This is a genomic window from Chitinophaga silvisoli (assembly GCF_003412465.1).
GTDB lineage: Bacteria > Bacteroidota > Bacteroidia > Chitinophagales > Chitinophagaceae > Chitinophaga > Chitinophaga silvisoli.
Map to the genome: position 1 here is coordinate 1 of NZ_QTJV01000020.1, position 57,671 is coordinate 57,671.

Below are 57,671 nucleotides of genomic sequence, written 5' to 3' on the forward strand. Positions count from 1 at the left end.
GATGTAGAATTCTTTCTGTTCAGGTTATCTAAAATCTATGCTTAACGAACAAATCCCCCAAGAATTCAACTTGATCCGCTTTTACTTTATTGATCAATTCGGCAAGTTTACGCCCTACTTTTTGGTTTTTGTTTTAATTTTTGGTACCAAAGTTATGCTGGCCATCTTCCATTTATTTTACTCATTGTTATTGTTTAAATTATCTTTTGAAGAGTAATGTTAATATATTCTCTTTCAAGAATTGCCCATCTTGGTGATATAATGATTGTTGTTTTCATTGATTATTTTATTGTTTGCCCATTGAAACTTATGAATTGTTGATTAGTTGTATACGGAGTACTTTGGCCATGGATTTGAGTTTGCTTTAACTCTTATATTAGCATCATCTTCTGCATTGTGGTGTGGTATAGCTTGAATCTTTTTACATTTGACAACATTTGACTAATTCCGGTTTCGCAATGTTGTCCTTTATAAATAGTTTTTGTCTGTTGAAGTCTTCGATTGGTACATTTGTGAAATGTAAAAATTACGTATACGTTTGCGTCGTGTTTTCGAATAGCAGATTGTATTTACCCGTTAGGTATTACTTCTGATATTTTGACCAGACCGGGTGTCCGAGAAATTTTTTATCCTTATCCAGGTTTATGTATTAGGTGTGGTAAGCCTAAAATATAAGCCACTTGGGCTTAATTGCCACATTTTTATTTTTAAACTTAGTTTTTACCAGGACAATATTGAATGTTAATGTATTATCAAATGTATAATGATATGGAAAGTACCTTCTCATTTTTTCTGATAGCGGATCTAACCCATGCACCTACTTATCTGTAGCTCAACAAAAAATTTTTGGATGAACAATGGTATCAGAAATTATCAGAAGAGGGCTGTTTCTATTCTTAGTGTTGAAACAGCCCTCTTCAAGTAATAATTTTGATATAATATTTTTCTTTTTCTTTTCAATGAGGCATAGACGATCTACATTTTCAATATAAAATAAGTACCTGATCAATTATAGTATCTCTCGTAAGACGAAAGATACATGGATAGAACCTTAGAAATAAAGTTACCACCTGGTAATGTGAAAGGACCAAAATACTTTGATAAGAGCACGTTATCGACCTTAAAATGACTAACAATAATCTTTTCTATATTAAGCCCCTTATTATCAACAATTATTTCATTTAACTCCCGTAATTCTAATTTAATTCCTTTACTTATACCTACAGATTTCCAATCACCAGCAATCCTTAAAAATCCATAAACATTCACTGTATGATTTTCATTTACTTCTACGATAAACTTATATGTTCGTAGCAATTCTCCTAATTTCGTTAATTCAATAACGTAATAATCATTAAAAAAATTAGGATAGGATAATGATACATTCTTCAAAAATGTGAAACGATCTGAAATTTCGTCAATGCTATCGACTGATAACATTTCCAGATAGTTTAAATAATTTATTGAATCCCGATAATATAATTTAGGATCATCTATTTCAGATTTTAATTGAGCAGCCATATCAGACAAGGTTCTTTTGTTCCATTTAATGTTTATCTCATCTAAGGATGATGATTGTCCATAAAGGGCCGTGCTAATTAATAAGGTGAATATCCATCTCATAAAGATTGCAGTTTAGGAATTTTTTTCATATCTACTGGTTTACGTTTACTTGTTATATCGATGTACGGCTGTGCCCTTGGAGGTACCCCATTCTCTTTTCTAATCATGGATTCCTTAGGTCTTACACTTAATTCTTCTTTTGGTATTGAGATATTTGTAGGGTTATCCGGATCAACTATTCCGTTCATATCCCTTGTGTCTACCAAACCTTTAGAAATTCGTTCAGCATGAAGTAACTCATGCATTAATCCTATATAGGGGGGACGCCCATATGATCCCGTTTCATCCTTGATCCTATCTCCTGGATCATCAGGATTATACCTGACTGTCGCATCTGTTCCCTTACCAGTTCCTCCATCCAAAGAAGATATTCCGTCTATACCTGCCCCACGGATAGTATTAACGGTCTCATTTCCTCCTATCTCACTTGTCTCTGTAATGGTAGTTGTACGGTCAGAACTAATAAGATAAGATATCAAATTATAAGATTCCGATTTGGTATAATGTTTTTCATATCCAATCGTCATACTTATGTGACCATTGATATCCATGGAGAGATTGGCTCCTGTTGTTTTCTGTAAATCATTAAGCACTCTTTGCTGAAACTCTTGGGTACCTTGAACCACAATATCATTAGGACTCATACCATCAGGATCAATAAACTTAACAGGATTATTAAACCCATAATTAAACGGAGACATTCGTCTCATTTCTTCAGCTTTTGGATCAACCACATGCCACCTTCCTATCTGGTTGTCATACATCCTAGCTCCATAATCATACCACTCTAATCCACCCCCATCTCTAAACTCCTTTGACTGAAGTTCTTTACCATTAAACTTCAACCTATTCTCCAAATAGTTCCCACCCTTCAACGCATTCGAACTAATCCCTGCCATCGTCAATCCGTAAGGATAATAATGCGACTCCTCCAATAATGGCCCACCATTATGCACAACCAATAAATTATCAAAATAAACGTTCTCTCCACTTTCATTACTCAGGTAAATATACAGAAACCCAGTTTTTTTAATAGAGAATTTATCTACTGATAATATCTGTAATTCATCCGGACTACCTTGTACCTGTTTCACCCCGCTATTCTCATCCACCATATTAAACATATCATCAAAAAGCACATAATTCAGATAGGCTTTAGGTTTATCGGATAAATTCTCATCCGCATCTTTGCTTTTTAGCTCATCATAATTAGCCGGAGAAAATGAGGCATTTAAAGAAGAACTGGCATTTACTACCCCATGTGCCCCATCAGAAATAGTAGAACCACTAAGTGCCTGTACCAACGCCGAAATAATACCTGCACTATTCGTACTTGAAGTATTGGTACCAATGCTTTTATAAAAGGCTTTTACTCCAAGTTGGATGGTATCACCTGCCATCACCCGCAAAACAATAGAAGGGCCTACCTTTTGACCACTTACCGCATTGAGTTTTGCAACAAACGCATTGGGATTAGTTGTAGGATCTGCCGGATAACCCACCGGAATACTATCACGGGTGTTTTCAATATTTGCGAATATCGCATTTTCATAGGCACTTTTCCCACTCTCCATGGTTGCCGCATAAACGCTGGTATCAGTTTGCATACCTAGTACAATACGGGTATTCCCTAAATGGTCTTTCTCAAAATAATCCCATGCATATTTTACAGCTTTCCCAGAATCATATATCGGCCGAATACGTCCCTCCTCATGAGAAAGGTATTGTAATGTATCCTGTTTGTACACCACTATTCCATCATAATCAGAAACCGTAGTATCAACAGGTGTAACAGAAATATCAATCACCGTTTTCTTCATTTTGATTCCCGTAGCATTATATTGATATGTAATAGTTCCTTTGTTCGTAAAGGTAATCTGCTCCGGTAAGTTCAAATAATTATAAGTTATAGAACTTATTCCTTTATTCAAATCCTGAATCAGATTCCCATTCCCATCATAGGCATAATCATTTTTCGTGCTGTCACCTCCATTGTTAAAATCTCCCAATTTGGCAGCGGAAGTGTTATAATTATCTTTGACAGCCAATAGTTTGTTACTATTACTCTGGTAGGAATACGTTAATTCATCAATTGTACTGCTGGATGTACCTATAAGGCCCTGCTCTTTTAATGTACTGATATTCCCGTTTGCATCATAGGTGATATTGTTAACAGTATAATCTGTTTTGTCCACAGCCCAGGCAGCACCTACTGTTTTTTGCTCATTAAATTGGGCTTTTGTAAGGCGATTAATAGGGTCATAGGTATATCCATAGGCACGCGGAATACCATTTGAACGGGATTTCCATTTAGTACCTGCGATATTACCATCGTACTGGTTTACGTCAAAGCCATTATCAAAATTTATTTCTTCCCCAAACCAGTTGCCTGTACTTGTAGAATTGACAAATGCTTTATTAATACCCTGTAACCATCCGCGAATATTATAACTGTATGAAAGTGAATCCAATTGCTTTTCAGTTCCTGTTACACCTAATCTTTTTCGTTGGAGTTGACCAAGTTCATTGTAAGTATTGACGAATAATGTATTATCTAATTTTGTACTGTCGTTCAGTCTCTTAACTGTATTGATCAGATGGCCTGCATAATCGTACTTCATCATACTTAGCAGCGTGGTTTGAGGAGTGGCCTTGCTCAAAGGATTTGTATGACTTAGATAGGTACTTAATATGACACCATTAAAGTTATACAAGGAACTTTGAATATCCTTACCGCCGAAATCATTATCGGAAAGTACCTGGATTGCACGCCCTTCATCATCATAATAAGTGGTTGTCATCAACCACTTATCAGTACCGATCACCCTGATTTTACTTCCTGTATGGAGGGTATGGGTATTTGAATTATAGGATGTAACGGCCTGACTATAAGGATTATCACCAGGTTGTAGTTTTAATAGATTGCTGTTTACAAAGCTAAGTACGCCATTATAATTGTAATTATCATAGTATGTATAGGTCAGTGGGGTAAGAGCTGATAAAGAGATCGCCGGAACCGGATTGCTCGCTACAGCATTAGTAATACCACCAGCATTGACTAGATAAGCGTCAACTTCAGCATTGTCAGGTGTAGTAAATTCCTGATCTAATGTAATGGAGTTGGTCGCCCGATATGGGTTGTTTATACTGTTATAAGTAGTCACTACCAGGTCTGCCGGTAAAGAAGATACATTGATGACAGAAGTGTCATCTAAATTAGTGGTGATACTACATTGCAAGTTATCTCTGGTAGAAGTTGTTGTATAGATGGCAGTTTCGTAAGCACGATTCATACCGTCGTAAAATGTTGTAAGCCACTCAGGAGTGGATTTTTGCCTTTGCATGGAATCTTGTGTGAAGACGAGCCTGTTTCGACTGTCATAAGCCATATATATAAGACCGGCGCCGGGAATTTTTTTTGAGATCATACGACCACGTCCATCAAACCGATATTGATAGCAGAGCTCATCAGCCACAGTTTGAGAGATCGTCCAGGTAGGCATAATGTTTTCAACTGCCAGTGGAGGAATGACGAAACGGAGATTATTCATGTCGTCATAAATATAATAAGTGCTTAGCCATCCAACATGAGCGGTAGCAGGATTGTCTGTCAACTGTATTTTTCTAAGGATAACATGACCATTTTTGTCTTTATATTCAATGGTTTGGTGACCAGCTTCGTTAACGACGATATTTTTTATTAACTGCCCAGCTGCATAAATATCTGAAGTTATAGGGATTAGCGCTGAACCTGTTCCATAAACCGTATTACCGGAACAGGTGACGCTGCTAATCGAAATTTTCCATATTCGGACGGAATCTGCAAGGGTATTATAACGGTATCGCATCTCTAATGGATGATTTCCTCCATTTTTAGCCCAGCTGTCACCAGGTGCCCATGTTTTGAGTACTCTATTTAAAGGGGACGCTTCATACTCCGTCTGACTATAATAAACATGTTCATCCGCAATACCCGGGTTTAAATCAATATCCTGGTAAAAAGATGCCTGTGCAGCAAACGGATCTGATTTAATTTTACCATTATTTGCGCTGTCCTGCTGTTGTACATAAGGCAGATATGTATATTGCTCCCTCCCTAGTGAATCATAAACGGTGGAGGTCACAAGGTCATTCCCTTTCGGACTAATTCTTCTTACAACAGTCTGCATTGGTCTACCCAATCCATCCAGGTACTGCGTAGTCAGTTTCACGTCACTTGTTGACCTACTGGTATCAAAGATCGCGTTTGGATCTGTCGTAATCATACTCGGTATCCATACACGTACAGAACTCGCCTTTAATGTTTTTAAAGCAACTGGTCGTGCTACTGGTATTGCAGCAGTACGTGAAGTACTTACCGGTACCTGCGCCATGCCGGGAACAATTGTTCCCAGCAGGAAGCTATATAATAAATATATAAATTTTGATTGTCGCATTGATTTAGTTTTTCCAGACAAGGATGAATGTGGTAGGTGAAATGCCGGTAAAAGTAGCTACTGTACTGGCTGTAAAAGTCTTTTCAACGCCATTAATACTAGCGGTACAAGATCCCGTTCCGGTTATCATTTGCATGGTGATAGTGTAAGTAACACCGGTCGCCACCGTTGTGTAATAAGGCCATACAGTCTTCGCGGTGGTAGCAACTGCTTTTGCACTGGTCGAATTGTTAGTGGCTACAATGCTTAATGTTCCAGGATCTGTAGCACCACGTTTCACCACAACCCCAAAATTTTTCCCGGATGGTATGCAGTAACCATACTGGTTAGCAGCAATCGGTCCCTGTTGATTAGCATAAGCCTGTGCCTGGGCGTTGGCATCAGCCTGGGAGATAGTGGAGGTGTATAAACCTGCGGCTAAAGTGTAAATATATCCTACACCCGTAGAATCGCCTGCACAGTTGGTTTTTGTATAAGACCCAGAGCTGGCAGCACTGCTATACACTGTAGGTGCTACAGTAGATAAAACTACATTGATAGTAGGTGAAACCGCTGTCCATGTTTGACTACCATTGGCTGTAATTGTCTTGGTCGTGTTATTGATAGTGACATATACCTGGGAAGTCGATGCTATAGTTACCGTATAAGTAGCACCTGTCGGTATCACTGCACATGCTTTCAGAACCTCATCTGTTAGTGGACTGAAGTTTTTCTGATAAACGACAATACCCGTAGTTGAATTGGTAACTGTAATACTAAATGGATTCAGATTTCCTGATCCTGATTTTTTGGAGAATAAGAGATTACAAGTCTGGCAAGTTCCATTTGTATTAGCATAGCTTTGTGCATTGGCATTAGCATATCGCAGCGCCATTGCGTTCGCGGTATCTTTGCTGATCATGGTAGAATCGTGTCTTGCCGCTACAACATAAGTTACATTTGTACCCACGTAGCCGGAATCACACGCTCTAGCTTTGGTCACCTGTTGTTGATCACTGAAATAGTAGCATATTCCTGATCTGTTTGCCTGAGCGGTTCCGCTATCCTTTAAAGCAGCCTTTGCTATTGCATTGGCACTATCCAGACTAACTAAAGAAGAGTAGGAGTTAGCCGGGATCGTAGCAGTTATCCATGAACCTTCTGACCTGGAATCCGTACAGTTAGTTTTTTGGAATCTACCGCTTTGTGCTGTATTATAATAAACACAATATCCTTTCAAATCTGCATAAGCCTGCCCTAATGACTGAAACTTTGCCAGCGCTTTTGCATTGGCATCATCCTGGCTTATATAAGAAGTATCCGTCCCTCCGGCCAGCCTATATTCAATAGGACTGGATATTCCACCATTGGTACATTTAGATGAATAAAAAGTATCTACCAGCTGTTCACTGATATAGTAACTGCAATCACCCATTTTATTGGCATAACTCTGTCCATTCGCCGTAATGTCAGCCAGTGCTTTTGCATTTGCATCAGCTACACTTATTCGGGAAGCATACCTGCCCGCTTCTACAGCATAGGTAACCACAGAAGTACTTCCGGATGAACAGGTCTTTGTAAAGTTCTTGCTTTGGTAATCATTATAATACACTGCACCATCACACTGATCAATTTCACCAGCATAGTTGTAACAATACATTTTTAGGATATTCCTATCCTTATTGCGAATCAATTTCAATCTGTTCAGGCCATCAAATTCATAGTAAAGTGTATGATTCCCTTCATCGGACTTGCTGGTCATACCAATAAGCGGATCGAAGGTATAAGTGCTCATCTGGGATGCTGATGGGCGTAATTTGATATCATCGAACCATACTTTCCCACTGCCATTATTAGTCAGACTGATTGTAATATATGGAGTACCTGCAGGAACAGTGTATTCTTTTTCAATGTATACCCATTTACCGGTTTCAGAACTGGAAATATTCGCCATATTAGTATAACCAGTACTGGTAGCACTACTTTTTGACAATAAATTAATCGTGGTGGAAGGCCCATTACTATAGATCCATCCTGAGAAACGGAATGTAGTGGCATCTAATAGAGATACATATAGCCAGTTTGGATTGATATACGTATTTGCGCCATTAATCAGCCCCGCATATTTACCGGTATGAAAAATAGCGGCATCGCGCGTAATACCTGTCCAGGTATTAATGTATTCAAAACCATCATACAATACCTGATTAAGGGCTGCACCGGCAGTCTGGGAAACCGGGTAAGTACCATCAGCGGTCCAGGTATAAGCAGACGTTATACCCCTATCGTCCCTGATCTGGCGTATGTTCCCATAAGGTCCATAACTTTGGTATGCAATGGTGTTGGCCGGCAGACTGTTATCGTTACCTAATTGCCAGCTGCTATCTATTTTGGGCGCTATCAGGCTATCGTTAGTTCCCCAGCTGTTGCCAAACAGGGTATGTTTATAACTCAGTAAGTTGCCATTGGTATAATTCCCCTGCCAGTAAGGTTGACGGATCATGTTCCTGTATACCATACTATTGAGAACGGAAGCATTGCCATCGCTGGAAGAATGTTCTCCGGGATAATATATCTTAGTTACTATAGTATCGGACTTGCTATTGAGTTTAGTAACAGTTTTTGGATAGTTCTTATCGTTATAGGTGTAATCAACTTTGTTTTCAAATATGGTTCCATTGTCATCATACTCACGAACAGTGGTAGATGCCAGGTTACGACCTCCGCTTTTTATGGGAATATAGTTGTATCCAAAACTATAAATACCAGACTCGTTACCACATAAGTCTATGTAATATATTTTGTCATACATAAGAATGCCTGTATCAACAGAAAGATTATTAATACCATAAGAATTATAAGTCCATTTAATCAGGTCAAAAGTACTATCAGCGGCGTTGAACCTGAATATTTTTTCATTTGCGAGCAGATCATCTGCTAAAGAGTTGTCAATCCTTTCTTTACCTGCGAAAGTTCCCGGGTTTCCAATAACAGTATAATCCGTTGGTAATATATATTGATACATTGTTTTACCATTGGGCTTATTATTATTGTATTCGTACCTGGTTACATAATTATACACAACATTTGCTCCCTGAAAGTTGACCGTGGGATAATATGACTGCCCTATAAAAGTGTACCTGTATCCTTCAACTGCAATACATTCTCCTGTTCCCCGAAATCTGTTTCTTTGTGTAATGACACCAATATAATTTTTGTTCTTAATTTCATCCGAAGCAGTAATTAAATAGCCGCCGTCATTTTCTGAAGCGCCATATTTATATACGTCTCTTTTCTGAAGCGTATTATCGTTGTTGTAAGATTCAATAGATTCAATCCTGATACCTCCACCTATTGAACTGGTTCCACGTTGGTTAAGAACCGACATACTTATATTCGCCATTATACTGGTAGTACTATAGTCATTGATATATAGATATAGCTGATAGGTATGGCTTGTATCACATAAATATGAGGCCGTATATGATTTGGCGCTTGTATCATATTCATCTGCCTGAGCTGGCCAGTTTAATATCGGTTGAGCAGTACTGGTAGTGACATCATATAAGTACACCAGTTGAGCATTGGTTTTCGAGTTTGGAGAGTGCCTGGATAATGTAATATTGATATCTATTGCATAATTCTTTTCAGTATTGTTGGGTGGTCTTACCTGAAAGTTTATACTAGTGTCCTTTATAATTTGTTGACTTGCACTCTTTCCTGCGAATGTTACATTTACCAGGTTAGTAGTGGCTGAATAAGTTGTAACATCATAAAATTTTGAGATCCCAAAGTTATATTTTGTATAACCTCCTGTAGGGTAAATGACTTTATTAAGCGTTCCCGCCAAAATTGCGGTTTCAGAAGGATTTCTGTCTGCCATCCCGAGGTTACCATAAGGTTGTAAATTTTCCACCTCAGGAAGCGCTGCAGGCAGTAAGGTACCTTGACTGGCCTTACCATTATAATACCCCCACCAATCTACTCCGTCAGAAGAAATATTGGGCAGTTTTGTACTATCATATTCAAAGCTATAACGTTCTGGTTGCTGCCCTGCCACGTCTTCTTTTGTAAAAGAAAGCAGTTTTAATCTATAATCTCCAAATGATGGGTAGCTATTACCCGTGAAGAAGTAATCATATGCCAGGGTTACTTTCTTTACACGCTGGTAAGTATCATTGTCCTTACTATATACTACTACACTGTCCAGTGCATTATTTCCATAATCTATCCGGACAGTATTGGCAAAGAATTTCACTTTTCCCTGGCGAAAGGTAATTTCAGATAATTTTGGTGTATAACTATATGAATAAGAATATGACTTTACCGGATCGTCCGGCATCCAATTGGCTTCATCGGCATCAGAAGTATTCATATGGTAGGATCTGGAATAAGAATGTACTTCGTCTGGTGATCTCTCGGCCGAAGTGCCGGTTGCATATGTAAAGGTCACAGTATCCTTCGCATCGTTAGATATGATACTTGTCAGGTTCCAGCCTACAATATGCTGTTTTGTTCCCTGATTATCATTGAATGAATATAGTTTTTGTTCAAAGAAATAACGGGTACCATCGTCATCAGTAACCTGGTAGTTATTACTACTGTTGCGTTGAATCCTGATCGCCTGATAGGGGGCTGTTACAAATTTCTTGTCCCTCCTTGAGTAAAAAAAACGACAGGACTTACCCGGAATGCTTAAATTGAAAAAATCAGGTTGCAGATCAAATGACGTACCCTCTTTTAAGGCTGCCATAGAAGTATAGTCACTCATTTTCTCAATGGTATCAATGTTATGAAAATGGTTGAACCAACCTCTTTCGGTTGTCTCATCTTCAATACCACGAATACTTCTTGAAATGCTTCCACCAGGCATACAGTTCCAGCCAAGGCCTACCCAGGTTGCCTTTTGTCCGACTTTTATACCGGAAGCGTGGTAGCTGAGAGCAATAGGCACCTTGATCTTTCCGGTGTTAATTTCATAAATCGGGTAGGCAATCTGTGGTACACCGGTGTACAGACTTACGGGTGTACTGGTGTATTTGAATAATTCTGCCTGATCAGCAGGGAGTGGAACAATTGGGTTGTCCTGTGCATCGGTTTGTAGCATAATAATGATACATAGACATAGGAACAAAAATACTTTTCTCATTTAATGTTGGTATTGTTATAGGGAATGGGTCAGGATGATAGATTGGCATCACAGAACCAATGGTTTACGAATCGATTGCTTTATATTTTCATGACAATACAGAAAGTGAAATGGTACCCGGGTAAAGGTTGGGTTTGGTTGGTAAAAGTATATTTAGTTAAAGGATAATGGTATAACACTGTTGTGCTATAAATGAATGATTAGTGTGTAAAGGCAAATATCACAAGGTGAAAGTTGGATATATTACCTGTGCGAAAGATCATTGTTCAAGTGCTCCTTATGTGGTGGAAGAGGGGAGAAGAAGGAATGCGCCATCAAGTGAGTTGAATCGGTTTAATGTAAATAGAAGAATGAAATATGGTCGACCGGTAACAGTGATCTTTAGCACCATATTTAAAAACTTATTTACAAAAGTGTTTTTTATATTCAAATTATTCTTACTTTTGCGCCCCGCACGGTTAGAAACAGTGCATTCAAACGGTGGTTGTAGCTCAGTTGGTTAGAGCACCAGATTGTGGTTCTGGGGGTCGTGGGTTCGAACCCCATCATCCACCCACTTTACAAAAGGACTTCCTGAAAAAGGAGTCCTTTTTTGTTTTTAAATAAATCTGTTCATCAATCCCTCCCTTCGAAAATTTCCGACATTTCGCAAAATCCCCTACCAATTACCCCCTAAACTCTTGATTCTGAATTTCATTCAAAACAGGCACCATATTCACCCTACTCCAGGCAAACAATTCCAATGAACACTTCCAAACTATTCTTCCTCCCGCATGCTCACCACACCATTTATAAAGACACCCATCATTTTTTCCAGGCCCTCACCACCTCCACAAACCACCACCTCACACCAGACGAAAAATACCAGATCATAGACAACCTCCAGCCCCACACCCTCCGCAAACGCCAGTATTTTGTACAGGAAGGCGACATATGCCGCCGGCTCGGTTTTATTATTCAAGGTGCCGTACGCACCTATGCCGTCAACCAGAAAGGCCAGGAAACCATCCTATATTTCAACACCGAAAACCACTGGTTAGGTGACCTGGAAAGCTTCCGTACAAGGCAGCCATCCAGGTATCATATCGAAGCACTGGAACATACCGAATTATTAACCGCCACCCACCAGCAAATCACCACTTTATCCATCGCTATCCCCGCATTCCGCCAGTTCCTCGAGCACGAATACTATTCGCGGCTGGCCTTCAACCAATGCCGGGTGCACATGGCCCTTAGTATGAATGCCGAAGAAAGATACCTCGACCTGCTAAAAAATCAACCTGAATATGCAACCCGCTTCTCCCAGAACACCCTTGCCAGCTACCTGGGTATCAAACCCGAAACCCTGAGCCGCATCAGGAAAAACTGGCAGGGACGATAATCACCATTTCGAAAATAACCTCTTATCTGATCGCCACACCCATTTCAAAAAGACCGATCACCTGCACATCATTGATCAATAAAAAACAAAAATGATGATCCGGGGAAATACTTACCACATTGCCTAATATACTGGCACCTTCTTCCAGGAGTTGTGCCATAGCAGCCTTCAGGTTACTAACCCTGTAACCAATCACAATATCCCCGTGTAAAAATAAATAAGGTGGATAGCTGGCACCTGGTCCGTACAGTTCAATTATAGCGCCATCCGGCAATTTGTAGGCAACAAGCCCTGTGTCAACCAGGAGCTTTTTTGCCTGCAACAAATTTTCAAACAATAATGGCAAACCAGCAAATGTATTCCAACTTACTTTTATTAAAATTGTTTTGATACCTAAATAATGCTTCATGAATCAAAGTTCCGATAGTAACAACAGGTAAGCATTGACATATCATAAATTCAGAATTGACCTCTACTCAGTATGGTTAAGAACCTGCAACTTGTTCTGTTGCTCAATGCCTGAAATACAGGTCCTTTGTAATACCCAGTTTTTTGATACGCGAGGTGAGCGTGCTGGGAGGAAGTCCCAGGATCTCCGCTGCACCGCCGGTGCCAGATACTTTACCATTACATTTCCTGAGCACAGCAATTATATGTGCTGCCTCTTTATGCGAAAGTGTTTGATCTGCACCGGCATCTGCCAGCATCTTATTTTTCAGTTCAGGCAAATCTGCTTTACTGATCACCGGTTTCCGGCACCTGATCACGATGCGTTCTATCAAATTTTCCAGCTCCCGGATATTTCCCGGCCATTGGTAAGTCTGCAGTGTACGAAGCGCTTCCGTACTCAAAGCAGGTGCCGGTAAGCGTCCCATTCGTGCAGCACTCTGTTCCAGGAATGCCTTGCTGAGAATAGGTATATCCTCTTTTCTGTCACGTAACGGCGGTAAGGTCACCGGGTATATATTCAGGCGGAAGAACAGGTCCAGCCGAAACCGACCTTCTGCTACTTCCTCTTCCAGGTGTTTGTTGGTCGCAGCAAGCACACGCACATCCACTTTCACAAGCTTATTGCCGCCCACATATTCCAGCTCTCTTTCCTGCAGCACGCGCAACAGCTTTGCCTGCAAGGGCAACGGCATCTCACCGATTTCATCCAGGAAAAGTGTGCCCCCATTAGCCAGTTCAAATTTGCCTGTTCGCTTATCAATAGCACCTGTAAAAGCACCCTTCTCATGACCGAACAATTCCGATTCAATCAACTCCGCCGGCAGTGTGGCACAGTTCACCACTACAAACGGATGATGTCGTCTTGAAGACAGCTGGTGAATACTTCTGGCCACCAGCTCTTTGCCGGTACCACTCTCGCCGAGAATAAGTACAGATACCGGTGTGTTGGCCACCGTCTCTATATCGTCAAGCACCCGTAACAGGGCAGGACTCTTACCCAGCATGCCTTCCAGGTGCTTCGGTGCCACTTGCTGTGATGGCATTGCCTGTTTTTTGTTGGTAGTAGCAAAGCTGCTGTCTGCTACCTGGATCTTATTGAATAATGCCGTCAGATCTTTTTGTGTGTCTGCAAGCAGTGACAGGTGTGATGATTTGTATATATCCGCTTGCTTATGATACAGCGCAAGCTGTACATGGATCTTGCCCGGTGAAAGACAAAAATGCAAACAGGAATTAATATCAAATCGCTGATGTAGCAAACGTTCCAGCCCTTCATTTTCGGTTAGGCGACTGAACGCAGTGTGGTTATAAATATCACCGGCTACCTTGCATGTCAACATAGATTGCCGCCGTAGCGACCTTCCTTTCCCAATCATCGAAGCCAGTTCCTCTTTGCCGATTAACTGGTATTCATGAAAGCCGGTCCTTACAAAACTTTTGCTTTTCGTCAGGTGCGTGCCGGGATACAGGAATTCATAGCACATAAAATCGAAGGGCACCAGTGATTGAAAAATACCTGGCATCAGTGCCAGCATTTGCTCCAGTGGAAGATCGCCACTTATAAGTTGTTGTAATTGTTGATGCACCGACAGCTTCCTTTGGGATGCCAGCTCCTGGTGCTGTACATGTTTGCTGCGGGCAATGTCCAGCATCATCAGCAGGTCTCTCTCCCTTACCGGCTTTACAAGAAAACCGTCTGGCTGGGTTTGTTTGGCTATTTCCAGGATATGCTGATCAGTACTGGCAGAAATGTATATAAAACCAACACCCTGCTCTGTCAGGAACCCTGCCAGATCAGTACCCATCGCATTGTCCTGTAGCAGGATGTCCAGCAGCACCCAGGATGGCCGATATTTTAACACAGCCTCCCTGGCATCTTCCAGTGTATCTGCAATTGCACAGACCTTATGACCTGCCTGTTCCAATAAAAGCCGCAGATCATTGGCCAGTATATATTCATCTTCTACAATTAACACATGCTCTTTCATACCCTGTTTTTCAGGTATTGAATTTTTCTAAATGAAAATCAAATACCATTTTTCCTTATGATAGTTCTCCCTGTAAAATATATATGACTTTGAAAAAGCTACCTTCCGTCTATAAAAATCAGCAGGCGGCGGATCTTACCGTTTTCCAGCACAAATACATCTTCACCGGTTTCCTGGGCCGGCATATCAGCAGTGCCATACTGCCAGAAAAGGCGCGCTACCTGGTGATGCCCTTCAATGGGTTGACGCAGTCTGAATTTCCTTTCGGGAAATTTGGCTTGCAGGTTGGTAATCAGGTACTGCAGTTCGCTATGGCCATGTGCTACAAAATGCGGATCTATAATTTCCACATCTTCTGCATAGACCTCCGCTATGAGGGCAGCTCTTTTGGCAGCATCTCTTTCACTCCAGATAGAGAAGTGCTTTTCTATAAGGTTTTGATCCTGTAATTCCATAGTATGTTTTTTACTGTACAAAGGTTTTAATTGCATCACAAAAGCCAATTGACAAATGGTAGAAAATTCCATTGATAAATGTCAAGACTTTTTTTTGGCATTTGTCATTTGGGCGGCGTACAGTGCAGGGTAGCTTTGTGGTATGAAAGCACTCAACATCTTCACCTCCATAGGGTTTCTTTTTACCTTCATGCTTGTGATTCCTGGTCACATTTTTGCGCAAGATCCCACGCTTCCGCCTACCAATCTTGGACTTGCCAATATCTTTGATGGCATTGCCGGCAAACCCGGATTCTTGTACCAAAGCTATGTGCAGGTCTTCCAGACCAGGGCTATTTATGACCAGCATGGAAATAAGGCAGCTACCTCGCTGAAAGTAAATTCAGTCGCCACGCTGCACCAGCTGATCTATCTTTCTAAAGTCAGGGTACTCAGTGGTAACATAGGTTTTACGGTCATTCTTCCTGTCGCCCAGGTAAGCGCTTCCAATACAGGTGGAGCAGCACCTTCGGCAAATCCCAGGGCCTGGGGAGATCCCATTTTGGGTACAGCAGTGCAGTGGTCAGATAAAAGACTTTTTGGTAAACCATTTTCTCACCGCACAGAACTGGATGTCAGTCTGCCGCTGGGAGCTTACAATACTGCTTATGCTATTAATCCTTCTGCACATCTTTTTTCCTTTGGGCTCTATCATACCTTTACGTTGATGCTGAATCAGCAGTTCAGTATCAGTGCACGTAACCAGGTCAATTATAATACCCATATTATCGGCACCAAAGCACAACCAGGCAGCTTCTACAATGGCAATCTTTCTGTAGATTATGCGATTCTTCCTTCACTCAGGATAGAAGTAGCCACCTATTTGCTGGCGCAATTCAACCAGGATCGTTTCGATGGTCATAGTGATTACTATGCTACGCAATACGGTATTACCAATACCAGGGAGCGTGTGCTGGGCTATGGACCGGGACTGGCCTATTTCCTTCCTCGCGGTGGATTGATTGAAGCAAAAGGATTTCTGGAGACAGCAGTACGAAACCGGCCTGCCGGATGGAGGCCTACCCTGCGCGTGGCAATTCCGCTTGGTAAGTAAGATGCATCTTCTTATAATGTTTGCCCCGCCCACTATGGCGGGGTTTTTTATTAGTAACAGTGAACGTTCTTATTATAGTCACACTATATAATAAGCAGCCCATTTGAAAAGTGAATAGTTACCTCACCTTTATGACGAAACCAAATGCCAGCAGCAAAATAGTATTGCTGATTTCTTTCTTGCTATTAAATTCCTATTTTTTACAGGCACAGCAGGCACCCACGGTTGCCATGCTGAACAGGCAACTACAACAATGCCATACTGATACTGGCAGAACTAATGTATTGCAGCAACTCGCAGCATTGTACATTAACAAGCCAGGGATTGATCCGGAAGACATCAGGTGGGCCACCGGCTATGCCAGCCAGGCACTCGCTATAAGTACTAAACAGCATTACCCGGATGGGCAGGCTGGCAGTCTTACGCTGCTGGCACAGATCGCCCGGGAAAAAGGAGATACTTCCAAAGCCAGGGAATACATTGACAAAGCATTGGCATTTGCATCCAACGCCGCACCCTGGCCTGCCATGGCAGCTGCATACCAGGAGAAAGCCATTCAGTTAGGAATTTACGAAGCACCACAGCTAAAGGTGCATTACTATAGCCTCTATCTTGAGCAGCTGAAACAACATGAACAACGCAGTTTAAAGCTGGCCGATGCACTGAAGTATTACGGCGATGTACTTATCGCAAACTGGGAGTTTGCCAGGGCACGCCATTATTTAAAACAATCTCTGGACATCTACCAGGCATTACATTATACAAAGTTGCAGGATCTTTACAGCCTGTTAGGCAGTGCAGAACACAACCTGGAGAATTTCCGGGAAGCACTGAAATACTTACTGCTCGCCCAGAAACAGGCGGAAGAAGATCATGATACGACAGCCGTTATGTATGGCATTTACAACCGGATGGGGAGTATCTACGCCCAGGTAGAACAGTTTAAAGAAGCCACGATCTATGAGGAAAAGGCTTACAAGGTGGCCGCCCGCCTGCATGACCAGGAAGCAATGGCATTGTTCGCCTGCAACCTGGCAGCCACTTACAATGAAATTCATGATTTTGGGAAAGCCCAGCGTATCATCAACAAAGGTTTTACACTTATTCCGGCTAACCGGCCCTCATTTACATGGCTGCTGCGGCGTCACCAGTTTGCCCTGTATACTATGAGTCATGACTATACCCGTGCGATGGCCTACCTGCCACAGGCAAACGCAATGATCGACAACCCCGTCATCGACGTGGCCATGCGCCAGGGTGTAGCCAGCAAAGCCTTCAAAATGTTTCTCGAAATCAAAAACTATACATTGGCAGAAAAATATCTTCACAAGATGGAGGCACTGGCAGCACTGGACAATACTGTACTCGTCAAGAAGTCTGTAGAGAAACATCGTTTTACGCTGGACTCCTTACGTGGCAATTGTATTGCCGCCATCAGGCACTACCAGCGATTTATGGCGCTGTCAGACTCTATGGAAATGGTGAAGCGCGACCGCCAGCTGGCACAGTTAAAAATAGAATATGAAACAGAACAAAAAGACCGTGACCTGGAGCTTAAAGAAAAACATATCTCCCTGCTCATCGCTGAAACAAGTGTACAAAAAGAATTAATAAAGCATGAAGCCACCAGGCGGCATTATTCCTATGCCATAGGAGCCTTGTTGCTGCTATTGTTAATGATCAGCAGCTGGGCATACAATATTAAGCGCCGTGCTAACCTGCAATTGAAACAACAACAGTTTGAAATCAACCAACAGAATATTACCCTGAAAGAACTGCTGGAGGACCGTGACTGCCTACTCAAAGAAGTACACCACCGGGTAAAGAACAACCTGCAGATCGTCATTAGTCTGTTGAATACACAGGCCCTCCACCTGGACAATGAAACCGCACGACAGGCGTTGCGGGAAAGCAGGAACCGTATGCAGGCTATTTCTATCATCCATCAGAAGCTGTACCAGTCTGATAGCTTCTCCGGCGTAAATATGCATTATTACCTGAATGAACTGCTGGAATATTTGCAGGATAGCTTTTCTATACACGACATGATCACAGTGGAAACAAACCCGGATTTCACTGAGCTGGACGTATCACAGGCAGTGCCCATTGGTCTTATCATTAATGAAGCTGTAACCAATGCAATCAAATATGCACTGCCATCAACCGCACAACCGCACATCCACATCTCACTGCGTTGTGAGGATGAACAGGTAGCAGTATCTATCGCTGACAATGGCCCGGGATTTCCGGCAGATTTCGATCCGGATACTTCCACCTCTTTTGGTCTTAACCTGATCATTGGCCTGGTACGACAACTGCGGGGCAAAGTTGAATTCGACAGCAGCGCCGGCCTGCACATCAAACTATCTTTCCAGCAAAGTCGTATACTGGTGTAATGACTTTTATCTTTTAATAAAGACGGATCTGTTGATATTTATCAATGCTATTTTTTAGCATAAGTCAACAGGCAGCCATCCACTGTGTTTTAGCTTTGTGTTATCAAACACAGTTCATATGAACATCATCGAATCGCTACAGTGGCGTTATGCAACAAAGAGAATGACGGGTCAGCAGGTTCCGGACGAAGTCATAAACACCATCCTGGAATCTATCAGGCTTGCACCCTCAGGCATCGGTCTTCAACCTTATGAAGTATTCGTTATCACATCACAGGCTCTGAAAGAAAAGATCTACCCCATCGCATTTAGCCAGGCACCGGTACTGGAATGTTCTCACCTGCTCGTTTTTGCTCCATGGGACAATTATACACCGGAGCGGATTAACCATGCATTCGATTACCTGAATACAGTCCGTGCACAGGCTTCATCCGTATCCGAACGCCAACGGCAATTTGCACTCAATTATTTCGCCGGCTTCTCACAGGAACAAAATTTTCATCATGCCGCCAAACAGGCACATATTGGATTAGGACTTGCCGTAGCCGCTGCTGCATTGCAACAAGTAGATGCAACACCTATGGAGGGTTTTGATGCCGCTCAATTGGATCAATTATTACAGCTCCCGCAAAAAGGGCTTAGAAGTTCTATGCTGATGGCAATAGGGTACAGGTCCGAAGCCAATGACTGGAACCTGCCACTGAAGAAAGTGAGGAAGCCAATGGAAGAACTGATCACCTATCTGTAAACAATTTCAAATAATAAATTTATGAAACACAATACATTTCTTACAGCAGCAACTTTTGTGCTGTTCACAATGCTCTCGACCAGCAATGTCCGTTCGCAGAACAAGGTGCACCTATTGGGCGTTGACCATTTCGGTATCAATGTGCCCGATCTGCAGCAGGCGGTTAATTTCTTTACAGATGTACTGGACTTTAACGTAGTGACACAGATAGGCCCTGTACCCCTGGATAGTAACTGGAAAAAGGCCAATCATATGAACCTGGCTACCGGCCCGGTCACTATAAAGATGACCAGGGCAGGGGATGGAGCCAACATTGAACTGTTCTACTACGACAATGGAAAGGGCAGTGCAACACAGCCCGGCGGGGATGATATTGGCGCTACACACATCGCCTTTTACACAGCAGATATAAAAGCCAGTATCGCCTACCTGAAATCAAAAGGCGTGACCTTCCTTGGGGAACCGTTTACAATGCCGGTAGGAGATACGGAAGGAGAAACCTGGGTGTACTTCCTGACACCATGGGGCAGTAAAATGGAGCTCGTCACTTATCCTAACGGTAAAGGATATGAGAAAAAAAATCCTGCCGTTAAACTCTGGTCACCCAAACAGGTAGCCTTACAACCCTCCGCAGCAGATACACTCAGCAGGAAGCAACTGGCGGAACTCGCAGCAAAACACCTGGCAATCTGGAACAATACTGATGCTGCTGCGCGCCTTGCAGGCTTAGGCACCCTTTATACTGCCGATGTTCTTTTTGTAGATCCCACTTATGTATCTACAGGTTTGGAAGGTGTGAACACCTTCATCGCTAACCTGCAAAAAGCACATCCCGGTTTCCGCTTTTCACTTGCTAAGATCGATGCCAATCATCATGAAGTACGGCTGTTCTGGAACTATGGAGACAAGGCACATCCCGCACTTGTAAAAGGAATGGACCTTATCAATGTAGAACAGGGGAAAATTAAATCCCTGCATGCATTCCTGGATACTGTGAATAAATAACCTTTCATACAATAAAAATCTAACTACTGATGGCAACACAACTGACCAACGAACAGATCATCCGCAATCTCTACCAGGCAGCAGAAGTGCAGGATTCAAAATTATTTGCCTCCATGTTTACACCTGATGGTTACTTCTGGGATGTTTCTGCAGGAAAGAAATATTACGGGGAAGAAATAGGACTTACTGTTGATATTTATGCAAAAGCATTTCCTGATATGCACCGCGAGTTACTCCGGGTATATGTAAAAGACGAGGAGAATATGGTCATGGTAGAACTAACATTGAATGGCACGCATAATGGACCTTTGGAACTTCCGCTGGGTACAATTCCGCCTACGGGTAAGACCATCAATACACCCTGTGCAGACTTCTTTTACCTGGAAAATGGTAAGATTAAGTTTTTCCATTGTTATACCGCAGCAACTATCCTGTTTGGACAGATTGGCCTGTTGGAAAAATTGAAATAGGCAAATCCGGGCGACGGACTTCCACAAATAAATTAGTATGAACAATTACATCAGACACCTTTCTTTTGGGATTTTCTTTTTGATCGTCTTCGCTGCACCGGTTCAGCTTATGGCGCAGCAAAAACAGCATTCATCCATTTCAGATGAATCACTCATAACACAATTACCCGGCTTTAGAAATGCTTATGCAACTGTAAATGGTATCCGCTTACACTATGTGACCGGTGGTACAGGCAAAGTATTAGTATTGTTGTCCGGCTGGCCACAAACGTGGTGGTCATTTCATAAAATGATGCCCGCATTGCAGCAACAGTATACCGTTATCGCTGTGGATTACCGGGGTATGGGCACTTCAGACAGGCCTGCCACCGGATATGATAAAAAGACCATAGCAGGGGATATAGCAGGTTTAATGAAGTCCCTGGGGTACCAGCAGGTATTTGTAGCCGGTCATGATATTGGTGCCCAGGTAGCATTTAGCATGGCAGCCAATTATCCTGACCTGGTCGAAAAGCTGGTAATTATCGACGTTCCTCATCCTGACGAAACATTTGCAGCCGTTCCTATGCTGCCTGCTCCAGGTACGCCTACAGATAAACTTGATCCTGCCCGTCCCTATCTTTGGTGGTTTGCATTCAATCAACTCAATGGGCTTCCTGAAGAATTGGTGGCAGGACGTGCAGCCGTTTTCCAAAAGACGGTATTCCACTACCTGTTGAAAGATGACAATGCATTTTCTGCACTTGACAGGGCTGTATATGCAGCGGCTTATAACACCAGGGAAGCTATTCATGCGGGTAATGCCTGGTACCAGGCTTTTCCCCAGGATATAGAAGACTATAAGCGCTATACCGTGCTAAAAATGCCGGTACTGGGTATAGGAGGTCCGGGATATGACTGGCTGAAATATACCTTGCCTAAAAAAGCAGCCAATGTGAGCGTTGTAAAAGTGGAGAACTCCGGGCACTTTTTACCGGAGGAACAGCCGGAAGTAACCGTAAAGGAGATAGAAAAATTTCTAAATAATTAACTGCTAAAAAAGGCAGCTCCCCATCAAAAGGAGCTGCCTTTTCGATTTGCTGCCACATTCAGCATCCGAAATGCCACATTCAGGCACTTTGTTGATGATTGTCTTTCACCTGCCACTTATCTTTGTTCTCATGAAAAGGAAGCTTATATACGGAATTGCTATCTGCTTTGCCGGATTGCAGTTTTTCCACCCCACCATCACACACCCTCCTGTTACAGGAGACCTGCAGGCACCCGCTGACGTAAAAAAGATTATTGAGCGCGCCTGTTACGATTGCCACTCCAACACCCCGAACCTGCGTTGGTATGACCAGGTTGTACCTGCCTACTGGCTGGTGGCAAACCATATAAAAGATGGTCGCGCTGCCCTGAATTTTTCTAACTGGGATAGCCTGAGCGCCGGCGACCAAAAGAGTGCCTTGTGGCTGGCTGTGAACCAGGTCTTATTGGGAGCAATGCCTCCATCCGCTTATACCGCTATACATTCAGGTGCAAAGCTGGATGACAAAGACCTGCAGGTGCTGAAGAACTACCTGCTGACACAACAGGCGGCACCTGCAAAAGCACCTGCTATGGCTTTATCCAGCGTCACCAATGTACAACCTGCATTGAACGGTATCAATTACATTGCCGGCTATACAGACTGGCAGGTTGTAAATACCACCGATCGCTTTGACAATGGCACCCTGCGTGTCATTTATGGAAATGATGTGGCTATAAAAGCCATTCAATCAAATCATACACATCCCTGGCCGGATGGAACCATCTTTGCCAAGGTGGCGTGGAAAGAAGATACTGACAGTAATGGCATCATTAATCCCGGTGCTTTCTGGCAGGTCGAATTCATGATCAGGAATAGTCAGCAATATGCGGACACAAAAGGATGGGGATGGGCCCGGTGGAGGGGCAATGATCTCAAACCTTATGGCAAAACAGCCACCTTTTCAAAAGAATGTATCAGTTGCCATGAGCCGATGAAAGATAAGGATTATGTATTCACCATTCCTGATACCTTGGTTGCAGGCAAACTGATCACGACTCATTACGACAGGAACAGGCAACTGACCACAGCCATCGTTAAACGCCCGGACAATACATATGCACAGATCTTACGGCAGATCCGCCCTGACCCTCACTGGTTTGGTGCAAACATCCCAGGCAAACCGGTGTCCGTCAATTTTACTACATTTACAGATGCACAACCGGCACTAGCCGTACCGTGACAGCATGCAACAAAAAATTAAGCAAATATTCGGGATCTCGCACCCGCTGATTTGGCTCAGCGCACTCTGCATCGGCATACTGGCATCTATCCCCAAATTCCTGCGCCTGCATATTGCAACCTGGGAAATGCTGATAGATGTCAGTGTCGCTGGTACTTATTCCTTATTCGTCTGGTATTACAATTTGTACTTTCTGCCCCGCAACCACCAATACCGCTTTGCCAAAAGCCTGGCACTGGGCATTGTGGTGATGACCATCCTGGTACTTATCCATCAACTCATATTTCCGCATTATAACATGCCCTCCATGATGCTGATGTTCCATTTCAGAGGACTGATCATCAATTTCACCATTTACCTGTTCCTGTTCCTCCTGTATCAGCAATATCAAAACAGGCAGATCAACATGGAACTGCTGGAGGCACAGTTTGACCTGCTCAAACAACAGGTCAACCCTCATTTTATCTTTAATAGTCTCAATACGTTGAAGTCCATGGTAGACCTGCAGGACAAGCATGCATCAGAATTCATTGTCATGTTGTCTGAATTTTACCGTGCATCGCTGGACAAGAAACAGGCCGCACTGATTCCTCTGGCTACAGAACTGCAAACCTTACATACATATATATACCTGTTGCAGGCACGGTTTGAAGATGGATTAAAACTGGAGATCGATGTGCCGGTTGAGGGACTGCTCATCCCGCCATTTACCCTGCAAATGCTGGTGGAAAATTGCATCAAGCATAACATTGTATCACTGGATGAACCTTTACACATCCGGGTTTACAGCACAGCAACACATATCATAGTTGAGAACAACCTGCAACTGAAGAGACCATCCGGCCCCTCTACTCATACAGGACTGAATAACATCAATAAGCGGTATCAGCACCTGGGCAAGGGCAACATTGATAGCAGCAGTACTACCACCCATTTTATAGTTAAACTACCATTGATCTATGCAGATATTGATCATTGAAGATGAAGTGAAAACCGCAAAAGCACTGGCTGCAATGATCCGGCTAATATCGCCGGATGCTGATATAGTAGCTACTTTGCAGAGCGTGAAAAGTGCCGTGGCGTGGTTTGCTACCCATGATCAGCCTGAACTGATCTTCATGGATATTCAGCTGGCAGATGGTATTTGTTTTGATATCTTTAAAGAAACAGAAATTCGTGCTCCTGTGATTTTTTGTACTGCTTATGATGAATTTGCACTGGAAAGCTTCAGGGCAAATGGGGTGGATTATATCTTAAAGCCGTTTACACAGGATACACTGGCAGCGGCCCTGCACAAGGTGCGGCAGCTAAAACAATTCTTCAGCGCACCCGTCGCCGGTAAAAGTAGCTTTCTTGTATTTACCGACAACAGGTATACGGCCATTCCCATCGATCACATTGCTTACTTTTTTATCAGGCTGGACATGCCGGCGATCTGCACCTTTGATGGCCGGACGTATTTTGTACAGCAATCCCTGGATCATATTAGTACAGTGGTACCACCGGGCCAGTTTTATCGGGTCAATCGCCAGTACCTGGTCAACTTTGATGCGGTGAAAGAAGTGGAACCTTATTATGCGAGAAAGTTATTAGTACATTTAAAGGTGCCGATACCAGATCAGATCATTTTGAATAAGAATAATACAACTGCGTTTATGAAGTGGTTAAATGATCACTGAGTCAAATTGTAAAATTATTTTAAAGCCTTTTCTTAAGCAACCCAATAGATTTAAAATAATCATTAATGCTGCGGCCCCCATTCCTTCCACCCTGTTTACCTTTCTATAATAAATGATTATGGAAAGAACACTACCCATCCTTATTCATTTCAAATTTGTATATACCCTTACAAACCCAATTATTACACCCGGTATTTCCACTACACAAAACGTATTATAAGCAGGTTGCCCGTCTAAAAGCACATCGCGCGCAAAGTTCATCGTACGAAGATGAAAGCAATCTTCCCTCTAACCAGGTGATTTTTCAAAGGGTATCACCACCAGGCGGCTCAACTTTGGGCCGCCTTTTTCATATAACTGATGTAATCCGGGATAGCGCGGATAATGCCAGACCCGTGTATGATGATGCTTTGGAAGACGACAGGCATGGTATCATCGAACTGGCTGCCAGATATCATTGGATGGACAGTCCCCCTATTAGTACCTTTGGTCATTGCGGTGAAGGTATTGATTCATACTACGCATTCCATGTAGCAGTGAATCAGGTACCGGGCAGTATCATACTTAAAAAGGACCCTAATAAACATATTTTCAAAAAAGCGATTACGATCATACTTTAAGTTCCACTTATGATTAAAAAAGGCGAGCCTGACAGGACTCGCCTTTCATATTATAAAATAACCATCCTTCCTATTCTGATCCCCACATTCCACAATCCCCACGTACCTTTGAAAACCTTTGCCAATGGGGAAAAACCATTAATCACAAGAATAAACCATTAACCAGAAAAAACCGCACCTCGTTTAGAAATGTCCATTTATAACCAGCCCAGAAGGCGTGTCATCCAGTTTATTTTTATCGGTCTTGTACTGCTGATTGTTTCCCGCTTATTTGTATTACAAATCATGGAAAAGAAGTACGCTAAGCTCGCTGATGCCAATTCCGTATTACGAAAAGTCGTATACCCCAGCAGGGGCATCATCTTCGACAGGAAGGGGAGAAGTGTGCTCCGAAATGATGTGATGTATGACCTGATGGTGACCCCATCGAATGTGAAGAAGATAGATACTGCTTACCTGTGCCGCATCCTGGGTATTGATATCCCTGAGTTTAAAAAACGTATAGTAGCGGCTATCGTGAAGAATGGCAGGGTGCGACAATCAGTATTTGCACCTTTATTATTACCGGATGTATATGGACAATTGCAGGAAAGTATGTTCCAGTTCCAGCCCGGGTTTGAACTGATGCCCCGGCAGATCCGTTCTTACCCTTATAACGGTGCTGCCAATATATTGGGCTACATCGGCGAGATCTCGCCACAGATGCAGTTGAACCCGGTTTATAAGGATTATAACATGGGCGATTACCTGGGAATGACGGGATTGGAAAAGACCTATGAACAGGTGCTGATGGGACAGCGGGGTATCCAGTACCTGGTGAAAGATAACCTGAACCGTACACAGGGGGCCTATGAAAAAGGAGAGTTTGATACCGCCGCAATAGCAGGTAAGAACCTGCGTTTATCATTGGACATTGACCTGCAGGTATTGGGCGAACGGCTTATGCATAATAAGATAGGAAGTATTGTGGCCATCGATCCCCAGACAGGTGGCATCCTGGCCATGGTGAGCGGTCCTTCATTTGATCCAAACCTGCTCACAGGTTCCTACAGGGCACGCAATTTTAGTAAACTCTTTAGTGATACCACTAAGCCATTATTCAACAGGGCGATCCAGGGTACATACGCGCCGGGTAGTTCCATGAAACCATTGACGGCATTGGTAGCCCTGGATGAAGGGATTATAACCCCTGATTATGGCTATCCCTGTCATGGAGCCTACCTGAGCTGCGGACGCAGAATTGCCTGTGAACATGCTGAAGCAGGGCATGCAGCGAACCTGCGCTTAGCCATCTCTCATAGTTGTAATTCCTATTTCGTAAACCTGTACCGGATGGAAGTAGATGCAAAGAAATGGGGTGGAGTAGAAAAAGGACATCAGAAGTGGTATGAATACATGACATCCTTCGGCCTGGGACATAGACTGGGTATTGATATTCCAGGTGAATATGCAGGTTATGCAATTGATACGGCAGGCATGAATAAGCGTTATCGCGGGCAGTGGAATTCCTGTTCAGAACTATACGTAGGTATGGGCCAGGGCGCTGTAGCCGTTACCCCTTTGCAGATGGCGAATGCCATGTGTATCATTGCGAATAAAGGATATTACTACCTGCCGCACTTCGTAAATAGTATTGACAATGATAATACCAATGTGCTGCAGAAATTTAAAGATAGGCATACGGTCGCGCATGTGAAGGATACTGCTTATTCATCCGTGATTCTAGGCATGGCGGATGTAGTGGAAAGCGGCACAGGTAAGAATGCCCGCATAGATGGCGTAGTAGTGTGTGGTAAGACAGGTACTGCGGAGAACAATGCGATCGTAAACGGGCAGTTGAAGAAGATGAAGAGCCATGCATTCTTTGTGGCCTTTGCGCCGAAAGATAATCCTAAGATCGCGGTGGCAGTGGTGGTAGAGAACTCGGGTTATGGCGGCACCTTTGCAGCACCGATTGCTGGCCTCATCATGGAGAAGTACCTGAATGATACCATCTCCATCAAAAAGAAACCTGTGGTGCAAAAAATGCTGGAGACAGTGACCATGGACCCGGTAGTGATCGCCAAATCCAAACTGGATTCACTGAATGGTGCAACTGCCCATTTAAGCACAGAGCAGATCCTGCGTGAATATTTCAGGTATTAATCTGCTTTTACAAATTTCATACTGCTGGTAGTGCCGTTGGCTTTCGTTAATGCAAGCAGGTAGACTCCCTTTGGTAAATGAGAGATGGCTAATGTAAGACTGGTTGTAGTCTGCATGTCATCTCTTTTTAAATAAGACTTACCATCCAGGCTATGTATGGTTATCGTTTTCCAGTTGGAGAGCTGGTCTATGGTGACAGTCGTACTGGCTGGATTTGGATAGATACGTGGGCCTGTGCCTGTGCTGGGATCAGGGTTCACAGCTGTGATCACATCCACCTTGAAGCTAAGCTGGTTGCTGGATACCTCGGTAGCAGTCAGGCAACCCGTGAGACTGCTGCTAAGCAGGCAAAGAATTTTATCGCCTGTTTTCTTGGGTGTGTATTTGAGTGTATCTGCAGTGGCTTCCGTGATGGTGGCCCAGGTATGTGTATTGGTACTGTCCATCCATTGGTAGAATGGATAGCTGCCGCCATTGGTGATAGTCGAGCTAAGAATGGTAGCAACGTATTGCCTGAGAGAGGTGCTGCCGGAAATGGTAATAGTGGGAGTAACAGATGTATTTACCTGTAAGTAATGTACTGCACTGCTATCCTTATCCGCCAGGCAGCGAAACCGGTAGCCAGACCATGCCGGCAATAGGTTGTTAAGGGTGAATGTAGCGGAGGTCGCACCATTTATATTTACAAATCCACTTCCTTTATCCTGTTGCCATTGATACGATGTACCAGCCACCGGCGCGCTCATTGTCACGTTACCTCCTTCACAGGCAGTGAGTGTATCTATTTTTGAATAAGAGATATCGATCAGGCTCAAAGAAGCAAAGGTGCTGCCTGTGCCTACCCGCAGGTACAGATCCAGTGAATCTACGCCTTCAATGCCGCTATAGTTGATGGCACGGTCATATTCAGGACTGGCACCGGTGCCATATCGTGTTTCCATGTTCCTGGCGGCTGTCCAGTCTTCAGCCGCTAACCTCGTTTCCAGGATCCTTGGTGTCGTACCGGCATCCAGGCGGGCACCCCACAATTTGAAATGGTAGATGTTGTTTTTAGACAATCCTTTAATCCTTAAAATGACACCATTCGGATTAATAGAATTATGCAGGAACATATTATCAGATACAGCGGTGGAGGGATAATCACCTGCACCGACCGTGAATCCATTATTATTGATTGCTCTTGTCGTAGCAGTAGTATTATAAGTGCCATCCGGCGCTCCTATTATTTTCATAGAAACGGTGGTGACACTATCTCCTGTTGTAATGAGATTACTGATCCCTGCTCCATCCCTGAAACCAGCCGATCCACCGCTGCCATACCAGTTGTTCCAGTAGTTGCCGTATACATCAGGAGTAGCGGTAGCCTGTCCCATAGGTGAGCCATTGGGAAGTACGGTATTTACGCCGTCGCCTCCCAGATCAACGAGGATCCTGTTTGTATTACGCAGGCTTGCACTTGTGGATGTGCTGCCAACAGACAGGGTTACAATATTGGAATAGGCGGAGTAAGTGCCATTCGGGTATTGGGTTCTGACGCGGAAATACTGTGTAGAGGTATATGTGTTAGAATAGGTCTTTTTAACTGTATCAGTGACAGTATCAAAGGTGGTCCAGGTATTGCCGTCAGCAGATCTTTCAATGATATATACACCTGTAAGCGGCTGGAAGTAATTTGTCCATCTTGCAAAAAGACTATCCGCTATCAACTGGTTGCCGGCGGAATTCAAATGTACCCCATCCCCGGCACTATATGCCGGGTTAATCTCCGCATCAGTACTGGCAGCTGTATTAACCACTGTACTGAATCCTTCTACATAGCGGGTAGGCCATGCTGCCCTTATACTATCTGCCAGCTCCTTAAGTTGTGTCTGCAGGGTAGCACTGAAGGTAGTACGTGGCTGAGTGGTTTCCCAAAAGACAGGAACACCGCTATTCAGCGCTAAGGCATCCAGGTACCTGAAGTTTGCCATGATGGCCGTATTGGTCAGTCCATTGGCCACATCGTTTGTAGGCAGTGAAATGAAAATGAAATCAGGATGACAGTTCAGGGCACTATCGATATTGGAGCCTGGTGTTCCTCCCTGGGCTGTGGGCAGCAGGTTGGCACTGGCATATCCTGCCACGGACAGGTTGATCCAGGTAGCACCGGAGGTATTGGCAGTGAGCCATGCACTGATTTTATCTCCCAGGCGATCCGGGTAGGATAACAAATACCCCGCAAGGGTAGAAGAACCCAGGCCCACCACACGTGGGTTGGTAGTCAATGTTTTGTCGTTTGTATTCCAACGTAAGGTAAAGGTGTTGTCACTGTTCCTATATACTCCTGCATGTAAAGTGGTATCGTTGGCGTTCACTGTCAAACTGGTTATACATATCACCAGCACAAATAAATAATACCGCATAGAAGGGATTAAAATTAGTCTTTATGTGGAAATTGTTTGTAGTAAATGTTGGATGTGAGTTAGTTGTAATATATTTTTACCACCCTTATAATACATCTGTTGCCCCGGGAAAAAAGTAGTACATTCAATACCAGCCAAAATCATTGTCATGCAAGTAATCAGAAACCTGGTCCGGGCGCTTACCTTATGCATCCCGGTAGGTGTAGCTGCACAATCTGTACAGGTCATCACAAATCATGTAGGGTACGAATATAATCTTCCCAAACATGCTATAATTAAAGCAGATTCCAAACAGGCCATCGATAAATTTGAACTGATTGCCGCCAATACCGGGCAAACAGTCTATGAAGGTGCCGCTATATATAGTGGCCCTGTCGATAAATGGAAGAATTGGGTCTTCTGGAACATCGACTTTAGTAACTATAATAGTTACGGTGAATACTATATCCGGCTATTGGCCGATGGGAAGGTCATTCAATCTTACCCTTTTAGTATTAATAAGAATGTGCTGGAACAAGCCACGATTTCGGACGTGGTGTATTATTTCAAGGGACAGCGCTGCAGCGGTCCTTTTGATGAAGCAGACAGGCACCTTACCGTAGATGGAAAAACAGTAGATGCACATGGTGGCTGGTATGATGCTACGGGTGATTATGGAAAGCACCTGTCTCATTTATCCTTTTCCACCTACTTCAATCCGCAGCAGATTTCGCTGACGGCTTATAGTCTTTTCAAAGTATACCGCTTATTACAGCAAAAGCCAGGTACGGATTACCGGCAGTACCTGAGAAGGATATTGGATGAAGCTACTTATGGTGCAGACTACTTAACGGGCATGCAGGTGAAGGATGGTTCCTTCTATCGTTCCGTAGCTGCACCGGGCCCGGGTAAACTTGCAAAGGACCGCCTGATTCGTCCTGAAGACAAAGGGTATCGTATTAAACAATCCAAAGACCAATCTTACAGTGGCACGGCGATGGATGAGCATAACTGGCGCAGCTATCAGTGCAGCTATCGTTCAGGTGGAGGATTGTCCATAGCAGCACTGGCCATGGCGGCTGTGATAGATTCAAATAAACAGTATCTGGATGCTGCTGTCAATGCCTTCAATTTTCTCGAAAAGGAAAATGCGCGGATGACGAATGATGGCAAAGAGAATATAGTCGATGATTACTGTGCACTTATCGCTGCGACAGAACTATACAATGCGGCACATGAAGCCGGCTTTTTAAAAGCTGCTGATAAACGGGCCAATGCATTGATCAAAAGACTGTCGGACAAAGGATATTTCATTGCAGATGATAAGGACCGGCCTTTCTTCCATCCTTCGGATGCGGGTTTGCCGGTAGTGAGTTTACTCCAGTATTATCCTGTTGCTGCTCCGGCTATGCAGCAGAAAATACGGAGTGCGGTGAGGAAGAATATGGTGTATGAATTGTCAATTACACACGCTGTAAATAATCCATTTGGGTATAGCAGGCAATACACGCAGGATACTGCAGGCCTGAGGAAAACCAGTTTCTTCTTCCCGCATGGCAGTGAAGCAGCTCCCTGGTGGCAGGGGGAAAACGCGCGCCTTGGTTCAGTCGCAGCAGCTGCCCGCATGGCCGCACAGCTATTGAAAGACGACAAAGGCTTGCAGGATAGTCTTGAAACGTTTGCACTCGATCAGATAAACTGGATCCTGGGCTTGAATCCATACGATGCCTGTATGCTGCAGGGCACGGGGCACAATAACCCGGCTTATGGGTTCTTTGGCACCTTTGAATATACCAATGCACCAGGTGGTATTGTAAACGGTATTACATCCGGGCTGGAGGATGAAGAGGATATAGACTTCAATTTATCCTATGCTAAAACTGGGAAGGATTATGACTGGAGATGGGCGGAACAATGGTTACCACATGCTGCCTGGTATTTGTATGCAATCGCTGTAAAAGACTAATCGCTGTAAAAGACAAAAAAAAGGTTGTATCAAAAGTAATCTGAAGGCATTAAGAATTACATCAACAAATTCTTTCCATCAGGTACCCGAAATAATTCCGGGAATTTACTTTTGATACAGCCTTCTTTTATTAAATATTTAAGCAGTAACAGATGCTTCTTTTTCTTTAGCAATCTTCACTTTCTCTTTTCTCAATACCCTTGAATAAAGAGACAATTTCGAATTGAAAATAAACAACCAGATCAGCTTGGACCATGATTGATGGGACAGTAATGAATCATAATAAGCCGGTGCCTTTGCCTTGATCTGCGGCAACTTGTTCCATGGAATGGAAGGGAAGTCATGGTGTTCATTATGGAAGCCCACATTGAACGCAACTTTATTCAGCGGACCATAATAGCTGTAAGTCTCCTGTACGGGGTCCAGGGTCAGGTAGTGCTCCTGGATCCAGCGTGCACCCAGGGGATGCAGACCTACAGAGAAGAAGAAGCTGGCCAGCATAAATACAAATGCTTTAGGACCAATGAGCATGATGATAGCCACATCGAAAGTGAGCTGAATCACCCAGTTTAATACTACCCAGCGGTCGAACAGTTCGATGTTCAGGCGGGCAGTACGGGTCACCTGGAAAACCGGGAAGAACAGGAACCACATCATTTTGCTGAGTGGATTGTTGCTTACCAGTCTGGCTTCCCAGAAATCAGGCAGATCCGCATCCAGGTCATGTTCACCCTGGTAAGCGTGGTGCTTGAGGTGATATTTCTGGAAAGAAGCGGAGCTGGCAAAGATGTGAGGCAGATTGGCGATCATACCAGCCAGCATATTCGGGAATTTACCCCTGAATATAAGGCCGTGGCTGGATTCATGAATCATTACCCACAGGGCATGGCTGATGAATGCACCTACCAGATATGCTGCGCCAAATACCAACCACCAGGAGTGGTCATTCACCCAGTAGGAGATGGCAACCTGTGCTCCTACGAGCCCAAGGATCAGGAATATGGTGTATGGGTTTTTTCCTACGAGTTCCCTCATCTCCGGGTGTTCTTTAAGGATTTGTCTAACTCTCACATGGTGCGGATTGGGATCCGTACTCCAGGTAAAATCAGTAGGCTTGTTAGTCATGCGCTGTTTATGGATTTTTTGAAATAGTTTCAGCTTTGTTGTGGTTTCCTGCCTTTGAGTTCGCTCTATAGGTCTCACATGATTCATCGTTATTGGCAAGGAAGTAAATCTGTCAGGCAAAATATAAAAAATAATCTATATACTATTGATCTTAGTTCGCCGGGAGACCAAAATAATTGAATCTTTTTGTTTTACAAGCGGACTCACACAAAAATTATTCTATGCAGGTCCTAAATAAGGCATGGGAGCGGGTGTAATTGCAGGAAAATGCAAATTGATCCCTGACCAGTCGTCTGTCATTTGGCTCCAATATCAAAAATGGTTAGATTTGCATGCTTCCCATTTAATTCACAATACTACTCCCATTATTTAATTCATTGTAAAACAGCTATTTGTATCCGGATACCGGCCACATGTACAATTGTCATATGGCATTGTCATGTGAACTGGTCCAGGAGAGGTATGTGTATTAATTTTTACCTAATCGATAAAAAACATGGATAAGCTAAAACTGAAATTACAGGAGTACTATCAGCGTTGTCAGCAACCCGATTTGCGGACGAAGGCCGGCAGGGAAGAAGCCGGTGGTGCAGTTGTGCTGGAGATGGAGAATGATATTCTACTACAGTTCGGCTTGCCTACGTCAAAGCGTTTTGTGCAGATCTTACATGACTTTGCCAGTCATCGTCAGCTGAGTGATCAGCTGTTGGATTATGTGAGTAAGAAGCTGAGAGCGGCAGCCCGCAGATACCTGCTGGCCCCGGTCATATCCGACATTGATCAATTGCAGCAAGCCGCCGAACAGAAACGCAGCCCTTATGACCTGCTGCCGGAAATGGGATACCCTGTCAACGACTTTTCGATCTTCCTGATCTCGGAAATATTATATCGCCGCAACATGCCGGCAGAAGAAGTGCTGGAGGAACTGAAAAAAGCACAGCACGGCGATGTATGGGACGACCTGCTCAGTCTGAACAATGTAGTCAACTACACCCGTCACGAACTGTACAACCGCCTCCGCATGCAGGACCTCCGTATGATGGACGATTACCTCCAGTCCGTACGCCGCCAGGAAAAAGTAAAAGCTACTAAAAAGGAAACGCCGGATACAGAAGGCTATACCCCTAACTACCGGATGGTGAGCAAAATACTGGTGGAAGACATCGTATTTGATGAGCATGCAAATCCCAGCCTGATCGGTAAATTGAAAGCAGGCAGCCGCCTGAGCAAGATCACCATCAGTATGGAGATGACCGCCCTGCATATGGTCCTGGTCAGCGCAGGTGAAAAAGGTGCCCGGATCAGCACCCTCCTGAAAAAGTCAAAACAACATCCACCTGTGATCGATCTGCGCACAGAACTGGGCGATGTACTCACCCTGGACAATTGCTACCTGGAAGTGTATAAACCACAGCACAAACGCGGTCAGCAATGGGTAGAACCAAAAGATAGCGTATACTACCTCCACAAAATCCTTTCTAAAAAGGAATTTGAAAAGAAGAGCAAAGAAGAAGAAGTAAAGCAAAAAATCCAGGAATGCCTGGACCTGATCGGTGGTTCCTATGGCTATTATCAGCGGATGCGTAAACTCGGTATTACCGATGAGGAAGCAAAACTAAGAGCTGGCCTGCAGGATGAGTTGCTGTTTAAACTCAGCACATTCCTCCATAAATTAAAGGACTAACCTTCGCACCATACATATCAAAAAGGGGCTCCCATTCGGCAGCCCCTTATTTTTTTAGTTGGTTTTTGATGCTTGATAACAAGAATCCTGGTTGTGTTCCCCCTATATTGCAATAAGTAATTTCAAATGACAATCTTAACAAACCTCAACCCCCAGATCCAGATACCCTGCGCAGGATATCTGGAACCCGGAAGTAAAGGACAACGTGCTTTTGCTTTTATCTATACAAACATAGCGCTTAAACCTTTTGAACTTGGTTAATCCCCCGTTAAGTGCTTCGTTAATCCGGTGTTAAACGGGTCAGTTTGTTACTATATCGTTTAATATGATCAGTTAGTACTCAATAATTCTAAAAAAAGTTGCCATTATAAGAGAATGGCCTGCTGCCAGCCCTAAAAAATATACTCATTTCATATAGTCTGCTTCCAGCAAATAGCGGTATGGATCATAGGCATGATGCACAAAAACATTCTTGCCATCAAAGGGAAACCTGCTATCGTAATCCGCCGTAGGCGCGAGTATAATAGGCACACCTGCAGGCGAGTAATTATGACTTTGCACCAGGGTAGGCAGCTTGTATTCAGGCAAAGTTTTTTTCACCATACCATACAGGCGCTTCCCCAATACTCTTTGCATCCGCCGGCTTGCCCGTTTACTGCTGTTGTCCAGCCGGCCGTACATATAACTCAGCACAAGCCTGACAGGAATCGACTGTTTACGCAGCGACTTCTTCACATACTGAAAGGGATTAGGATTGTTGAAATCGCGGGTCGTCTGCAGCGAAAAAGGTGCTTCCGGTACCCAGTCGCGGGTATTTACAATCCTGAACCCCCAGCCATTGCGGGTTATGAAATCATAGTCGTAAGCGTAGTATAAATTCCCCGGTTTGGGGGCTGCACTGCTATAGGTTTTGATGATAATGTCTTTTGGAAACGCAGGGTCATCGATGTATTCGAGGTAGGAGCGGAGCAGGAAGCTGATAGCACCACCCTGGCTATGGCCGGTGATGATATATTCATGGATGCCCTGCTTGTAGCAGTCTTTGATCTTTGCCACGATATCCGCTCCCATAGAGGCTACTGCCAGTGTCCAACCTACATGTACGTACGCATTACTGTCCCTGGCGAAGCGGTATTTAAAGTTCGTGCTGTCATTCAGGTGAAAAGTGCCAATGGCGGGAATCATACCGGCATGAAAGTTCTCCATCCAGGATTCCTTATTGCCTACGGTACCCCGTATGCAGATCACCGCTACCTTGCCGTGGTAGGTCCAGAGGTCCCAGCGGTTATGTAATCCCGATTCTTTGGAGCGGTAAATGAGTTTGGAGTCGTCCGGCGGTGCAACCTTGTTTGTCCAGGGGGTATCTGCAGTGAGGAAGCACATGGCCAGCATGTCTGCATATTCTTTGGGGTCAAATCCCGGTTTGAGGTACTGTCCATAGCTGGTATTCCAATAAAGTCCCAGCATGGGCAGTAACAATAGTAGTCCCTTTCTGATCATCAGATAGTAATTAGCAGTTTATGATATATCCTATCGCAGGAATGGTGCCGGTCACAATAACCTGGCAGCCGCGTCTTCCCAGTTTAATATACGGTCATACCCCTCTATATGGATATTGTGGGGACCTGTAAAGAGCAGTGGTTTGCCTTTGAAGAACTGGAAGTTCCTGATCAGGTCATCGATCATGTAGTCCGTTTGCACCAGGCTTTTATCGCCACACAGGCAATATTGCCGCCAGGTGAGGAAGGGAAAGTTGTCCTGCAGCCAGCTGATTTTATCCATCAGGGAATTGGGAAATTCCATGGCGGCAGATACGATGTATACCTTGTATTTTTTATTGAGTTCTGCAATGACCCTTTGGGCATCCGGGTACACCGGGAGGTCGCGAAAAAAACCGGGGGTATTGAGGTATTGGTGAATGATCCCCTTGTGTTCCGGGGGAACGGCTTCAGAGAGTGATTTGCCCCTGAGCTGGTCTTCAGAAAAGATGGTGCCGTAGTCACGATAATACCAGGAGCGGGCCTTGGTGATGGGATCAGCGATGGTTTCATCCATATCTATGGCGATAGATGGCATGTGTTGCATTCCGGAGGATTGAGTTTACGATACGATATGTACTAATATAACAAAATATCTCCGCAGGCACCATAAAAAAAGGCTTTTACCAACCGGTAAAAGCCTTTTTATGAAAGTTATTTGCTATTAATAAAGCTGTTCAACACGCCCCAGTGTACCATCTTCAGCCATACCCTCTACCACCACTCTGAATCTTCTTGTAAAGTCATTGTTGTAGAAAGAAATACGTGCTGTATGTGTCAGGGTATCTGCTACCAGGTTCGGATTCCAGTACAGTGTGAGACGTTTATCCTGCAGGATGTGGATCTCTTTACGTACGGTATAATCAGGAGCATAGAATTCTTTCACGATATCATAACCTGCCTTACGGTATTTTTCAAATCCATGTGTATCGATATCAGATTTGCTATCGCCACCACGTCTCAGGTATACCGCAATCGCACCACTGCTACCACCAAAACCACCTACGAAGGTCGGACGCAATACCTTGATGAACGCCACATCCTGGATGTTGATGTTATTCAGCATCGCCACACTGGTAGGCATTTCATTCAGGAACAGCACCGGTGAACCACCACGCCATGTCATAGCCGGAGTAGTAGGATCAGTAGTATTGATAGTCAAACCTGGTACTTTAGACTGCAGGTACTGGAAGATGCTGACAGCACCGCTCTCGCTTTTAGTCAGGTCAAATCCATAACCATCACCCTGGCTGAACATACCCGTAGTATAACGCTGCTCTACTACTTCAGCCCTGGTCAGACGTTTATCCTTTACATTATACTCCTGCAGGAAGATTGGTTTCTGCTGGATGGATCTGGTCACTGCGTTGTTTTCATTTACAGTATTCAGGAAGCTGGTCAGCACCGTGTTTTCAATTGGCTGTGGCTCTCTGAACGGATAAGGCATCACTGCGGATGACTGTGTCTCAAAGAAGTGAGGCTCAAACTTCACGTTTACATCTTTCCATGCTTTGTTCGGATCGTTTGCACGGTAAAATACATTGATGGTATCTACGAACTGCAGACGGTCTACAGCAAATTCACCTTTATCGTTGGTAGTTACAGAAGAGAAAGCGGTAGAAGTATCAACCGGCTGTTTCAGGATGAAATCTACTTTACCATTACCCAGGGGAGCAGTTCCCTTGTTCACAGTCGCAACACCTTTCAGCAGCAGACCCTGTTCATATGGATACTTGATCTCAGGCAGGTAGTTGTGCAGGATTTTCTCCCAGCTAAATCTTCTCCAGCCATTGGTCATCATCACCAGGTCCAGGCCCTGCAGGGTAGCAGGATCCATGTCCTTGAAGTACTGAGCCGGATTAGCGATATAACCTTTCAGGTCAGAAGTCATCAACAGGTTGGACAGGATGTTGTTCTGATCATCACTCAGCACTACGTTGTCTGCATCAGTGATAGATACGGATAAGCTGGTAAGCAGGGTATCAGGCACTTTTACTTCGAATACGTTTTTCTGTCTTGGCTGATTATTGAGCTTTAAGGTATTCAAAGTCAGGTTCAGACGATCAGGCTTACGTACAAATGCCAGGCGCTCTGCCAGCGGCATACCGTCGCTGTTGAAGATGGTGAACTGTACGATACCAGGAGGCAGTGCTGCAGTAGGAATGAAACCGCTCAACTGGCCTTCGGCTGAATTCAGCTTTGCTTTGTATATCACGTGTTGTTGCATCTGTGCTACAATCAACATATTGTTATATACAGGATTATCTTTGGTAGCAGGCAATGTCTGGTAGAAAATGCGCGTACCCTTGTTGAATATTTTAAGTCCCACACCCGCTGTCTTCAATGCTGGCAGCAGTACAGTTTTTTGTTGTCCTTTAGTGGTTTGAACGATAGCTTTATAAGTTTCACCTGCAACCGGTGTCAGGTCAAACATACCCATACCGTCGCGTGTTGTTTTGATCAATGCAACTGTTTCACCCTTCAGGTTCTGCACGATACCATTCACTTCGATAGGGTAACCTAACTGGTCAATCGCCTTGAAAGCAATACGACCGCCCACACCTACGATCGCATTACCCCCTTCAGGGAAGAACTGAACAGCAAAATCATTACCAGCCGGTTTAGTTGGCAGGTTGCCAGGGTGCGCAGAATCAAAGATCTCAATGTCCTTGTAGAACAGGAACTCAGGATCAAAGTTCAGCATCCAGGCAGTATAAGCACGGATCTGGTATTGACCAGCCGGCATCGTTTCCGGAACCACAAATGCACCGGAACCGGTAGCACCACCTACAGAAATAAGTTTCTTTTGAACAATCTTCCCACTCTTATCGATTAATTCTACGTACAGGTTTGTTGCAGAGAGAGAAGGTTGGCCTTGCAGCAGTACATATGCTTTAAACCAGATCGTTTCACCCGCACCATAATAATCTTTGTCTACCTGCAGATAAACTTTCTCCTGGGGAAAGCGTTTGCTGTACTGTTCTAGGGCTTGCGTAATTTTATCCTGCCATTCATCGGCGGGATAAAATGCAAGGGCTGCTGTGATGCCCATCAGACACAATGGGAGCAACCACTTTAAGCGATTTTTTTTAGATTTCACAGATTGCATGTGGAAACTTATTTGCGACAATATAGTATACAAAAATATAATATGCAAAATAATATGAAAAAATAACATATACAAAAAATACGGCTAGTGTTTTATAAACTAAATTGTTATAAACTTTCTTAGGATATTGCAGGCCGAAAACGGTTAAGAAAATATCAGTTTAACGATCAGGTATAATTAAATGAAAGACAATAGATTAGTAGTAATCGGGGGTGGGGCAGCAGGATTCTTCTGTGCAGTAAATGCCGCCAGGATGGCCAAATCACTGGAAGTCATCCTGTTAGAGAAAAGTAGCAAGCTGCTTTCAAAAGTAAAAGTTTCAGGTGGCGGAAGGTGCAATGTGACACATAATGCCCCCGATATATTATATATGTCAAAGCGTTATCCACGGGGACAGCATTTCGTAAAGAAATCTTTCGGGCATTTTTTCGTGCCCGACACCATTCAGTGGTTCAGGGAAAGAGGCGTGGCTCTCAAAGCTGAACCCGATGGGCGTATGTTTCCTGTCACGGATAGCTCCCAGACCATCATCGATTGCCTGCTCAGGGAAGCAGATAAACACCGGGTGCAGATCAGGACCAATACTGCAGTAAGCGGGCTGGAAAAGACGGCAGATGGCTGGAAAGTACTGCTGCAGGACGAGCCGCCGATCGAAACGAAATTTGTATTCGTGGCCGCCGGTGGTTATCCGCAAGCCGATAAATTTGGATGGCTGCAGGCTACCGGCCATGAGATCGTGCCACCGCTGCCATCGCTTTTTACTTTCAACATGCCGGGCAATCCCATTATCTCCCTCATGGGTGTCAGCTCCGTGGCCGCCGTAAAGATTGCAGGCACCAAACTACAGGAACAGGGCCCCGTTCTCATTACCCACTGGGGATTAAGTGGTCCCGCTATTCTGCGCACCTCTGCCTGGGGAGCAAGGGAACTGGCAGCACTGCAATACCAGTTTACAGCGATTGTGAACTGGCTGCCGGATCACAATGAAAACAGCCTGCGCGAAGATTTACAAAGTCGCCGTTTCGATCTCGGCGCACAAAAGATCTACAATAAAAATCCCTTTGGTTTGCCACAGCGCTTATGGCAATTTATGCTGGAACAATCCGGTGTGGCCGAAGAGGCCCGCTGGGCAGATCTGCCTTCGAAAGAACAGAATAAACTTATCAAACAATTGGTAGCCATGGAATGCCCCGTGAAAGGCAAGACGACCTTCAAAGAGGAATTCGTGACCTGCGGCGGTATCAAATTATCTGAAATCGATCCGAATACAATGGAAAGTAAGTTATGCCCGCAACTGTATTTTGGTGGGGAAGTGATGGATGTAGACGGTATCACCGGTGGATTCAATTTCCAGCATGCCTGGAGTAGTGGCTACATTGCTGCACAAAGTATTGCTGATAAAATGGGCTGACTGGAAAATCAGCCCCTGAAATACTAAACTAAATTAATCATCAAATCTTAAGCGTACATACACCGCTTCATAATCTTTTGTTTCGTTTTGTGATGGTGCAAAAGTAACAGCCGATGATCTATAGGGCAAAGCAATATTATTTATTATCAAATAGAGAAAATTTATGGGTGCTCCCTCAAACAAAAACGCTTTTGCCTCAGGCAAAAGCGTTTTCTATTATTAATTATTAAAAATAATTGATTCCCGGCGGATAATCTTCTTCCAATGCTTTCAGCAACCTGTCAAAATCTCCCGGATTCTTCATGAAATCCACCTTTGTCGTATCCACCATCAGCGTCTTCACCGGATGCTGTTTTATATACTGCATATACACATCCTGCAGGTTCCCCAGGTAACTATCCGGAATCGACTGCTCATAAGACCTGTTCCTGTCCCTGATATTCTGCTGCAACCTCGTAATCGGTGCATTCAAAAAGATCAGTAATTCCGGCTGCAATAACTGCGGATTAATAATATCAAACAGTTTCTGGTACAAATTATACTCCTCATCTTTCAATGTCACTTTTGCAAACAACAGGCTTTTTATAAACAGGTAATCCGATATAAAAAAGTTGTTAAACATATCCTGTGTCTGCAACATCTCTTTCAGTTGCTTATACCGCTCCGCCATAAAGAACAGCTCCAACGGGAAAGCATACTGCTGCGGCTTCTCGTAAAATTTAGGCAAAAAGGGATTATCCGCAAACTCTTCCAGTATCAGTTGCGCACCAAAATGCTTCGCCAGTCTGGTCGCCAGCGTTGTCTTACCAGCACCTATATTTCCTTCAATTGTAATGTATTTATAGTTCATCTGCCTTGCTCCTGTAACTGATATTTATGGGCGGGTAATGTATCCGGGCATGCTGCCAGCAGGGCGCTGACATCCTTATGTAAAACCGGATGAATCCAATCGGGAGAAATTTCTGCCAGCGGCACCAGTACAAACTGCCTGTTCGCCATCTGCGGATGTGGCACTTTCAGGTTCGGTAAATCAATCACCGCATCATTAAAAAAGATGATATCTATATCTATCACACGGGCTCCCCATTTCTGTTGGCGTACCCTTCCCAACTGCCGTTCTATATCCAGGACGGTCTCCAGCAGCTCCTCAGCTTCCAGGGCAGTAGAAATCTGCAAAGCCTGATTCAGGTAATCAGGCTGTTGAACATGCCCCCACGCAGCGGTTTCATACAATCCCGACTTTTTTTCAACCTTGCCCGCCCGCTTATCTATTTGCATCACAGCCTGTTGCAGGTTCTCTGTACGATTGCCCAGATTACCACCTATAAGTAATATTGCTTTATTCATGTATCTTCAACGGCCCAAAAGTAGACATAATCTTTATTTTTGGAAAAAGCAGTTTTCCTTAATCTCAAAATATGCGTAGTTTCTTTAAGATCTTTTTCGCCACCTTACTCGCACTGATTGTCGTTGGTGCTTTGGGAATCATCATTTTGCTGGGACTTATCGGAAGCACTTTGTCGGCCGATAAAGTAGTCATCTCTCCTAATGGCGTACTGGTGCTCGAAACCTCCCAGGAGTTCAGTGAACAGAAAGTAGTCAACCCCCTCAGCATGCTCACCAGGAAAGGAGACGGCGGCACCCCCGGATTGTTCGATGTGATCAGGCTGATAGACAATGCAGCCCAGGATGACAATATCAAAGGTATTTACCTGAAAACGGAAGGCAATGCCAACGGCTTTGCTACCAATCAGGAATTCAGAAATGCACTCGCCCGTTTCAAAGCCGCTGGTAAGTGGATCTATGCTTACGGCGAAAACATGAGTCAGCAGAGCTACTTCGTGGCCTCTGTCGCTAATAAAGTATACCTCCATCCCAAAGGTGGCCTTGACTTCAACGGTTTCTATTCCCAGGTGACCTTCCTGAAAGGACTGCTTGAAAAGCTGGAAATCCAGCCGCAGATCTTTTACGACGGCCGTTTTAAGAGCGCAACCGAACCCCTGCGTGAAACGGAAATGACACCTGCCAACCGCATCCAGACCAATGCTTACCTCGGTGAACTGTATAGCAACTTCCTGTACAACATAGGCCAGAGCCGCAAAATCGATACCGCTACCTTACACCAATATGCCAACGATGGCGCTATCCAGAGTGCGGACGATGCCGCCCGCCTGAAACTGGTAGATGGTCTGCGCTACGATGACCAGGTAATGGACGAAATCAAAACACGCCTGAGCCTCAGCGGTACAGACAAGGTAAACTTCGTGACACTCAGCAATTACCAGAGTGCCAATGAGCACCGTTTCAGGGACAACGATGCAAAGATTGCCCTGATCTATGCACAGGGTAATATTGTAGGAGGCGAGAGTGAGAAAGAATCGGTAATCAGTAGCGATCGTTATATCAAACTGATCAGAGAAGCCCGCCAGGACAAGGATATCAAAGCCATCGTATTCAGGGTGAATTCCCCTGGAGGTAGTGCCCTCGCTTCGGAAAGCATCTGGCGTGAGCTGACCCTGGCTAAGAAAGATAAACCAGTGATCGTATCCATGGGCGATTATGCCGCTTCAGGAGGTTATTACATCTCCTGCATGGCCGATTCCATCTTTGCAGAGCCTAATACACTCACCGGTTCCATCGGCGTATTTGCCGTAATTCCAAACCTGGGCAGCTTCTTTAAAAACAAACTGGGTGTAACGTTCGACGGTGTGAAGACCGCACAGTATGCAGACCTCGGTACCGCCAGCCGCCCAATGACCGATGCTGAAAAGCGTTTCATCCAGAATGGTGTGGATACCACTTATTCCGTATTTAAAACCAGGGTGGTAAATGGCCGTAAACTGAGCGGAGCTGTAGTAGACAGCATTGCACAAGGCCGTGTATGGAGCGGTGTACAGGCAAAGGAATTAGGACTGGTAGACCGTATCGGCGGTATCCAGGACGCCATTGCCTGTGCTGCTAAGATGGTCCATGCCGGTTCCTTCAAGGTAAAGGAATATCCTGAACCACAAGGTGGCCTGGAGAAGGTAGTAAGAAGTCTGGGTGGCGATATGCAATCCAGCATGGTGAAAAAAGAACTGGGTGAAAACTATGCACTCTACGAACAGGTGAAGAGAATCAAAGAAATGAATGGCCAGATTCAGGCCAGGATCCCCTTTGACATTGAGATCAGGTAAGATGTACACTTAAAATATCATTAAAACCTGCCCGCTGTGGCAGGTTTTTTTATACAACTTAGGTAAAACAATAGTAGTTTTACGCGATTTTTTAGCAACTAAATAGGCGTATGGCGGTGAAATACAGTCAATGGACAGCGTTGCTGGCCATGGCAAAAGCAAGTTTGAAAGCAATTTTGAGAAGTCCTTCTGCTGTAGTGTTCAGCCTGGGTTTTCCATTAGTGATTTTACTTTGTTTTGGCTTTATCGGGGATAGTACCGTATCTGTAAAAGTAGGTGTAGACAGTGCCACCGATACCCACAGCTACCTGTACCAGCAATTACTGAAGGAGAAAAGCCTGAAGCTGGTGACAGACAAGACGAATGCAGAACTGCAGTCCGAGTTGAAAAAGGGACACATTACCGCTATCCTGAAAATAAAGGAATTACCGGCCGTAGACAATATTCCTTCCAACGCAGTGCAGGTATATACTTCCACCGCTGCTGTTGAGAAAATCGGCGTTTTCAATGCAATCCTGAACGGTGTGATCCGGAATGCAGATGCAAAATATTATAGCCATGCATCAGTTGCAAAGCTGGAACCCCTCATTACCCTGCCGGGTCGTCGTTATACTACAATAGATTTTATTCTGCCGGGCTTATTGAGCTTTTCCCTGCTCAGTGCTGCGGTATTCAGCACCGCCTTCCTGTTTTATGGTTTGAGGCAGACGCTGGTATTAAAACGATTCTTCGCTACGCCTATCCGGCGCTTACATATTGTATTGGGTGAATCACTGGCCCGCCTGGTATTCCAGATCTCCGGCGCTATCCTGATCATTGCAATTGGTTATTTCTTCTTTGGTTTCACCCTGGTAAACGGGTGGAGCACCTTCTTTGAAATGCTGATCCTGACCGCACTGGGAGTAGTGGTGTTCATGGGCTTTGGCTTTGTAGTGAGCGGACTCGCCAATAGTGAGAGCACGATTCCTCTTTTTGCCAATATCATTACCCTGCCACAGTTCCTGCTGGCGGGTACCTTCGTTTCTGTAGATGTATTTCCTACCTGGCTACAATACATTTGTCGTATAATGCCGCTGACCTACCTGAATGATGCTTTCCGCAAAGTGGCTTTTGAAGGGCTGCATTTGTGGAACCTGGGGCTTGAACTGGGAGTAATTGCACTTTGGGGTGTGGTGATTTACGCGGTGGCCGTGAGGGTTTTCAGGTGGGAGTAATCATAATTTCTCCTTCAGTACTAAGATTTGAAATTTCGGCCCTCAAAAATCGCATGGGCCTGCAACCGGCTTAATGAAATCCAAACTGCTTCACTGCCTCAAAAAACCGGCAGATGCCTGCAACCGGCTTGATTAAATCCAGACTACCACATTCCCCCGAAATGATAGCCTGGGAATAGTCCCGTTTTTTTCCTAACTTTTAGGTATGCAAGCCTTTTTTATCCTCCTGGGCGCTTTGGCAGTGATCATCCCTGGGTGTTTCATAGCTAGCCTGTTTTTACCGGCTACAGTGAAGGTTGTGCGTGTCAGAGTTATACCCGCCACTCCGGCTGCCGTATTCCAACAGATCAATACAGTCCGTAACTGGGAAAACTGGTCTCCCTGGCACCAGATAGACCCTCATATGAAACTCCTGTACACCGACACCGAAAGTGGGGAAGGGGCCGCCTATAGCTGGGAAAGCGAAAACAGGCAGATCGGCAAGGGAGCCATGATGATCACCCATTCCCGGCCGGATGAGTTCATTGCCACTGATATGCACTTCATGGAGCAAAGGCTCGCCAAAGCCACCTTTAAACTGGAACCAGCCCCCGGCGGTACAACCCTCACCTGGACCATGACAGCGGAGCTGGGGCATAACCCCTTCAAAAAGTTCATGGGCCTGCTGATGGATAAATGGGTAGGCCGGGATTTTGAAAAAGGTATGGCAAATCTTGAAGCAGTATTAAAGGCACGATAATTCCCCTTTCTCCTTTCCCAAAATAGAACGAGATTTGCAACCTTAAACAGTCTGGACTTGTTCATATGCGATTAATTAAACTAGCCGTGATTAGTGCCGTCATTTTCGGCGTGCTGCTTTTCCTTATATCTCTATTATTTCCTTCCAAAGCAATTGTAGAACGTTCTGGTGTCATAGATGCCCCCATGTCTACAGTATATGCACAGTTAAATGACCTGAGTAAATGGCCTGCCTGGAATCCCTGGGCTGCTGATGAAACTGCACAGCAGAAACAATTCTCCAACCCTGCCACAGGAACGGGCGCTTACTTCACCTTCAGTGGTGTACAACACGAAGATCGTATAACCGGGAAAGTAAGTATCGAAGACAGCCACCCTGACAAAGGCATCAGGTACAAGATGACATTCAATGCGATGCGCCCTGTTGAGGCATTCTTTGAGATCAAGCCGGCAGCCGATGGCAAAGCAACTGCTATCATGTGGCGACTGGAAACCCATCTGGGATACTGGCCCTGGTGGAAATTGCGTGGTTTCCTGGCAGACAGACTTTCAGGCCCACAGCTGGAAGCAGGCCTGACCCAACTGAAAACCATCTGCGAAAACGAGAAATAACTGTTTAAAAAGATAATAAAGCCCTCTTCTGCCCAACGCCGAAGAGGGCTTTAAGTTTAATATAAAATACACAAACGGTAACGACCGCTCCCCCTTAATGCAGTAATTTTCCATAAATTTTCTATTCTTTATGAAACAATTCCTCTTAATCATTGCATTGCTGGCCTCTACAGGCAGCCTGGTATCTGCTCAGGAAAAAAAGCCGGCAAGCCCTCGTGTAACTGCTGAAGGAAAAAATGTTAAAGTTGCTTATGGTCAACCTTCCAAGAAAGGCAGGGTGATCTTTGGCGAACTGGTTCCTTACGATAAAGTATGGCGCCTGGGTGCTAACGAAGCAACTGAAATCACTTTTGCTAAAGATGGTAGCTTCGGCGGTAAAGCCGTAAAAGCAGGTACTTATACCCTGTTCGCTATCCCTGCTCAATCTGAGTGGACATTCATCCTGAACAGCGACCTGAAACAATGGGGTGCTTACAAGTATGATTCTATCAAAGTAAACAATGTACTGGAAGCAAAAGCACCGGTTACAAAAACAAAAGCACCGGTTGAAAAACTGACAATCACTTTACCCGCAGGTAAACTGGTAGTAGAATGGGATGAAACCCATGTGGAAGTACCAGTGAAGTAATGAGCAATGTATTTTATTGTAAAAGGCCGCCTCAATTGAGACGGCCTTTTATTTTTATAGGCTCCATTTAACAGATACATTCACCTGCCTGCCATCCACAGGCCCCCACAGCGGCACAAAAGAAGGATCACTCAGGGATCCCGTATATAATGGTGTATGCTTACCTTGTCTTACATCAAATATATTCTCTCCATTCAATACCAGCGTTACATGATCACCTATTTGCCTTGATACCATTGCTGCCCAGAACCAGTAGTTCGGTGCCTTCTCATTATTATACAAATACTGGTGACCATTCCAGGCACTCTCCACACCCATCCGCCATTTACGCTCTATTTCGTAAGCCAGTGTTGCGGCAAATTTATCCTGTGGTGCAAATGGCACATACACATGATCCGTTTTTGCAATCGTATGATTATAACCCAGGTACAATTCCACATCATCCAGCTCCATCCTCACATAAGTATCCGTACCCGCACTCCGCATAGGCCCAGCCTGCGTTTGCAACTCATAAAGATTATCACTTGTGAGCACAGGCAGGATCGGGTTTTTCACATAAGTATAATAGAATGCCTGGTTCAACGTGAGATCCAGTTCGCCAATCGTAGTATGATAATTTGCATCAAAGTTCAGCCCCTTGCTCCGCTCAGCCTTCAATCCCTCCGGCAGTGCAGCCAGCATCTTATAACCCAGCAATTGTGTCTGTGTTGTAAAAATAGCGGCCGTCTTATACCCCGTACCTGCACTTAACCGAATAGACAGGTCAGTGATCGGTTTATATACCATCGCCAGCCTTGGCAACAGGAACCAGCCATATACATTGTGATGATCTGCCCGCAATCCGCCTTCCAGCATCAGCTGCTTCGTAAGTTGAATTCCATCCTGTGCAAAGAAACCGACAGTATTATACGCGTAGTTAGCAATGCGGCTGCTGTCCTGGTGATCCCTCGTATACGATTCACTGGTATTGTTCATACCCAGCACTGCACCATGCCATTTATAACTCGCTTCTGTATAACTATTCAGTTGCCTGCCCTGTAAGAGGAAATCCCCTTCCGTATGCAGCAGATGATAGAGGCTGGCATTGCTCTTAATCGTCAATGCCTTGTGTGTCAGTTGTAGGTCTAAGCTATTGCGCTCACTGTTATTTTTTTCCGTATAAAATGTGCCACCACCCCTGCGTTGTTCAAAAGTGCCCTGGTAGCCGGCTGTGAATGTTGTAGATGGGTTCAGGTACCAGAAGAACTTCGGATGCACCAGGTATTGTCTCAGCTGCGGCACATCACTAAATCCGTCTTTATTCACATCCGTCGCATTCTGGTGAGTGACACCGCCAAAGAACGTAAAACCTGTCTGCCTGAATTTCTGTGAATAATAAATATTCGCATTATTCTCCTTCAGGGTACTCCTGTTCAGCAACAGATCCAGGTCAGGTTGCTCCCCCGGTGTCTTTGAAATGAAATTAATCATCCCCGCAATCGCTCCTCCTCCATACAAAGTAGATACCGAGCCTTTGATGATCTCAATCTGTTTCAAATCCAGCGGGGGGATGGCCAGTACGCCAAAATTGCCGCTTAACCCTTCGTACAGGGGAAGGCCATCCCTTAAGAGCTGGGTATATTTTCCATCCAGTCCCTGCATGCGGATGGCATTATTACCACTGATGGCCGATGTATTTTGAATATGAATGACGGAAAGATCACCCAGCAATCCTGCTACATTCCCGGGCTTAATGCCGCCTTCTTCCTGCATGTCTTCAGGGCCTAATACCTCCACTTTCATAGGCAGGTCTTCGATGCGGCTGTTAGTACGTGTAGAACTAATCACCACCTCATGAATCTGCACCACCTTACTGGTATCCTGTGCCAGGAGGCCGAGGGGGGCCAACAATATGATCAACCATGAAAACTTCATGAAACAAAGAAAAATACCAATGCTGGGGAAAATCTGGATAAAGGAGGGAATGGGTAGCATTCAAACAACAACACGAACGAAGAATGCAAATAACAAAACGACCGGTTGGATAAATTTAACGACGGGGCCTATTTTAACTACGATGTTTGTTTTAACTACGATACCTGTTTTAACTACGATACCTGTTTTAACGACGATGCCTGGTTTAATGATGATGCCTGTCCGGCCGGATAATGAAATGATGCTCCTTCTCCTTATGAATGTAATAGATCTTCAGGTGATTCGTATCAGTAATCTTCTTCACAATCGCCAGTCCTAATCCATTACTGTTTTCCAGGTTGGAGGCATTCTTCTTGAACCGCTGGAACAACTGTGTTGCAGGAATAGGAGGATATTCACTCGTATTGCAAATGCTGAACAGTTGGTCTGTCAGTTGTATGGTAATGGTACCTTTGGGATAATTATATTTAATCGCATTGCCCAGCAAATTGCTGATCAGTGTATCGGCCAGTATTGGATGTAATAATAAAGAGAGATCCCCGCTGAAATCAGTACTCACCAGCAGATCCTTATCCCTGATCAGTTCTTCAAATAAACGAAGATGCTTTTGCAGCACTGCTTTGATACTGATATTGCCTGCCGGCACGAACTGTTTATTGCCAATCTTGGCCATGAACAGCAGACTATGATTCAGGTGCGACAACCGTTGCAGGGCTTCATGCGTTTGTGCGATAGATCTCAGTTGTGCAGGCTGTAATGCTTCATCCTGGAGTAACAGTTCCAGCCTGTTTTGTGCAATGGCCAGCGGGGTTTGCATTTCATGTGCCGCATCTTCCGTCAGTTCTTTCATAATCACAAAATCATGGTAAATCCGCGTAGTGGCATTTAACAACACTTCGTTCAACCTGTTGAATTCTGTAACAGAAGTATCCGGGAAAGAAAGGTGATGCATCTGCTCCAGCTGCAACTTTTCCATCTTGTCCAGTGACTGGTAGAATGGCCGCCAGATGCTACGGCTAATCAGCCTGTTCACCAATATGGTAAACAGGAGGAGCCCGATAAAAGCCAATGCCATGACCAGCGCAATATTCTTAATCAGGTCGTCTTTTTCAATCAGCGATTTCCGGATCGTCAGGGTATAAAACCGCTCTCTGATCCGGATCACCTGCTCCAGTTGCCGGTATGGCACTTCCTTATGCTCTACCTCCTGGTATTGCATAATCGTTTTCAGGAATGGTTGTGCATCCGCAGGTCCCTGTGCAGGATGAATACTAAATTCCGGTGTTGTGATCCGGAACACCGGACTACTATCAGGAATAGAATTAAAATAAATCAGCCATTGAATCTGGTCATTCACGAGTTCTTCATCCATCTCTTTTTTCAGTTCCTTGTCAAACTGGTGATAGAGATAAATACCGCCAGCCGCCAGCAATGGCAGCATGATCAATAAGAACCAGATAGTATTTTTAGTGAGGAGTTTCATATTATTCGAACCTGTAACCCGTGCCATACACCGTTTTGATATAATCAGGTGCACCGGCATCCATCAATTTACGACGCAGGTTTTTGATATGTGAATATATGAAATCGTAGGAACCTGCCATGTCATATTCATCGCCCCAGAGGTGAGAAGCAAGGGCCGATTTGGTAATGACACGGTTTTGATTGGCGATAAAGTATACGAGCAACTGGTATTCCTTGGCCGTCAATTCTACTGGTTTCTGGTGTACCAGCACTGATTTGGAAGCAGGAATCACCTGTATATCCTGGAAAATAATACTGGTATTACCGCCAAAATGCTTGCGGCGTAGCAGGGCATTGACCCGTGCACTCAGTTCTGATAAATGAAAAGGTTTGGTGAGATAGTCATCGGCACCCAGGCCCAGACCATTAAGTTTATCCTCCAGGGAGTCTTTGGCGGAGATGATGATGATGCCGGCATCGGAGCGGATCTGTTTCAGTTCCTTCACGATATCCAGTCCGCTGCCATAAGGTAGGCCGATATCGGCAATTATACATTCGTATTCTGCATCGTTGATCTTCTGAATGCCTTCCCGGAAGTTGACTGCTACTTCACAGATGTAGCCCTGTTTGCCGAGGTATTGTGCTATTGATTCCTGTAGTGCCTGCTCGTCTTCGATGATAAGAATGTTCATACCTAAAAGATACAAAAAAAAATGGGGCCCTGCTTATAGTGCAGGAAGCCCCGTTTTAATATTCGCTTTGAGATCGCTTAGAATAGAATACAAGCCGAAGTAGGTTCTGTTCACATACAGGCTGTGCCTGGACCCTCGCGCCACTTTCGATTCTTTCACTTCTTTCAGATTGGCTACATAATCCATGTAAGCGTAAATCTCCTGGAAATAACGTTCATCCCCAAAATCAAATTCAGGCAATGTAAACGGCAGCGTGAGCATATCAATCATCTTCTGGAACAGGGTGGAGAAAAAGGCAATCTCCTTGTCCGAGTCCGAGGGATGAATCATTTCCAGGCTGGTATAAATTTGCTTCCTGCGCACATCGTCTTTCAACACTTCTTTATCCGTCAGCAGGAAGTAATTGACATAAAAATCTTCCGGTATTTCCTTGATACAACCAAAGTCGAAGATGCCGATCGTACCGTCTTCCCGCATGAGGAAGTTGCCCGGATGCGGATCTGCATGCACCTTTTTCAGTTGATGTACCTGGAACTGGTAGAAGTCCCACAGCGCCTGTCCAATCTTATTCCTGGCCTCCTGGGATGGGTTTTTGAGCAAAAACTCCTTCAGGTGATAGCCCTTCAGCCAGTCCATAGTGATGATCTTCCCGCTCGAGAGCTCCGGGTAATACTGCGGAAATACCAGGTTAGGAATGTGCGCGCACAGGGTCGATACTTCCACTGAGCGCTGCAGTTCCAGTTTATAATCCGTTTCTTCCAGCAGCTTGCTTTCAATCTCCTCAAAGTACTTGTCCATATCCACCTCGTTCATGCCCACAATGCGCATGGCAAAGGGCTTCACAATGCGGAGGTCAGACTTCACACTGCTGGCTACCCCCGGGTACTGGATTTTTATAGCCAGTTCTTTGCCCCATTTGGTAGCTTTATGTACCTGCCCGATGCTGGCGGCATTCGCTGCCTTTACATCGAAGGTATCGTACAGTTCTGCTGGCGTTTTGCCCAGGGTCTTGACGAAGGTATTGATCACCAGCGGACCGGAAAGGGGAGGAGCGCTGTATTGCGACATGGCAAACTTATCGGTATAGGCTTTGGGCAGCATGCCCTTATCCATACTCAACATCTGCGCTACTTTCAGTGCACTGCCTTTCAGGTTGCTGAGTGTATCGTAAATGTCTTCCGCATTGTCAGCATGGAGCTCTTCCCTGCTGATATTCGGATCAATCAGTTTCCTGGTATAGTGTTTCAGGTAATTGGTTCCAACTTTCAATCCTGTGGTTACAAACCGACTCGCTCTTTCCACTTTTCCCGTAGGAATATTAGTTTGCTCTTTCATTACCTTTTATCTCCTCTACTTCTTGGTGAACATAAATTTGCCGAAGTCCAGTATACTGTCAAGTGTGCCCGAGCTGATCAACTGGAAACTGAGGTTCACAGCCTTTTCAATCGCAGCGTCTGTCAGCTCAAACTTTTCTGAATCATCCTTGATCCAGTAGTTAAGCACGAAGAGCGCCTGCACCCAGAATCCATGTACGTATTGACTGGAAATGAATTTTCTCTCTTTTACCTCGCCAGACTGATATCCTTCCTGGATCAGGCCTTTGGCATACTCGTAAAAAGCATCTTTGAACTTTTCCAGCCTGTTTTCATGATAACCAGGAATGTGGAATTGTTCTTTTTGCTGCAAAATGTAGCTTCTGTCTTCTTTCAGCTTCTGTACCCAGAGGAAGTAGAAGGTGAGGAGCTTTTCGCGGGCAGAATAGCCCTGGTAAGTATCGTCAGCTTTCAGCTTGTCGAGTGTATCTGTAAAAAAGGATAACCAGATGTCTTTTTCAACGGCATCGAAGGATGCATAGCTATCGTAAAAAGTACTTTCGGAAAGACCTAATTGCTGACAGAATATGTATACAGAAACTGGTTTTTTCCCGTTTTCAAGCCAATAATTTTTATAGGCTTCGCGAATGAGTTTATTTTCCATGATTCAGGGTTTAAATTGTCCAAAATGCCTCCAAAGCAGGTATCTCAAATTTACGATAGAATGGCAATATGAATTGTTAATATCTTACAGTTTGTTTACGTCCATGACAGTCAGCATCTTACTCTTCCCCAATAAGATAAATTCACCTCTCACACTGCCTTCAATCACTGCTTCCGGCTCTTCTTCCAGCCTGATTTCATGCTCCAGTTTTAGCAATGCACCATCCACTTTGAAGATGCTCGCCAGCTGGTCCCCCACAGCTACCACATGCCCACCCGGAATCCAGGCCATAGACACTACCCTGTGAGATACCGGCACCGGGGCATCCACTATCGACATTTGCTGCTTATTGATCTGGATGGATACAAGCCCCATATTTGTCAGCCCAAACATAATCGTAGAGACCATGGGTACCGCAGTCAGCAGGTAAATAGGAGGTGCAGGGTGTAAATAGGTGGTGATACCGGAATCATCCACGCAATACAGCGTTGTTTCCAGCAGGAAGTAATAGCATTCATTCCGCTGGTAAACAGGCGTGGGCAATGGTTTATCAGCACAATAAATGCTGTTCCCTTCCAGGGTACAGATGTACTGCCTGTCCAGCTCCCCATCGCCTGTATAATGCCAGATGCCCAGGATCCCTTCATTCAGCGCAATTTGTGTCACTGCCCCTGCTATTTTGGCTACAAAGCCTACTACATGCTGCTGCAGGAAATTGGGAAAACTTACACTCATCCCATACTTAAAATGCGTGTTTGCCGGCAGGATCTTCGGCTGGTCTTCCAGGTCATTTTCCGGGTTCAGGTAGATCATCAGCCTGTTCGTCTCCGGGAACCCGCTCACAATGTATTCAAACATCGGGATCAGGGGCATCGGCCATACATACTGCTCTATCTCAAACTCAGAGCTGATCCTGAGCAGGTAAAATGAATGAACATTAATCCCGATGATGAACAATTGCAGGTTATGCCGCATCATACCTGCCCAGGTAATTCCCGTAGGCAAATTGATCCTTCTGCCATTCATCAATTTCTTACTCTGCGTAGCCACCGTGCTCTTGTAGCGGAACAGGTCGGCGGGCAATTGCTTATCCTCCGGCAGGAACTGTTTCAGTAACAACAAGTGCTGGGTGTTTCCCTGTTTCACCTGGTCACTGATGATGTGCATGCTGAGATCGGTGGCAGCCTGTTTCACCGCCGGGGAAGAATGCTTGTTGTGCACAAGGAGCATCACCTGCAGGAAGAGGGGCAATTGTTCCGGGGCACTTTTCTGGTACACCTTTCTGATATGCAGAGGCAGTTGCTCAGGCGTATGCCTGCTCACCACATCAAAATACAGATCCAGGTGATCAGCGGCCCTGTTATAACTGTTCCATCCCCTGTATAATAATCTTAGCGCTTCATCCGGCGCATGCAGTTTTTCTTCCAGCAGCACCGCCGCTTTTATCAGGTCATTCCGCTGCTGGGCCGCCTGTACACTCTTCCTGTAGTAATTGTGAGCCAGGTCCGCCTGTTCAAGTTTGATATACAAATCCCCCACCATTTCATACATATCCAGTTCCTTGTAAATCTCAATTGCTTCCAGCAGTAAACCTCCCTGTACCAGGCATTCTGCAGCCGGCAAAGGCCTGTTCAGGTAATCCCGGTATAAGGCTGCCGCCTCCCTGAAAAATCCACCCTGTACCAGTGCTTTCGCCGCTAAATAATAATCCTGCAGGAGGTGCGCGTAGATATAAGCAGCCTGTTTAAAATCTTTATTCTCTATTGCCTGCAAGGCTGCAGCCATATATTTTTTGTGCAGTTGTTCATAGTACCTGTCTACATCCCAGGCATCTACCGGCCCACCGCCACCAGCCAGGCCACCCAGGCTGAAATGCGTGTTTCTTTTGGAGAGGGAAGATGATGGTGGCGCTACTCCTCTGCTGGCATGCTGAGAACCTAAGGGAATCGCATATTGTAATGCCTCGCGCAGGTCCTCGTCGAACATGTCGAGCAGGCGTTGCAGCTCCTTGTCTCTCTTTTCCTGCAGGTTCTCCAGCTGCTGCTGCATCCACTGGTATACACTGTTGCGCTCATTGTTCCCCTGCCTGCCCATCAGCTTCATGAAGGCTTTGAGGATCGCCGCCTTTATTTTTTTCCAGCCCTTCAGGGGAGGCTCTTCCATTGGTATTTCATGCAGTGGCTTGCTCTCCACACCACTTTTCAGGATGTCGATCACCGGTGCTTCATCTTCTTTTCGCCTTACGTTGATCATGCGCAAGGGAGCCATCGCCGGCATACCCGGATGTGCCATGTCCCAGGAATGCTCAATGGCATCCGGCACTTCCAGTAAGTCGCTGAGCGATACCAGGTCTGCTGCCGTAAAACCAAAGAAACCCGCATGAGGATGCATCACCTGCCACTCCCATACCAGCAGATCAGCCATCTCACTGCTACTGAGTGCCGGCAATAACTTAGCATGAACAGGAATCAGCAGTTTCTTGCCGATGATCGTATAGGGATGTGCGATAGTAGCCGCAGGCGGGATATGCTTAGGGTGAAATACAACCATCATACCTGTAGGAGCCATGCTGGATTTGCTTTCCGGCAGAAGCATACAGGTCAGTGATCCGGGGGGCACATTCCATCGCTGTATTTCGGCAAACCACTCAGCAGGCGTATTCCCCCTGATGTAGGCACCGAGTACCGGGTGGCAAACGGATGGATCATATGTAAGCTGCAGTATCATTTCAATTTCAGATGATCGATGTAAGGTTGTATGTATGATTCATAAAAAGTATGCGCGGGCAGAAGCCGTGCATTTTTCTCACCAATAAAATACTGGAATCCGCAGCATGCACCATCAGCTGCCCAGCAGGCCGTGGGCTTGTTTTGGATCACCACAAGTGTAATCTCCCGCACATTGGGATCCTGGCTGCGGAGGTGCAGTAGGCCCCTTGAATCCATCCAGGCTTCCACATAATTGTTCAGTACATACCGGGTAATGCGGATCTGCGTACCCGGAATCGTGCGCTCATGACCCGTGAGATTCGGCGTGACATTGCTCACCGTAGTCCAGCTTTCAAGCGATAACTTATTCGCATTGTGCCGCAGTTCCATATGGTTAATAGCCAGTCTGCCGGAAGGACTTACCATGATACTTTTCACCTGCTTATACATATTGTAGCCGCAGTTGATCATCTTCTTCAATGCCCGTAAATGATCAGCCCTGGCCATGGGATCTTTATTACCTTTATACTTTTCCAGGGGCTTGATCTCCAGCGTATCTACGTGGAGCCTGTAAGGGCCCCAGTCATCGTTAATGAAGAAGTTTTTATCTTCATAAATAAAGGTGATTGTACCGGTCAGCGACAGCTGTACCACATGATGCGAGCTGGCCAGTATACTTGTATTCAGGTAGTATAGATACAGCGCATCTTTGAAATAGAGCAGTACATAAATAGTGCCCTGTTCACTATGTCCAAATGCATAGTGTTTGGCTTTGGGCAGATCATTACTGATTTCCTTCGCCCCGTTAGCCACAGACTTCCAGTACAGTAAACGTTGATCTTCTGTAATCGCCACACCCCCGAACTGGCCGGCATTATAGTAATAGTAATGCAGCTGCATGGAGCTGAATGGAAAATACAGGGGTGCCTCCTGCTGATGTAAAAATGCCGGCAAACTATGTGCTGCAGGCAATATATCGCCCGCTGTAAATATAGACTCCAGGTCATACACGGCATGATTCAGCAGGTGCCGGTGCCCTTTGTTATAATGAAAGAGCTGCACCTTGCCTTCCCTGTTTACCAGTATCAGGTAACCATTGCATTTGCGGATCGCCGCAAAGGCCTCCTGGAAAGCTGCGGTATGAAACAATTGTTCATCAGTAATTAAGAAAAACTCCTGCTGCTGTTTTTGCAATACATTTTTTACAAAAGCAGTCAGGCCCGCAGCACTGTTCAGCTCAGGAGATAATAATTCCAGTGCACTGCCTACACCCACTTTGGTGCCCAGTTGCAAAGGTGTATAGTCATATCCTGTCAGTGCATAGGCCGGCATTTCTCCTTTCTTATTTTGAAGCGAACAGGCCAGTGCCGCTGCCATGGCCAGGAGACGGGGCGTACCCCACATCCTGATACAGGTATCTACCAGTAAAAAACGTTCCGGCTGATAATCGGAAGGCAGCTGTTCC

40 protein-coding genes and 1 tRNA gene (1 of these 41 running past the window's edge) are annotated in these 57,671 nt (G+C 44.7%); 21 read left to right on the top strand and 20 right to left on the bottom strand.

Going from position 1 to position 57,671, the window contains the following annotated elements; translation table 11 throughout:
* Positions 1–1,005 precede the first annotated feature (1,005 nt).
* From DXN04_RS32485 to DXN04_RS32495, 3 genes are read right to left on the bottom strand one after another with little or no spacing between them, the layout of a single operon-like run.
* Entirely contained in the window at positions 1,006–1,623 is a 618-nt protein-coding gene (locus DXN04_RS32485; protein WP_116857601.1) for a hypothetical protein, read from the bottom strand.
* Entirely contained in the window at positions 1,620–6,059 is a 4,440-nt protein-coding gene (locus DXN04_RS32490) for a DUF6443 domain-containing protein (RefSeq protein WP_147320134.1), read from the bottom strand. Before DXN04_RS32490 ends, DXN04_RS32485 begins: the two co-directional genes overlap by 4 nt.
* 4 nt (positions 6,060–6,063) lie before the next feature.
* Positions 6,064–11,145, bottom strand: a complete 5,082-nt coding sequence (locus tag DXN04_RS32495; protein ID WP_116857603.1) for a DUF5977 domain-containing protein — start codon at positions 11,143–11,145, stop codon at positions 6,064–6,066.
* Between the two features lie 522 nt (positions 11,146–11,667).
* Between DXN04_RS32495 and DXN04_RS32500 the strand changes: the two genes are divergently transcribed.
* A tRNA-His gene (locus tag DXN04_RS32500) sits at positions 11,668–11,741 on the top strand.
* Between the two features lie 188 nt (positions 11,742–11,929).
* A complete protein-coding gene (locus tag DXN04_RS32505) occupies positions 11,930–12,568 on the top strand; it encodes a Crp/Fnr family transcriptional regulator (protein ID WP_116857604.1) in 639 nt (212 codons plus the stop codon).
* 22 nt (positions 12,569–12,590) lie between these two features.
* Here DXN04_RS32505 and DXN04_RS32510 read toward each other — a convergent pair whose 3' ends face one another.
* From DXN04_RS32510 to DXN04_RS32520, 3 genes are all read right to left on the bottom strand, one after another.
* Entirely contained in the window at positions 12,591–12,977 is a 387-nt protein-coding gene (locus DXN04_RS32510; RefSeq protein ID WP_116857605.1) for a VOC family protein, read from the bottom strand.
* A gap of 103 nt (positions 12,978–13,080) precedes the next feature.
* Positions 13,081–15,006 carry a sigma-54 dependent transcriptional regulator gene (locus DXN04_RS32515; RefSeq protein WP_116857606.1) on the bottom strand — a complete coding sequence of 642 codons (1,926 nt, stop codon included), beginning with the start codon at positions 15,004–15,006 and terminating at the stop codon, positions 13,081–13,083.
* A gap of 98 nt (positions 15,007–15,104) precedes the next feature.
* A complete protein-coding gene (locus tag DXN04_RS32520) occupies positions 15,105–15,461 on the bottom strand; it encodes a nuclear transport factor 2 family protein (protein ID WP_158569272.1) in 357 nt (118 codons plus the stop codon).
* Between the two features lie 142 nt (positions 15,462–15,603).
* On the opposite strand from DXN04_RS32520, the gene DXN04_RS32525 reads away from it, so the two are divergent.
* From DXN04_RS32525 to mrdA, 11 genes are all read left to right on the top strand, one after another.
* On the top strand, positions 15,604–16,554 hold the full coding sequence (locus DXN04_RS32525) for a SphA family protein (RefSeq protein WP_116857608.1): 951 nt from the start codon (positions 15,604–15,606) through the stop codon (positions 16,552–16,554).
* 131 nt (positions 16,555–16,685) lie between these two features.
* Positions 16,686–18,950, top strand: a complete 2,265-nt coding sequence (locus DXN04_RS32530; RefSeq protein WP_116857609.1) for a tetratricopeptide repeat-containing sensor histidine kinase — start codon at positions 16,686–16,688, stop codon at positions 18,948–18,950.
* 118 nt (positions 18,951–19,068) lie between these two features.
* Entirely contained in the window at positions 19,069–19,698 is a 630-nt protein-coding gene (locus tag DXN04_RS32535) for a nitroreductase family protein (protein WP_116857610.1), read from the top strand.
* Positions 19,699–19,719: 21 nt separating this feature from the next.
* On the top strand, positions 19,720–20,703 hold the full coding sequence (locus DXN04_RS34995; protein WP_158569274.1) for a VOC family protein: 984 nt from the start codon (positions 19,720–19,722) through the stop codon (positions 20,701–20,703).
* A gap of 29 nt (positions 20,704–20,732) precedes the next feature.
* Positions 20,733–21,173, top strand: coding sequence for a nuclear transport factor 2 family protein (locus tag DXN04_RS32545; protein WP_116857611.1), 441 nt, complete (start codon positions 20,733–20,735; stop codon positions 21,171–21,173).
* Positions 21,174–21,210: 37 nt separating this feature from the next.
* Positions 21,211–22,203, top strand: a complete 993-nt coding sequence (locus tag DXN04_RS32550; protein ID WP_116857612.1) for an alpha/beta fold hydrolase — start codon at positions 21,211–21,213, stop codon at positions 22,201–22,203.
* A gap of 130 nt (positions 22,204–22,333) precedes the next feature.
* Entirely contained in the window at positions 22,334–23,425 is a 1,092-nt protein-coding gene (locus DXN04_RS32555) for a heme-binding domain-containing protein (protein WP_199415191.1), read from the top strand.
* 4 nt (positions 23,426–23,429) lie between these two features.
* Positions 23,430–24,404 carry a sensor histidine kinase gene (locus DXN04_RS32560; RefSeq protein WP_116857614.1) on the top strand — a complete coding sequence of 325 codons (975 nt, stop codon included), beginning with the start codon at positions 23,430–23,432 and terminating at the stop codon, positions 24,402–24,404.
* Positions 24,385–25,104, top strand: a complete 720-nt coding sequence (locus tag DXN04_RS32565; protein WP_116857615.1) for a LytR/AlgR family response regulator transcription factor — start codon at positions 24,385–24,387, stop codon at positions 25,102–25,104. Before DXN04_RS32560 ends, DXN04_RS32565 begins: the two co-directional genes overlap by 20 nt.
* Positions 25,105–25,439: 335 nt before the next feature.
* Complete coding sequence (locus DXN04_RS35000; protein ID WP_116857616.1) at positions 25,440–25,724, top strand: hypothetical protein; 285 nt, start codon at positions 25,440–25,442, stop codon at positions 25,722–25,724.
* 189 nt (positions 25,725–25,913) lie between these two features.
* The gene (gene mrdA, locus DXN04_RS32575) at positions 25,914–27,869 is read left to right on the top strand and encodes a penicillin-binding protein 2 (protein ID WP_116857617.1); all 1,956 of its coding nucleotides are present in this window, start codon (positions 25,914–25,916) and stop codon (positions 27,867–27,869) included.
* On the opposite strand, the gene DXN04_RS32580 is transcribed toward mrdA, so the two are convergent.
* Entirely contained in the window at positions 27,866–30,271 is a 2,406-nt protein-coding gene (locus DXN04_RS32580) for a GDSL-type esterase/lipase family protein (RefSeq protein ID WP_116857618.1), read from the bottom strand. The two genes, mrdA and DXN04_RS32580, sit on opposite strands and share 4 nt — an antisense overlap.
* 148 nt (positions 30,272–30,419) lie before the next feature.
* Here DXN04_RS32580 and DXN04_RS32585 point away from each other — a divergent pair, with 148 nt between their 5' ends.
* Positions 30,420–32,216, top strand: a complete 1,797-nt coding sequence (locus DXN04_RS32585) for a glycoside hydrolase family 9 protein (protein WP_116857619.1) — start codon at positions 30,420–30,422, stop codon at positions 32,214–32,216.
* Between the two features lie 138 nt (positions 32,217–32,354).
* On the opposite strand, the gene DXN04_RS32590 is transcribed toward DXN04_RS32585, so the two are convergent.
* Positions 32,355–33,341: a fatty acid desaturase gene (locus DXN04_RS32590; RefSeq protein WP_116857664.1), complete on the bottom strand. Its 987-nt coding sequence runs from the start codon at positions 33,339–33,341 to the stop codon at positions 32,355–32,357.
* 496 nt (positions 33,342–33,837) lie between these two features.
* On the opposite strand from DXN04_RS32590, the gene DXN04_RS32595 reads away from it, so the two are divergent.
* Positions 33,838–35,025, top strand: a complete 1,188-nt coding sequence (locus DXN04_RS32595) for a hypothetical protein (protein ID WP_116857620.1) — start codon at positions 33,838–33,840, stop codon at positions 35,023–35,025.
* A 405-nt stretch (positions 35,026–35,430) separates the two neighbouring features.
* Here the strand turns inward: DXN04_RS32595 and DXN04_RS32600 are convergent, their stop codons facing one another.
* The 3 genes from DXN04_RS32600 to DXN04_RS32610 form a co-directional block, all read right to left on the bottom strand.
* The gene (locus DXN04_RS32600) at positions 35,431–36,525 is read right to left on the bottom strand and encodes a lipase family protein (protein WP_116857621.1); all 1,095 of its coding nucleotides are present in this window, start codon (positions 36,523–36,525) and stop codon (positions 35,431–35,433) included.
* Between the two features lie 51 nt (positions 36,526–36,576).
* Positions 36,577–37,110, bottom strand: coding sequence for a 5' nucleotidase, NT5C type (locus DXN04_RS32605; protein WP_199415192.1), 534 nt, complete (start codon positions 37,108–37,110; stop codon positions 36,577–36,579).
* A 117-nt stretch (positions 37,111–37,227) separates the two neighbouring features.
* Entirely contained in the window at positions 37,228–39,672 is a 2,445-nt protein-coding gene (locus DXN04_RS32610) for an MG2 domain-containing protein (protein ID WP_116857622.1), read from the bottom strand.
* A gap of 181 nt (positions 39,673–39,853) precedes the next feature.
* On the opposite strand from DXN04_RS32610, the gene DXN04_RS32615 reads away from it, so the two are divergent.
* Positions 39,854–41,083: a BaiN/RdsA family NAD(P)/FAD-dependent oxidoreductase gene (locus tag DXN04_RS32615; RefSeq protein WP_116857623.1), complete on the top strand. Its 1,230-nt coding sequence runs from the start codon at positions 39,854–39,856 to the stop codon at positions 41,081–41,083.
* A gap of 226 nt (positions 41,084–41,309) precedes the next feature.
* Here the strand turns inward: DXN04_RS32615 and DXN04_RS32620 are convergent, their stop codons facing one another.
* Complete coding sequence (locus DXN04_RS32620) at positions 41,310–41,933, bottom strand: deoxynucleoside kinase (protein WP_116857624.1); 624 nt, start codon at positions 41,931–41,933, stop codon at positions 41,310–41,312.
* Positions 41,930–42,430, bottom strand: a complete 501-nt coding sequence (gene folK, locus DXN04_RS32625) for a 2-amino-4-hydroxy-6-hydroxymethyldihydropteridine diphosphokinase (protein ID WP_116857625.1) — start codon at positions 42,428–42,430, stop codon at positions 41,930–41,932. The genes DXN04_RS32620 and folK overlap by 4 nt, the downstream gene beginning before the upstream one ends.
* 71 nt (positions 42,431–42,501) lie before the next feature.
* Between folK and sppA the strand changes: the two genes are divergently transcribed.
* From sppA to DXN04_RS32650, 5 genes are all read left to right on the top strand, one after another.
* Positions 42,502–44,259, top strand: a complete 1,758-nt coding sequence (sppA, locus tag DXN04_RS32630; RefSeq protein ID WP_116857626.1) for a signal peptide peptidase SppA — start codon at positions 42,502–42,504, stop codon at positions 44,257–44,259.
* Positions 44,260–44,369: 110 nt separating this feature from the next.
* Positions 44,370–45,473 carry an ABC transporter permease gene (locus DXN04_RS32635; RefSeq protein ID WP_116857627.1) on the top strand — a complete coding sequence of 368 codons (1,104 nt, stop codon included), beginning with the start codon at positions 44,370–44,372 and terminating at the stop codon, positions 45,471–45,473.
* Between the two features lie 205 nt (positions 45,474–45,678).
* A complete protein-coding gene (locus DXN04_RS32640) occupies positions 45,679–46,212 on the top strand; it encodes an SRPBCC family protein (protein WP_116857628.1) in 534 nt (177 codons plus the stop codon).
* Between the two features lie 65 nt (positions 46,213–46,277).
* The gene (locus tag DXN04_RS32645) at positions 46,278–46,823 is read left to right on the top strand and encodes an SRPBCC family protein (RefSeq protein WP_116857629.1); all 546 of its coding nucleotides are present in this window, start codon (positions 46,278–46,280) and stop codon (positions 46,821–46,823) included.
* A gap of 130 nt (positions 46,824–46,953) precedes the next feature.
* The gene (locus DXN04_RS32650) at positions 46,954–47,451 is read left to right on the top strand and encodes a DUF2911 domain-containing protein (RefSeq protein ID WP_116857630.1); all 498 of its coding nucleotides are present in this window, start codon (positions 46,954–46,956) and stop codon (positions 47,449–47,451) included.
* 54 nt (positions 47,452–47,505) lie between these two features.
* Here the strand turns inward: DXN04_RS32650 and DXN04_RS32655 are convergent, their stop codons facing one another.
* The 7 genes from DXN04_RS32655 to DXN04_RS32685 form a co-directional block, all read right to left on the bottom strand.
* Positions 47,506–49,365, bottom strand: a complete 1,860-nt coding sequence (locus DXN04_RS32655) for a TonB-dependent receptor plug domain-containing protein (RefSeq protein WP_158569276.1) — start codon at positions 49,363–49,365, stop codon at positions 47,506–47,508.
* A gap of 205 nt (positions 49,366–49,570) precedes the next feature.
* Positions 49,571–50,875, bottom strand: coding sequence for a sensor histidine kinase (locus DXN04_RS32660; RefSeq protein WP_158569278.1), 1,305 nt, complete (start codon positions 50,873–50,875; stop codon positions 49,571–49,573).
* Positions 50,850–51,521, bottom strand: coding sequence for a response regulator transcription factor (locus DXN04_RS32665; RefSeq protein ID WP_116857633.1), 672 nt, complete (start codon positions 51,519–51,521; stop codon positions 50,850–50,852). The genes DXN04_RS32660 and DXN04_RS32665 overlap by 26 nt, the downstream gene beginning before the upstream one ends.
* A 33-nt stretch (positions 51,522–51,554) precedes the next feature.
* Positions 51,555–52,856 carry an ABC1 kinase family protein gene (locus DXN04_RS32670; RefSeq protein ID WP_116857634.1) on the bottom strand — a complete coding sequence of 434 codons (1,302 nt, stop codon included), beginning with the start codon at positions 52,854–52,856 and terminating at the stop codon, positions 51,555–51,557.
* Positions 52,857–52,871: 15 nt separating this feature from the next.
* A complete protein-coding gene (locus tag DXN04_RS32675) occupies positions 52,872–53,498 on the bottom strand; it encodes a TetR family transcriptional regulator C-terminal domain-containing protein (protein ID WP_116857635.1) in 627 nt (208 codons plus the stop codon).
* An 84-nt stretch (positions 53,499–53,582) separates the two neighbouring features.
* Positions 53,583–56,225, bottom strand: coding sequence for a hypothetical protein (locus DXN04_RS32680; RefSeq protein WP_116857636.1), 2,643 nt, complete (start codon positions 56,223–56,225; stop codon positions 53,583–53,585).
* Positions 56,222–57,671, bottom strand: the 3' portion of a protein-coding gene (locus DXN04_RS32685) for a hypothetical protein (RefSeq protein WP_116857637.1). Its footprint extends 878 nt past the window's final position; the window shows 1,450 of its 2,328 coding nt (coding positions 879–2,328); the start codon falls outside the window, past its right edge; the stop codon is at positions 56,222–56,224. The genes DXN04_RS32680 and DXN04_RS32685 overlap by 4 nt, the downstream gene beginning before the upstream one ends.

Excerpts from the sequence above, each read along its gene's own strand:
- DXN04_RS32665 (WP_116857633.1), bottom strand. The coding sequence starts at position 51,521 with ATGAACATTCTTATCATCGAAGACGAGCAGGCACTACAGGAATCAATA.
- DXN04_RS32605 (WP_199415192.1), bottom strand. The coding sequence starts at position 37,110 with ATGCAACACATGCCATCTATCGCCATAGATATGGATGAAACCATCGCT.
- DXN04_RS32595 (WP_116857620.1), top strand. The coding sequence starts at position 33,838 with ATGGATAAGCTAAAACTGAAATTACAGGAGTACTATCAGCGTTGTCAG.
- DXN04_RS32655 (WP_158569276.1), bottom strand. The coding sequence starts at position 49,365 with ATGAAGTTTTCATGGTTGATCATATTGTTGGCCCCCCTCGGCCTCCTG.
- DXN04_RS32670 (WP_116857634.1), bottom strand. The coding sequence starts at position 52,856 with ATGAAAGAGCAAACTAATATTCCTACGGGAAAAGTGGAAAGAGCGAGT.
- DXN04_RS32600 (WP_116857621.1), bottom strand. The coding sequence starts at position 36,525 with ATGATCAGAAAGGGACTACTATTGTTACTGCCCATGCTGGGACTTTAT.
- DXN04_RS32640 (WP_116857628.1), top strand. The coding sequence starts at position 45,679 with ATGCAAGCCTTTTTTATCCTCCTGGGCGCTTTGGCAGTGATCATCCCT.
- DXN04_RS32525 (WP_116857608.1), top strand. The coding sequence starts at position 15,604 with ATGAAAGCACTCAACATCTTCACCTCCATAGGGTTTCTTTTTACCTTC.
- DXN04_RS32560 (WP_116857614.1), top strand. The coding sequence starts at position 23,430 with ATGCAACAAAAAATTAAGCAAATATTCGGGATCTCGCACCCGCTGATT.
- DXN04_RS32565 (WP_116857615.1), top strand. The coding sequence starts at position 24,385 with ATGCAGATATTGATCATTGAAGATGAAGTGAAAACCGCAAAAGCACTG.
- DXN04_RS32550 (WP_116857612.1), top strand. The coding sequence starts at position 21,211 with ATGAACAATTACATCAGACACCTTTCTTTTGGGATTTTCTTTTTGATC.
- DXN04_RS32505 (WP_116857604.1), top strand. The coding sequence starts at position 11,930 with ATGAACACTTCCAAACTATTCTTCCTCCCGCATGCTCACCACACCATT.
- DXN04_RS32530 (WP_116857609.1), top strand. The coding sequence starts at position 16,686 with ATGACGAAACCAAATGCCAGCAGCAAAATAGTATTGCTGATTTCTTTC.
- DXN04_RS32510 (WP_116857605.1), bottom strand. The coding sequence starts at position 12,977 with ATGAAGCATTATTTAGGTATCAAAACAATTTTAATAAAAGTAAGTTGG.
- DXN04_RS32490 (WP_147320134.1), bottom strand. The coding sequence starts at position 6,059 with ATGCGACAATCAAAATTTATATATTTATTATATAGCTTCCTGCTGGGA.
- mrdA (WP_116857617.1), top strand. The coding sequence starts at position 25,914 with ATGTCCATTTATAACCAGCCCAGAAGGCGTGTCATCCAGTTTATTTTT.
- DXN04_RS32675 (WP_116857635.1), bottom strand. The coding sequence starts at position 53,498 with ATGGAAAATAAACTCATTCGCGAAGCCTATAAAAATTATTGGCTTGAA.
- DXN04_RS32520 (WP_158569272.1), bottom strand. The coding sequence starts at position 15,461 with ATGGAATTACAGGATCAAAACCTTATAGAAAAGCACTTCTCTATCTGG.
- DXN04_RS32635 (WP_116857627.1), top strand. The coding sequence starts at position 44,370 with ATGGCGGTGAAATACAGTCAATGGACAGCGTTGCTGGCCATGGCAAAA.
- DXN04_RS32615 (WP_116857623.1), top strand. The coding sequence starts at position 39,854 with ATGAAAGACAATAGATTAGTAGTAATCGGGGGTGGGGCAGCAGGATTC.
- DXN04_RS32680 (WP_116857636.1), bottom strand. The coding sequence starts at position 56,225 with ATGATACTGCAGCTTACATATGATCCATCCGTTTGCCACCCGGTACTC.
- DXN04_RS32485 (WP_116857601.1), bottom strand. The coding sequence starts at position 1,623 with ATGAGATGGATATTCACCTTATTAATTAGCACGGCCCTTTATGGACAA.
- DXN04_RS32555 (WP_199415191.1), top strand. The coding sequence starts at position 22,334 with ATGAAAAGGAAGCTTATATACGGAATTGCTATCTGCTTTGCCGGATTG.
- DXN04_RS32650 (WP_116857630.1), top strand. The coding sequence starts at position 46,954 with ATGAAACAATTCCTCTTAATCATTGCATTGCTGGCCTCTACAGGCAGC.
- DXN04_RS32645 (WP_116857629.1), top strand. The coding sequence starts at position 46,278 with ATGCGATTAATTAAACTAGCCGTGATTAGTGCCGTCATTTTCGGCGTG.
- DXN04_RS32545 (WP_116857611.1), top strand. The coding sequence starts at position 20,733 with ATGGCAACACAACTGACCAACGAACAGATCATCCGCAATCTCTACCAG.
- DXN04_RS32535 (WP_116857610.1), top strand. The coding sequence starts at position 19,069 with ATGAACATCATCGAATCGCTACAGTGGCGTTATGCAACAAAGAGAATG.
- DXN04_RS32495 (WP_116857603.1), bottom strand. The coding sequence starts at position 11,145 with ATGCTACAAACCGATGCACAGGACAACCCAATTGTTCCACTCCCTGCT.
- DXN04_RS32610 (WP_116857622.1), bottom strand. The coding sequence starts at position 39,672 with ATGCAATCTGTGAAATCTAAAAAAAATCGCTTAAAGTGGTTGCTCCCA.
- DXN04_RS32620 (WP_116857624.1), bottom strand. The coding sequence starts at position 41,933 with ATGAACTATAAATACATTACAATTGAAGGAAATATAGGTGCTGGTAAG.
- DXN04_RS32585 (WP_116857619.1), top strand. The coding sequence starts at position 30,420 with ATGCAAGTAATCAGAAACCTGGTCCGGGCGCTTACCTTATGCATCCCG.
- DXN04_RS32515 (WP_116857606.1), bottom strand. The coding sequence starts at position 15,006 with ATGAAAGAGCATGTGTTAATTGTAGAAGATGAATATATACTGGCCAAT.
- folK (WP_116857625.1), bottom strand. The coding sequence starts at position 42,430 with ATGAATAAAGCAATATTACTTATAGGTGGTAATCTGGGCAATCGTACA.
- sppA (WP_116857626.1), top strand. The coding sequence starts at position 42,502 with ATGCGTAGTTTCTTTAAGATCTTTTTCGCCACCTTACTCGCACTGATT.
- DXN04_RS32660 (WP_158569278.1), bottom strand. The coding sequence starts at position 50,875 with ATGGCACGGGTTACAGGTTCGAATAATATGAAACTCCTCACTAAAAAT.
- DXN04_RS32590 (WP_116857664.1), bottom strand. The coding sequence starts at position 33,341 with ATGACTAACAAGCCTACTGATTTTACCTGGAGTACGGATCCCAATCCG.
- DXN04_RS32580 (WP_116857618.1), bottom strand. The coding sequence starts at position 30,271 with ATGCGGTATTATTTATTTGTGCTGGTGATATGTATAACCAGTTTGACA.
- DXN04_RS34995 (WP_158569274.1), top strand. The coding sequence starts at position 19,720 with ATGAAACACAATACATTTCTTACAGCAGCAACTTTTGTGCTGTTCACA.